57 protein-coding genes and 1 pseudogene (2 of these 58 running past the window's edge) are annotated in these 55375 nt (G+C 59.9%); 50 read left to right on the top strand and 8 right to left on the bottom strand.

What is annotated here, in order from left to right; translation table 11 throughout:
• From aceK to F7P80_RS02380, 4 genes are all read left to right on the top strand, one after another.
• On the top strand, positions 1–1742 hold the 3' portion of the coding sequence (aceK, locus tag F7P80_RS02395) for a bifunctional isocitrate dehydrogenase kinase/phosphatase (protein WP_151042448.1). It extends 58 nt beyond the left edge of the window; only the last 1742 of its 1800 coding nucleotides appear in the window; its start codon lies beyond the left edge, outside the window; its stop codon occupies positions 1740–1742.
• A 53-nt stretch (positions 1743–1795) separates the two neighbouring features.
• Positions 1796–2986, top strand: coding sequence for an acetyl-CoA C-acyltransferase (locus F7P80_RS02390; RefSeq protein WP_151042446.1), 1191 nt, complete (start codon positions 1796–1798; stop codon positions 2984–2986).
• 65 nt (positions 2987–3051) lie between these two features.
• Positions 3052–3717, top strand: a complete 666-nt coding sequence (locus tag F7P80_RS02385; RefSeq protein ID WP_151042444.1) for an SDR family oxidoreductase — start codon at positions 3052–3054, stop codon at positions 3715–3717.
• 117 nt (positions 3718–3834) lie between these two features.
• On the top strand, positions 3835–4965 hold the full coding sequence (locus F7P80_RS02380) for an acyl-CoA dehydrogenase family protein (protein WP_054065893.1): 1131 nt from the start codon (positions 3835–3837) through the stop codon (positions 4963–4965).
• Positions 4966–5234: 269 nt separating this feature from the next.
• Here the strand turns inward: F7P80_RS02380 and F7P80_RS02375 are convergent, their stop codons facing one another.
• Positions 5235–5756 (bottom strand): ImmA/IrrE family metallo-endopeptidase, encoded by a 522-nt coding sequence (locus F7P80_RS02375; RefSeq protein ID WP_151042442.1) that lies wholly within the window; start codon positions 5754–5756, stop codon positions 5235–5237.
• Positions 5757–5880: 124 nt separating this feature from the next.
• Here F7P80_RS02375 and F7P80_RS02370 point away from each other — a divergent pair.
• From F7P80_RS02370 to F7P80_RS02360, 3 genes and pseudogenes are all read left to right on the top strand, one after another.
• A pseudogene (locus F7P80_RS02370) lies at positions 5881–7422 on the top strand (IS3 family transposase).
• Positions 7423–7505: 83 nt separating this feature from the next.
• On the top strand, positions 7506–8468 hold the full coding sequence (msrP, locus tag F7P80_RS02365; RefSeq protein ID WP_151042440.1) for a protein-methionine-sulfoxide reductase catalytic subunit MsrP: 963 nt from the start codon (positions 7506–7508) through the stop codon (positions 8466–8468).
• Entirely contained in the window at positions 8468–9091 is a 624-nt protein-coding gene (locus F7P80_RS02360) for a protein-methionine-sulfoxide reductase heme-binding subunit MsrQ (RefSeq protein ID WP_054067314.1), read from the top strand. Before msrP ends, F7P80_RS02360 begins: the two co-directional genes overlap by 1 nt.
• Here the strand turns inward: F7P80_RS02360 and lptM are convergent.
• Entirely contained in the window at positions 9068–9256 is a 189-nt protein-coding gene (lptM, locus tag F7P80_RS02355) for an LPS translocon maturation chaperone LptM (protein WP_151042438.1), read from the bottom strand. The genes F7P80_RS02360 and lptM overlap by 24 nt on opposite strands.
• A 12-nt stretch (positions 9257–9268) precedes the next feature.
• Between lptM and cyaY the strand changes: the two genes are divergently transcribed.
• Positions 9269–9607 (top strand): iron donor protein CyaY, encoded by a 339-nt coding sequence (gene cyaY, locus F7P80_RS02350; RefSeq protein WP_151042436.1) that lies wholly within the window; start codon positions 9269–9271, stop codon positions 9605–9607.
• A 61-nt stretch (positions 9608–9668) separates the two neighbouring features.
• On the opposite strand, the gene F7P80_RS02345 is transcribed toward cyaY, so the two are convergent.
• On the bottom strand, positions 9669–12053 hold the full coding sequence (locus F7P80_RS02345) for a penicillin-binding protein 1A (protein WP_080025200.1): 2385 nt from the start codon (positions 12051–12053) through the stop codon (positions 9669–9671).
• A gap of 264 nt (positions 12054–12317) precedes the next feature.
• Here F7P80_RS02345 and F7P80_RS02340 point away from each other — a divergent pair, with 264 nt between their 5' ends.
• The 10 genes from F7P80_RS02340 (at position 12318) to F7P80_RS02295 (ending at position 22098) form a co-directional block, all read left to right on the top strand.
• On the top strand, positions 12318–13397 hold the full coding sequence (locus F7P80_RS02340) for a pilus assembly protein PilM (RefSeq protein WP_054067318.1): 1080 nt from the start codon (positions 12318–12320) through the stop codon (positions 13395–13397).
• Positions 13394–13996, top strand: coding sequence for a PilN domain-containing protein (locus F7P80_RS02335; RefSeq protein ID WP_151042434.1), 603 nt, complete (start codon positions 13394–13396; stop codon positions 13994–13996). The genes F7P80_RS02340 and F7P80_RS02335 overlap by 4 nt, the downstream gene beginning before the upstream one ends.
• Entirely contained in the window at positions 13993–14658 is a 666-nt protein-coding gene (locus tag F7P80_RS02330) for a type IV pilus inner membrane component PilO (RefSeq protein WP_151042432.1), read from the top strand. The genes F7P80_RS02335 and F7P80_RS02330 overlap by 4 nt, the downstream gene beginning before the upstream one ends.
• Positions 14655–15200 (top strand): pilus assembly protein PilP, encoded by a 546-nt coding sequence (locus F7P80_RS02325; RefSeq protein WP_054067321.1) that lies wholly within the window; start codon positions 14655–14657, stop codon positions 15198–15200. Before F7P80_RS02330 ends, F7P80_RS02325 begins: the two co-directional genes overlap by 4 nt.
• Positions 15200–17278, top strand: coding sequence for a type IV pilus secretin PilQ (locus F7P80_RS02320; RefSeq protein ID WP_151042430.1), 2079 nt, complete (start codon positions 15200–15202; stop codon positions 17276–17278). The genes F7P80_RS02325 and F7P80_RS02320 overlap by 1 nt, the downstream gene beginning before the upstream one ends.
• Before the next feature lie 70 nt (positions 17279–17348).
• A complete protein-coding gene (locus F7P80_RS02315; RefSeq protein ID WP_249041351.1) occupies positions 17349–17900 on the top strand; it encodes a shikimate kinase in 552 nt (183 codons plus the stop codon).
• 94 nt (positions 17901–17994) lie between these two features.
• Complete coding sequence (gene aroB / locus F7P80_RS02310; protein ID WP_054067323.1) at positions 17995–19125, top strand: 3-dehydroquinate synthase; 1131 nt, start codon at positions 17995–17997, stop codon at positions 19123–19125.
• Between the two features lie 66 nt (positions 19126–19191).
• Positions 19192–20367, top strand: a complete 1176-nt coding sequence (locus F7P80_RS02305; RefSeq protein ID WP_151042426.1) for a deoxyguanosinetriphosphate triphosphohydrolase — start codon at positions 19192–19194, stop codon at positions 20365–20367.
• 232 nt (positions 20368–20599) lie between these two features.
• Positions 20600–21208: a DUF1415 domain-containing protein gene (locus F7P80_RS02300; protein ID WP_054067325.1), complete on the top strand. Its 609-nt coding sequence runs from the start codon at positions 20600–20602 to the stop codon at positions 21206–21208.
• A gap of 8 nt (positions 21209–21216) precedes the next feature.
• Positions 21217–22098 (top strand): class I SAM-dependent methyltransferase, encoded by an 882-nt coding sequence (locus tag F7P80_RS02295; RefSeq protein ID WP_151042424.1) that lies wholly within the window; start codon positions 21217–21219, stop codon positions 22096–22098.
• A gap of 84 nt (positions 22099–22182) precedes the next feature.
• Here F7P80_RS02295 and F7P80_RS02290 read toward each other — a convergent pair whose 3' ends face one another.
• The 4 genes from F7P80_RS02290 to F7P80_RS02275 form a co-directional block, all read right to left on the bottom strand.
• Entirely contained in the window at positions 22183–23178 is a 996-nt protein-coding gene (locus F7P80_RS02290) for a Bug family tripartite tricarboxylate transporter substrate binding protein (protein ID WP_151042422.1), read from the bottom strand.
• A 137-nt stretch (positions 23179–23315) separates the two neighbouring features.
• The gene (gene pcaF, locus F7P80_RS02285; protein ID WP_151042420.1) at positions 23316–24527 is read right to left on the bottom strand and encodes a 3-oxoadipyl-CoA thiolase; all 1212 of its coding nucleotides are present in this window, start codon (positions 24525–24527) and stop codon (positions 23316–23318) included.
• A 107-nt stretch (positions 24528–24634) separates the two neighbouring features.
• Positions 24635–25282 (bottom strand): 3-oxoacid CoA-transferase subunit B, encoded by a 648-nt coding sequence (locus tag F7P80_RS02280; RefSeq protein WP_151042418.1) that lies wholly within the window; start codon positions 25280–25282, stop codon positions 24635–24637.
• Between the two features lie 29 nt (positions 25283–25311).
• Entirely contained in the window at positions 25312–26013 is a 702-nt protein-coding gene (locus F7P80_RS02275) for a 3-oxoacid CoA-transferase subunit A (protein WP_054067330.1), read from the bottom strand.
• Between the two features lie 149 nt (positions 26014–26162).
• Here F7P80_RS02275 and F7P80_RS02270 point away from each other — a divergent pair, with 149 nt between their 5' ends.
• The 4 genes from F7P80_RS02270 (at position 26163) to F7P80_RS02255 (ending at position 34205) form a co-directional block, all read left to right on the top strand.
• A complete protein-coding gene (locus F7P80_RS02270) occupies positions 26163–26960 on the top strand; it encodes an IclR family transcriptional regulator domain-containing protein (RefSeq protein WP_249041359.1) in 798 nt (265 codons plus the stop codon).
• A gap of 31 nt (positions 26961–26991) precedes the next feature.
• Positions 26992–27696: a transposase gene (locus tag F7P80_RS02265; RefSeq protein ID WP_054067331.1), complete on the top strand. Its 705-nt coding sequence runs from the start codon at positions 26992–26994 to the stop codon at positions 27694–27696.
• A 215-nt stretch (positions 27697–27911) separates the two neighbouring features.
• Complete coding sequence (locus tag F7P80_RS02260) at positions 27912–32648, top strand: glutamate synthase-related protein (RefSeq protein WP_151042416.1); 4737 nt, start codon at positions 27912–27914, stop codon at positions 32646–32648.
• 81 nt (positions 32649–32729) lie between these two features.
• Entirely contained in the window at positions 32730–34205 is a 1476-nt protein-coding gene (locus tag F7P80_RS02255) for a glutamate synthase subunit beta (protein ID WP_151042414.1), read from the top strand.
• 320 nt (positions 34206–34525) lie between these two features.
• Here the strand turns inward: F7P80_RS02255 and F7P80_RS02250 are convergent, their stop codons facing one another.
• Positions 34526–34948 carry a DUF3293 domain-containing protein gene (locus F7P80_RS02250; protein ID WP_151042412.1) on the bottom strand — a complete coding sequence of 141 codons (423 nt, stop codon included), beginning with the start codon at positions 34946–34948 and terminating at the stop codon, positions 34526–34528.
• 239 nt (positions 34949–35187) lie between these two features.
• Here F7P80_RS02250 and F7P80_RS02245 point away from each other — a divergent pair, with 239 nt between their 5' ends.
• The 28 genes from F7P80_RS02245 to F7P80_RS02115 all read left to right on the top strand — a co-directional run.
• Positions 35188–35994 carry an amino acid ABC transporter substrate-binding protein gene (locus tag F7P80_RS02245; protein ID WP_151042410.1) on the top strand — a complete coding sequence of 269 codons (807 nt, stop codon included), beginning with the start codon at positions 35188–35190 and terminating at the stop codon, positions 35992–35994.
• 141 nt (positions 35995–36135) lie between these two features.
• A complete protein-coding gene (locus F7P80_RS02240) occupies positions 36136–36789 on the top strand; it encodes an amino acid ABC transporter permease (RefSeq protein ID WP_054067413.1) in 654 nt (217 codons plus the stop codon).
• Positions 36770–37546, top strand: a complete 777-nt coding sequence (locus F7P80_RS02235; protein ID WP_275886666.1) for an amino acid ABC transporter ATP-binding protein — start codon at positions 36770–36772, stop codon at positions 37544–37546. The genes F7P80_RS02240 and F7P80_RS02235 overlap by 20 nt, the downstream gene beginning before the upstream one ends.
• A gap of 213 nt (positions 37547–37759) precedes the next feature.
• A complete protein-coding gene (locus F7P80_RS02230; RefSeq protein ID WP_054067415.1) occupies positions 37760–38566 on the top strand; it encodes an ABC transporter ATP-binding protein in 807 nt (268 codons plus the stop codon).
• Positions 38563–39339: a lipid asymmetry maintenance ABC transporter permease subunit MlaE gene (mlaE, locus tag F7P80_RS02225; RefSeq protein WP_054067336.1), complete on the top strand. Its 777-nt coding sequence runs from the start codon at positions 38563–38565 to the stop codon at positions 39337–39339. Before F7P80_RS02230 ends, mlaE begins: the two co-directional genes overlap by 4 nt.
• Positions 39340–39366: 27 nt before the next feature.
• Positions 39367–39831 (top strand): outer membrane lipid asymmetry maintenance protein MlaD, encoded by a 465-nt coding sequence (gene mlaD, locus F7P80_RS02220; protein WP_054067337.1) that lies wholly within the window; start codon positions 39367–39369, stop codon positions 39829–39831.
• A 24-nt stretch (positions 39832–39855) separates the two neighbouring features.
• Positions 39856–40605, top strand: coding sequence for an MlaA family lipoprotein (locus tag F7P80_RS02215; protein ID WP_151042408.1), 750 nt, complete (start codon positions 39856–39858; stop codon positions 40603–40605).
• 41 nt (positions 40606–40646) lie between these two features.
• Positions 40647–41285 (top strand): MlaC/ttg2D family ABC transporter substrate-binding protein, encoded by a 639-nt coding sequence (locus F7P80_RS02210; protein ID WP_151042680.1) that lies wholly within the window; start codon positions 40647–40649, stop codon positions 41283–41285.
• Positions 41286–41293: 8 nt separating this feature from the next.
• Positions 41294–41596 carry an STAS domain-containing protein gene (locus tag F7P80_RS02205; RefSeq protein ID WP_054067340.1) on the top strand — a complete coding sequence of 101 codons (303 nt, stop codon included), beginning with the start codon at positions 41294–41296 and terminating at the stop codon, positions 41594–41596.
• 57 nt (positions 41597–41653) lie between these two features.
• Positions 41654–42559, top strand: a complete 906-nt coding sequence (locus tag F7P80_RS02200; RefSeq protein WP_151042406.1) for an ABC transporter ATP-binding protein — start codon at positions 41654–41656, stop codon at positions 42557–42559.
• Between the two features lie 11 nt (positions 42560–42570).
• On the top strand, positions 42571–43326 hold the full coding sequence (locus tag F7P80_RS02195) for an ABC transporter permease (protein ID WP_151042677.1): 756 nt from the start codon (positions 42571–42573) through the stop codon (positions 43324–43326).
• A gap of 57 nt (positions 43327–43383) precedes the next feature.
• Positions 43384–43626 (top strand): BolA family protein, encoded by a 243-nt coding sequence (locus tag F7P80_RS02190; protein WP_054067342.1) that lies wholly within the window; start codon positions 43384–43386, stop codon positions 43624–43626.
• Positions 43627–43705: 79 nt separating this feature from the next.
• A complete protein-coding gene (murA, locus tag F7P80_RS02185) occupies positions 43706–44974 on the top strand; it encodes a UDP-N-acetylglucosamine 1-carboxyvinyltransferase (RefSeq protein ID WP_151042404.1) in 1269 nt (422 codons plus the stop codon).
• The gene (gene hisG, locus F7P80_RS02180) at positions 44971–45621 is read left to right on the top strand and encodes an ATP phosphoribosyltransferase (protein ID WP_054067344.1); all 651 of its coding nucleotides are present in this window, start codon (positions 44971–44973) and stop codon (positions 45619–45621) included. The genes murA and hisG overlap by 4 nt, the downstream gene beginning before the upstream one ends.
• Positions 45622–45654: 33 nt before the next feature.
• The gene (gene hisD / locus F7P80_RS02175) at positions 45655–46971 is read left to right on the top strand and encodes a histidinol dehydrogenase (RefSeq protein ID WP_151042402.1); all 1317 of its coding nucleotides are present in this window, start codon (positions 45655–45657) and stop codon (positions 46969–46971) included.
• 134 nt (positions 46972–47105) lie between these two features.
• Positions 47106–47378, top strand: coding sequence for a hypothetical protein (locus F7P80_RS17015; protein ID WP_249041350.1), 273 nt, complete (start codon positions 47106–47108; stop codon positions 47376–47378).
• A complete protein-coding gene (locus F7P80_RS17010) occupies positions 47375–47818 on the top strand; it encodes a PIN domain-containing protein (protein ID WP_249041349.1) in 444 nt (147 codons plus the stop codon). The genes F7P80_RS17015 and F7P80_RS17010 overlap by 4 nt, the downstream gene beginning before the upstream one ends.
• Before the next feature lie 57 nt (positions 47819–47875).
• Entirely contained in the window at positions 47876–48994 is a 1119-nt protein-coding gene (gene hisC, locus F7P80_RS02165; protein WP_151042400.1) for a histidinol-phosphate transaminase, read from the top strand.
• Complete coding sequence (gene hisB, locus F7P80_RS02160; RefSeq protein WP_054067349.1) at positions 48991–49626, top strand: imidazoleglycerol-phosphate dehydratase HisB; 636 nt, start codon at positions 48991–48993, stop codon at positions 49624–49626. Before hisC ends, hisB begins: the two co-directional genes overlap by 4 nt.
• Positions 49627–49709: 83 nt before the next feature.
• Positions 49710–50378, top strand: a complete 669-nt coding sequence (gene hisH, locus F7P80_RS02155; RefSeq protein WP_151042398.1) for an imidazole glycerol phosphate synthase subunit HisH — start codon at positions 49710–49712, stop codon at positions 50376–50378.
• Between the two features lie 71 nt (positions 50379–50449).
• Positions 50450–51205, top strand: coding sequence for a 1-(5-phosphoribosyl)-5-[(5-phosphoribosylamino)methylideneamino]imidazole-4-carboxamide isomerase (gene hisA / locus F7P80_RS02150; RefSeq protein ID WP_151042396.1), 756 nt, complete (start codon positions 50450–50452; stop codon positions 51203–51205).
• Positions 51202–52053: a D-hexose-6-phosphate mutarotase gene (locus F7P80_RS02145; RefSeq protein ID WP_151042394.1), complete on the top strand. Its 852-nt coding sequence runs from the start codon at positions 51202–51204 to the stop codon at positions 52051–52053. The genes hisA and F7P80_RS02145 overlap by 4 nt, the downstream gene beginning before the upstream one ends.
• Positions 52054–52101: 48 nt before the next feature.
• On the top strand, positions 52102–52902 hold the full coding sequence (gene hisF / locus F7P80_RS02140) for an imidazole glycerol phosphate synthase subunit HisF (protein WP_151042392.1): 801 nt from the start codon (positions 52102–52104) through the stop codon (positions 52900–52902).
• 100 nt (positions 52903–53002) lie between these two features.
• Positions 53003–53398 carry a phosphoribosyl-AMP cyclohydrolase gene (hisI, locus tag F7P80_RS02135; protein ID WP_282959013.1) on the top strand — a complete coding sequence of 132 codons (396 nt, stop codon included), beginning with the start codon at positions 53003–53005 and terminating at the stop codon, positions 53396–53398.
• Positions 53399–53414: 16 nt separating this feature from the next.
• Positions 53415–53810: a phosphoribosyl-ATP diphosphatase gene (locus F7P80_RS02130; protein ID WP_054067355.1), complete on the top strand. Its 396-nt coding sequence runs from the start codon at positions 53415–53417 to the stop codon at positions 53808–53810.
• On the top strand, positions 53807–54199 hold the full coding sequence (locus tag F7P80_RS02125; protein ID WP_054067356.1) for a DUF4870 family protein: 393 nt from the start codon (positions 53807–53809) through the stop codon (positions 54197–54199). The genes F7P80_RS02130 and F7P80_RS02125 overlap by 4 nt, the downstream gene beginning before the upstream one ends.
• Before the next feature lie 37 nt (positions 54200–54236).
• Complete coding sequence (locus tag F7P80_RS02120; protein WP_151042674.1) at positions 54237–55271, top strand: patatin-like phospholipase family protein; 1035 nt, start codon at positions 54237–54239, stop codon at positions 55269–55271.
• A gap of 81 nt (positions 55272–55352) precedes the next feature.
• Positions 55353–55375: the 5' end (the start) of a histidine triad nucleotide-binding protein gene (locus tag F7P80_RS02115; RefSeq protein ID WP_054067358.1), read on the top strand. The gene runs 355 nt beyond the window's last position; the window shows 23 of its 378 coding nt (coding positions 1–23); it begins with the start codon at positions 55353–55355; the stop codon falls past the right edge of the window.

Below are 55375 nucleotides of genomic sequence, written 5' to 3'. Positions count from 1 at the left end.
AGGGCGTAAACCGCCACTACCAGCGGTTTCGCGCCACCTCGCAGGCGGCCAAAACGCGTTTTGAGCAGGCCGACTGGATCGGCCAGCAACGTGCCCAGAGTGAGCGCATTGCTTTCTATGACCAGCGTGTGCACGAATGCGTGCAGCAGCTGAACACCGAATTCAACGCAGGCAGCCTGCCCATGGTCGTGTGGCAGCAGGTCAAGCTGCACTACATTGGCCTGATGGTGGGGCATCTGCAGCCGGAGCTGGCGGAGACGTTTTTTAACTCCGTCACCACCAAAATCCTGCACCGCACGCACTTTCAGAACGACTTTATCTTTGTGCGGCCAGCCGTCAGCACAGAATATCTGGAAGCGCCGGGAGAGCCTGCCTTCCGCGCGTTTTACCCCAGCAACCTCGATGCCCTGGTGCCTACGCTGCACAGCGTGATCGGGCACTTTCAGCTCCAGGCACGGTTTGAGAGTCTGAACCGTGACATCACCCTGCTGGCTGCCCGCATCCGCCAGCGCCTGCAGGGGCTGAGCCTGCGTGCCAATTTTCAGATTCAGGTGCTCAGCAGCCTGTTCTTTCGCAACAAGGGTGCCTATGTGGTGGGCAAGATCATCACGGGTTATACCGAAATTGCGCTGGCCATTCCCATCCTGCATGCCAGCAACGGCCGTGGGCTGGTGCTGCATGCCGTGCTGCTGGACGAAGAAGATCTGCACGGCCTGTTCAGCTTTGCACGCGCCTATTTTCTGGTGGACATGGCCGTTCCTAGCGCCTATGTGCAGTTTCTGCACGGTCTGATGCCGCGCAAGCCGCGCAGCGAAATCTATAGCGCTCTGGGGCTGGCCAAGCAGGGCAAGACCCTGTTCTACCGCGACCTGCTGCACCATCTGCGGCACAGCACGGACAAGTTCCGCATTGCTCCCGGCATTCAGGGGCTGGTGATGCTGGTGTTTGACCTGCCGAGCTTCCCTTACGTGTTCAAGCTCATCAAGGACAAATTCCCCGCGCCCAAGGAAATCACGCGCGAAGAGGTGCAGGCCAAGTACCGCCTGGTCAAGCAGCACGACCGCGTAGGCCGCATGGCAGACACCATGGAATACAGCATGGTGGCGCTGCCCATGGACCGCTTTTCGCCCGAGCTGCTGCAGGCCCTGCAGGCCCAGGCGGCCCAGCACATTGACATCAGCGACCGCGATGGCGATGGGCAGCTGGAAGTCATCATCGACCACCTCTACATCGAGCGCCGCCTGCTGCCGCTGAACATGTTTCTCAAGGAGTGCATGGATGCCGGGCTGGATAACCCCGGCCCACGTGCTGCCCTGGAGCGCGCCGTGCTGGAGTATGGCAATGCCATCAAGGACCTGGTGGCAGCCAACATCTTTCCCGGCGACATGCTGTGGAAGAACTTTGGCGTCACACGCGGCGGCAAGGTGGTGTTCTACGACTATGACGAGATTGAATACCTGACGGCGTGCAACTTCCGCGTCGTACCCGCCCCGCGCAATGAAGAAGAGGAAATGCGCAGCGAGATCTGGTGGCGTGTAGGCCCCGGCGACGTGTTCCCGGAGACCTTTGCCTCCTTCCTGCTGGCCCACCCGGCGGTGCGCGATGTGTTCATGCGCTACCACGCCGATCTGCTTACCCCCGAATTCTGGAAGGCCCACCAGGCGCGCATTGCGCAGGGCCATCTGCACGATGTGTTCCCTTATGACCGCAGCCGACGCCTGCTGCCGGATGTGGTGCATTAGGGCGATGTTTTTTGACAGTTCAGTACAACGATTCACACCACAAGGAGACCTGTATGTCACAACACCAAGATCCCATCGTGATCGTCAGCGCCGCACGCACTCCCATGGGGGCGTTCATGGGCGACTTTGCCGATCTGGCAGCGCACGACCTCGGTGGGGCTGCGATCAAGGCCGCCGTCGAGCGTGCAGGCATTGCGCCGGAACAAGTCGATGAAGTGCTGTTTGGCAACTGCCTGATGGCGGGGCAAGGCCAGGCACCAGCACGCCAGGCGGGCTTCAAGGGCGGTCTGCCGCAGAGCACGGGGGCCGTGACCCTGTCCAAGATGTGCGGCGCGGGCATGGAAGCCACCATCCTCGCCCACGACCAGCTGATTGCTGGCAGCCGCGACGTGATGATTGCCGGTGGCATGGAGAGCATGACCAATGCCCCCTATCTGCTGAAAAAAGGCCGTGGTGGCTACCGCATGGGGCATGACAAGGTCTATGACCACATGATGCTTGACGGCCTGGAAGACGCCTACGAAGCAGGCCGTTCCATGGGTACTTTTGGCGAAGACTGCGCTGCCAAATACCAGTTCACGCGCGAGCAGCAGGATGCATTTGCCATTGCCAGCGTGCAGCGCGCACAGGCTGCCGCGCAAAGCGGTGCGTTTGATGCCGAAATCACGCCCGTCACGGTCAAAACGCGCAAGGGCGAAATCACCATCAGCGTGGACGAAGGCCCTGCCAAAGCCAAGCTGGACAAGATCAGCAGCCTCAAGCCCGCGTTCAAGAAGGATGGAACGATCACGGCAGCGTCGAGCTCCAGCATCAACGATGGCGCGGCTGCCATGGTGCTGATGCGCCAGTCCACCGCGCAGCAGCTGGGCTGCAAGCCGCTGGCCAGGATCGTGGCCCACGCTACGCATGCGCAAGCGCCCGAGTGGTTCACCACCGCCCCCGTAGGCGCGACACAAAAAGCCCTGAAAAAAGCGGGCTGGAGTGTGGAAGACGTAGACCTGTGGGAAGTGAACGAAGCCTTTGCCGTTGTGCCCATGGCGCTGATGGCCGAGCTGAACGTACCGCACGACAAGGTCAACGTGCACGGCGGCGCCTGCGCACTGGGCCACCCTATTGGTGCCAGCGGTGCACGTATCATCGTCACCTTGATTCATGCGCTGCAGCGCCATGGCAAAAAGAAGGGCGTGGCCACGCTGTGCATCGGCGGCGGTGAAGGCACAGCCATGGCGATTGAGTTGCTATAAAGAGTGAAGCTGCCAGCGCAGATGCAGCAAGCGCTGGCAGCTAATTTGTTGCATAGGAGGAAGTGATGGCAACGGTACTGGTGATTGGCGCATCGCGCGGCATAGGTCGCGGTCTGGTGCAGGCCTGCGTGGAGCGTGGCGACCGTGTCATTGCGACCGTGCGCAAGGCAGCAGATGTGCAGGTACTGCGCGACGCAGGTGCAGAGGTACTGGTCGTTGATGTGGCGCAGCCCGCCAGCGTCAGCGGCCTGGCCTGGCAGCTTGATGGTGAGGAAATCGATCAGGCCTGGTATGTGGCCGGTGCCTGGGATGGCAGCAGCGCCCACACGCCACCTACGCAGCCCGACTTTGACCGCGTCATGCACACCAATGTGCTGGGTGCCATGCAGGTGCTGCCCCAGGTCATGCCTTGCGTGGAGGCCATCGGCGGCGTGATGGTCTGCATCAGCTCCATGATGTCGCGCCTGTCACAGGCTGAAAGCCGTGCGTGGCTGTACCGCACCAGCAAGGCCGCGCTCAACATGGTGGTGGCCTGCGCGCAGGAACAGTGGCAGGGCGCGCATGTGATTGCCATGGACCCCGGCTGGGTGCAGACCGACATGGGCGGTGAGGGCGCAAGCATCAGCGTAGAAGAATGCGTGCAGGGCATGCTCGCCACCGTGGCGCAGCTGGACGATGCCGACAAAGGCAGCTTGGTGCGCTACGACGGTCACCGTTGGGAAGATTGGTGAAAAAACCATAGCTGTTTGCGTTTGAAAAATAAGGATTTCCGATAGGTTTATTGCTGAAAACAAGCAATATCAAGCGCTGGCAGCTCTCTTTTTTAAGAAAAACAGCAAGGAGACAAGATGCTGCTGAACGAAGACCAACAGATGATCCGCGACGCCGTACGCAGCTTTGTGCAGGCGCAGATCACCCCGCACGCCGCACGCTGGGACAAGGAACACCACTTCCCCAAAGACGTGCACCAGGGGCTGGCCGCGCTGGGCTGCTACGGCATCTGCGTGCCTGAGCAGTATGGCGGCGCAGGGCTGGACTATCTGAGCCTGGCCGTGGTGCTCGAAGAAATTGCCGCAGGCGATGGCGGCACCAGTACGGTGATCAGCGTGACCAACTGCCCGGTCAACGCCATCCTCATGCGTTACGGCAGCGAGGCGCAGAAGCAGCAGTGGCTCACGCCGCTGGCCAGGGGCGAGATGCTGGGCGCGTTCTGCCTGACAGAGCCGCATGTGGGTTCGGACGCCTCCGCGCTGCGCACCACTGCTGTCCGGGAGGGCAATGACTACGTCATCCACGGCGTGAAGCAGTTCATCACCAGTGGCAAGAATGGGGATGTGGCCATTGTGATTGCGGTGACGGACAAGGCCGCAGGTAAGAAGGGCATGAGCGCGTTTCTGGTGCCCACCTCCAGCCCCGGCTACATCGTGGCACGGCTCGAAGACAAGCTGGGCCAGCACAGCAGCGATACGGCACAGATCAACTTTGATCACTGCCGCATTCCCGCTGAAAACCTCATCGGCGCGGAAGGTGAGGGCTACAAGATTGCCCTGTCTGCGCTGGAAGGGGGGCGCATTGGCATTGCCGCACAAAGCGTGGGGATGGCCCGTGCGGCCTTTGAATGCGCGCTGCAATACAGCAAGGAGCGCGAGAGCTTTGGCCAGCCCATCTTCCACCACCAGGCCGTGGGCTTTCGCCTGGCCGATTGCGCCACGCAGATCGAGGCGGCACGCCAGCTGATCTGGCATGCAGCCAGCCTGCGTGATGCCGGGTTGCCGTGCCTGAAAGAAGCGGCCATGGCCAAGCTGTTTGCCAGCGAAATGGCTGAGCGCGTATGCAGTGCCGCCATCCAGACGCTGGGTGGCTATGGTGTGGTGAGCGACTTTCCCGTAGAGCGCATCTACCGCGATGTGCGCGTGTGCCAGATCTATGAAGGCACGAGTGATGTGCAGAAGATCCTGATTCAGCGCGCGCTGGCCTAGGGCGTGTTCACGTAAACATTGGGTTCGCGCAGCCACGACAAGGCCGTCAATGCGCAGCGCGGGTGCGCACCCGCGTCAGGCGGGCAACACTGCAGGGGCGGCCTTGTCGTGGCTGCCCCTGATATTGAAATCACCAATGGGGTTGAAGGCTTGGGGCGGTCTGCGTTGTTACGGTGGCTGGCAAGGCGCTCGGCATTGCTGCGCCACCGCGCCTAGCAGCCCATCACCAAGCCTTCAACGCGAATTCCCAAGCTTTATGTGAACACGCCCTAGGTATCGATAACGACGCTGTGCTTGCTGCGCACGGCGTGCGCTGGCAGCTTCAGCCCCAGATCCGCCAGACGCTGTTTGACAAACAAGGCAGGCACGGCAAATACGTGGGCCAGTTCCTGCAGATCACGCGCACGCATGTCCTCGAGGGCGTAGCGCAGTGCGGGCTCAGGCATGAGCAGGCGCAGCGCGAAATCATTGGCTTCTACGGCGTGGCGCTGGTCAAAATCCAGCCGGAAGTCTTCGCTCACAGGAATGTGCTGGCTCATACCAGGGCGCAGGTGGTGCAGAGCGACATGGCCCAGCGCATGGGCCACGGCATAGCGTTGCAGTGCAGGGGGCAGCTGGCGGTTCAGCGTGATGGTGGCGCGGTTGTCCGGGGTGATGGTCAGCTGTGCGTTGGTCGCCAGCGTATCCTGTAGCTGCAGCCCTACGCCCATCTGTTTCACGATATGGGCGACGTTGACGGGAACCGTCTGGTCCCAGTGCAGTTTCAGAATGCCTTCAGCCAGCAATGCCATGGCCGCATTATCACAGGCGGCAAAGTACCTCAGCAAAACGGGATTTGGGCTTCCCCCTGAGTCAGAATAGTTGTCGCCTCGATAGAAATCGAATGAACAGGGGCGAAGACAGTAGAGGAAACAAGTGGCTCGATACGGACAAGCCTTCAAAGATAGCGTGGTGGCGAAGTGCTACCGCCGCAAAGCGCCTGTTTGCAGCAGGTCTGGCTGCAAACTGGGGTGAGTGAATCCACGTTGGAGCGTTGGCTCAGTGATGCCTTGGCCAAGCCCGCGCAAGTGACGCAATGGACACCAGCAGCCCGCTTTAATGCGCTGCTGACCACGGCTGCCATGGATGAGCACAGCAAAAAACGAATGGTGTCGCAGCCATGGGATTTATCCGCAGGAGCTGGGGCAGTGGCGGCTCAGTGCAGAGCAAGGCTTAGGCGCTCAGGCATCTGATAGCAGTGCCAGCACCCGCAAGCAAGATCGCAAACGCATACAGGCGCTGGAGCGTGAATTGTGGCGTAAGGAAAAGGCCTTGGCAGAGACGGCAGCGCTGCTGGTGCTATCAAAAAACTCGAGGCGATGATGCGAGAGGACGGGGAAGAATGATTCCCTTGGATCACCGCCAGAAACTGGTCCGGGACATTGATCAGGCACACCGTGAGGTGTGCCAGGTTGCGAGCTGCATGTGAAGTCGCAGGAATTGATGTGCGCACTTTGCAGCGTTGGCGCAGCAACGCTGCTGGCAGCTGTATTGGTGCCGATAGACGCCCAGATGCGGTACGGCCAGTGCCTGCACATGCATTGACGCAGGCCAAACGCCAGGAGATCTTGCGTGTGGCCAATGAGCCTAGATTTGCAGACATGCCACCAGCTCGTATCGTGTCCATGCTGGCTGATGAAGGGCGCTATATTGCCAGCGAGTCAAGCTTTGCCCGGGTGCTGCGCGCGCATGGACAAAACCGCCACCGTGGGCGCTGCCAAGCGCCTCGCCCACGTAAAGCGCCCAGCACGCATATAGCCACTGGCCCCAATCAGGTGTGGTGTTGGGATATCACCTATCTGCCCAGCCAGGTGGCCGGTAGATGGTTTTATCTGTACCTGATCATGGACCTGTACAGCCGCCAAATCGTGGGTTGGGAAGTGCATGACAGCTCAGAGCATGCAGTATCCAACTGCTGCGGCGCACCGCCTTGGCCCAGGGCATTGCTGCGTTGCCGCAGCAGCCGGTATTGCACGGTAACAACGGCAGCACACTCAAAGCCACCACCGTGCTGGCTATGCTGCAGTGGCTTGGCATCAAACCCTCGTACTCAAGACCTCGCGTGAGTGATGACAACGCCTTTGTGGAGTCGCTGTTTAAAACAGCCAAGTACCGCCCAGAGTTCCCAGTCCAAGGAATGCAATCACTGGCACACGCCAGGCAATGGGCGGCTGAGTTTGCACACTGGTACAACCATGTACACCGCCACAGCGGCATCCAGTATGTGACCCCGCATCAGCGCCATACCGGTCAGGACATCGAGATCCTGCGCAAACGCAGACAAGTTTATGAACAGGCCAGGCAGACGAGGCTGCCCGCTGGAGCCGCCATACCCGCAATTGGCATCACATTGACCATGTGGCCTTGAACCCAGAAAGGATCAGCGTCACCGATCAAAAAATACCCTTCGCTGCATAAATGAGGCGACAACTAAACTATCTTGACATGCTCCGGCTTGTCCAGAGAATGCATCAATAGCGCTTTTGGACAAGGAGGTTCGGATGGTAATTCGCAGCAGTGAGATCACTCCCCAGTCGGTGTATGAAGGGCGCAGGCAGTGGCTCAAATGGGTGGCCAGTGGCGTTGCCGGGGCCAGCATGGCGGCATGGGCCCAGCGTGATGCGCTGGCCAGTGCCGCATCTTCGGAATGGATGCCTTTGTCGTCTACCCCTTCCAAGCAGGCAGGTGCATGGACCGATGAAAAGCCAACGCCCCAGAAAGATGCCACCAGCTACAACAACTTCTACGAATTTGGGGTCGGCAAGGACGATCCAGCACGCTATGCGCATGCCATGTCTGTGGACCCATGGACGGTAGAGATTGAAGGCCTGGTGCACAAGCCTGGCAAATGGGCGCTGGAAGATCTGCTCAAGCTCAGCCCCATGGAAGAGCGCGTCTATCGGCTGCGCTGTGTGGAAGGCTGGAGCATGGTGATCCCGTGGATTGGCTACTCCCTGTCTGAGCTGATTCGCCGGGTAGAGCCCATGGGCAGCGCCAAATATGTGGAGTTTGTTTCGCAGGCGGACCCGCAGACCATGCGCGGCCTGCGCAGCCGTGTGCTGGATTGGCCCTACACCGAAGGGCTGCGGCTCGATGAAGCCATGAACCCGCTCACCCTGCTGGCCTTTGGCATGTATGGCCATGTACTGCCCAAGCAAAACGGTGCGCCTGTGCGGCTGGTGGTGCCATGGAAGTATGGTTTCAAGAGCGCCAAGAGCATTGTCAAGATCCGTTTTCTGGAAGAAATGCCTGCTACGGCATGGAACAAGGCGGCCCAGCACGAATACGGCTTTTATTCCAATGTGAATCCGGATGTGCCGCATCCGCGCTGGAGCCAGGCAACGGAGCGCCGCATCGGTGATGGCGGTCTGTTTGCGCCCAAGCGCAAGACGCTGCTGTTCAACGGCTACGCCGATCAGGTGGGGCAGCTCTACCAGGGTATGGACTTGAAGCGTAATTTCTGATGGCAGTGCAAGTCATCAATACCTGGCTGCTGAGTCGCTGGGCCAAGCCCGTGGTCTGGCTGCTGGCGCTGGCACCTGTGATCTGGCTGGTTGTGGCCACGGTCACGGACAATCTCGGCGCTAATCCGGCAGAGGCGCTGATTCGTTCTACGGGCGATTGGGCGCTGCGCGGCCTGTGCATTGCGCTGGCCGTCACACCGCTGCGCCAGCTCAGTGGCTGGAATGCGCTGGCGCGCTTTCGCCGTCTGCTGGGGCTGTTTGCGTTTTTCTATGTGCTGCTGCATGCCATCAGCTTTTTCGGGCTGGACATGGGCTGGAGTCTGGCAGCCACCTGGGACGATATTGCGCAGCGCCCCTTCATTCTGGTGGGTGTGCTGGCTGCGGTGATTCTACTGTCACTGGCGCTGACCTCACCACGCTGGGTGCTGCGAGCCATGGGCGGCAAGCGCTGGCAGCGCCTGCACCAGGGTGTACACCTGGCGGCATGGCTGGCATTGCTGCATTTTTACTGGATGCGCGATGCCAAGAACAATACCGCCGAGGTCTGGATCTACGCCGCCATCGTGCTGTTGCTGCAGGGCTGGCGTGTGTACCAGCGCCTAGCGCTCAGTCGCAGGCTCTGACTGCAAAGGCAGTGAGGGCGTCATGCTTTCCGGCAGCGTGGCGCGGTTTTGCGCAGCTGGTTCTGTGGGCAGATACAGAGGGCCACGCTGGCCGCAGGCGCTCAGTGCTGCCACACAGGCGGCAAGGGCAATGCAGCGGACTAGAATTTGTGAAGGATTCAACATGGGTGGATTGTAATGACCGACACTGAGTATTTAGACAGAGCCGAACAACTCCTGCTGGCCGTGGAGCGGGCATGTGACCGTCTCAACGATGAAACTGACGCAGACATTGATGCACAGCGTGCTGGCGGAATGGTGACCTTGGTGTTCCCCAATCGTTCCCAGATCGTGATCAATCTGCAAAAGCCGCTGCATGAGGTGTGGATGGCTGCCAGGGCTGGTGGTTTTCACTACAAGTTCGATGGCTGCACCTGGCAGGACACCAAGGGTAATGGCGAGTTTTTCGAGAACCTGAGCCGCTTTGCGAGCGAGCAGTCCAATCTGTCATTGACGTTCAGCGCCAAGCTGGATTGATCGACGACATTTGAGCGGCTGCAATTGAAAAAGCCCGGTGTATCAACACCGGGCTTTTTGTTTAGTTGCGGAACAGATCCAGAATCCTGCTGCGCTCTTCAGGCAGCGGTGCTTCTGTAGGAACGTTGGGATCAAACTCACCGGCTCCCATGCCCAGGCTGGTCAGACCGGCTGCGCCTGCAAACTCATCGTAGAACCATTCGCCGTTCATGTTCACAACACCTGCTGGCACGGGGTAGGAGGCCACAGGCACATCCTTGAGGGCGTGCTGCATGAAGTTGATCCAGATCGGCAGACTCAAGCCACCGCCCGTTTCGCGGGAGCCCAGGTTGCGGGGCGTGTCGTAGCCAATCCAGGTCACTGCAGTCAGCGTGGGCTGAAAGCCCGCAAACCACGCATCCACCGCATCGTTGGTGGTGCCGGTCTTGCCGTAAAGGTCTGGGCGCTTCAGTGTGCTTTGTGCACGGGCGGCGGTGCCTGATTTGGCCACGGTCTGCAGCATGCTGTTCATGAGGAAAGCATTGCGTGGATCGATGACGCGCTGGGCTTCAGACAAAGGCTGGGGCACATATTCCCAGAGCGTATGGCCCTTGGGGTCTGTGATCTTGGAAATCAGCCAGGGATCAATGCGGTAGCCACCATTGGCAAAGACCGAATACGCCACGGCCATCTGCATGGGCGTGACAGAGCCAGCGCCCAGTGCCATGGTCAGGTAGGGCGGGTGGCGTGCTGCATCAAAGCCAAAGCGTGCAACCCACTCCTGTGCGTACTTGGGTGTGACGTATTCCAGAATGCGAATCAGCGGAATGTTCTGTGACTTGGCCAAAGCCGTGCGTGCAGACATGGGGCCGTCGAACCTGTTGCTGTAGTTGCGAGGCTCCCAGGGCTGACCACCGGTGACGTTAGAGCCGTAGAACAGCGGGGCATCATTGAGTATGGTGGCTGGGCTCAAGCCTTTTTCCAGCGCAGCGGAATAGATAAATGGCTTGAAGGCTGAGCCTGGCTGGCGCCACGCCTGGGTGACGTGGTTGAACTTGTTTTTCTGGAAGTCAAAACCACCGACCAGTGCACGGATGGCACCATTGCGTGGGTCCAGCGCCACAAAGGCACCTTCCACTTCGGGCAGCTGCGAGGCCGCCCACTTGCCCTTGGAGGTCTCAATGATGCGGATGACCGCACCGGGGCGTATCTTGATGTTGGGGGCAGCCTTGGCGCTCAAGCCAGATTCCACAGGCTTGAGACCTTCGCCTGTAATCACCAGGGTTTCGCCGTCAGGGCGCTGCACCTTCATCGACTTGGGGCTGGCTTCCAGCACCACGGCAGCCAGCAGGTCCCCGTTGTCGGGGTGCTGTGCCAGTGTGTCGTCGATCACATCTTCCAGTAGCGCGGCGTCACTGGGCAGTGCGATGAATTTTTCCGGGCCACGATAACGCTGGCGGCGTTCGTAGTCCGTAATGCCTTTGCGCAGTGCCTGATAGGCGGTTTCCTGCTCACCCAGGTTGATAGTCGTGTAGACGTTCAGGCCGCGGGTATAGGCTTCATCACCGTACTGTGCGTAGACCAGTTGACGCGCCATCTCGGCGACGTAGTCGGCATGGCCGGTGGTGTTGCGGCTGGCAGTGCGCAGACGCAGGGGCTCTTCACGGGCTTCGCTTGCCTGCTCGGCAGTGATGAAACCGTTTTCCTCCATGCGGTCAATGATGTAGAGCTGGCGGATGCGGGCGCGTCTGGGGTTGCTGATGGGGTTGTAGGCTGATGGGGCTTTGGGCAGTCCTGCCAGCATGGCGGCTTCCGCAATGGTGATGTCCTTGAGCGGTTTGCCGAAATAGGCTTCGCTGGCAGCAGCAAAGCCGTAGGCGCGATGACCCAAAAAGATCTGGTTCATGTAGATCTCAAGAATCTTTTCCTTGCTCAACAGGTGCTCAAGCTTGAAGGTCAGCAGGATTTCGTAAATCTTGCGGGTGTAGGTCTTCTCAGACGACAGATAGACGTTGCGGGCGACCTGCATGGTGATGGTGGAGGCACCCTGGCTCTTGACCTTGCCCAGATTGGCCAGGGCGGCACGCATCATGCCGATGTAGTCCACGCCTCCGTGCTCGAAGAAGCGTGTGTCTTCAATCGCCAGCACGGCATCCACCATGACCTTTGGAATGTCCTGGATAGGGGTCAGTGTGCGGCGCTCTTCACCAAACTCGCCCAGCAAGGCACCTTCTGCGGAGTACACGCGCAAAGGCAGCTTGGGACGGTAGTCAGCAAGCTCGGAGACATCGGGAAGATTGGGATATGCCATTGCCAGCGCAATGGCAGCCACCATGGCTGCAGCTACAGCACCGGCGGCGCACAAACCGAACAGCCACAGCAACGCTCGCAATAGCCAATGTTTGCGTGGAGGTGTTTTTTTCTTGGAGGGGGTTTGCGAGTTGCTGGATTCGGGAGAGATAGGCATGACGCTCCACTCAAAAGAGAGACGTCATTATAGAAAACAGCCATTGGCCGCGATGGGGCAGGGGCAGAGCTTGTTGCAAGCTTTACGTTATTCACACGGATGGGTGCAGAAAGCAACCGTATAGCGCACAAGCGTGTATTTTTGACAACGATTAATTGATGGAATGCTGATCTGAGTGCGTGGTCGTCTCCATTCCTTGCTGATAGCATCGCCCCGCGATTGTGTGAATATTCATATCAAAGTGAAACAAGAAGGGAGGGGCCTGTGATCTCAATGGGATCCCTTTTTAAGAGGAAGAGTGCACCACTGATCGGTCTCGATATCAGTTCTTCAGCCATCAAGCTGGTAGAGCTGGATCAGGATAGGCAAGGCAACTGGGTCCTAGAGCGATTCGCATCCGAGCCGTTGGCCGCAGAGAGTGTCGTCGATGGCAATATCGAGAAATTTGACGATGTCTCAGAAGCGCTCAAACGTCTGCTGAAGAAAAGCGGTACGCGTACCAAGCATGTGGCCTTGGCGCTGCCGCATTCTTCTGTGATTACCAAAAAAATCATTCTTCCGGGTAATCTCAGCGAGCAGGAGCTGGAAGTTCAGGTCGAGGCTGAAGCCAGTCAATATATTCCCTTTCCGCTGGAAGAGGTGAGTCTGGACTTTTGCGTCGTTGGCCCTAACGAGAAAAGCCCCAGCGATGTCGATGTGCTGCTTGCCGCCACGCGGAAGGAGAAAGTCGAGGAGCGCAACAACCTGGCTGTGATTGCGGGACTGTCTCCCGTGGTGATGGATGTGGAGTCCTATGCATCCAGACTGGCAGCAGGGCTGGCCATGCACACATTGCCAGATGCAGGCGTCGATGCCTTGATTGCCTTGGTCAAGGTAGGTGGCCGGGGCTTTAGTCTGCAGGTCGTGCGCAACGATGACATTCTGTATGACAGTGAACAGGGCACTGGCGGCGCTCAACTCACGCAGAGGATTGCGCGCCAATATGGCATGAGCGTGGAAGAGGCAGAACTGAAAAAGCGTACCGGTGATTTGCCCGCGGATTATCAGGAGACCGTGCTGCAGCCCTTCGTCGCCAGTCTGGCCAATGACATCGCCCGTGCATTGCAGTTTTTCTACACCAGTACGCCCTATCACAGCGTCCAGCAAATTTGCATGTTTGGTGGCGCGGCCATGGTCGAGGGGCTGACCGAAGCCGTGCGGCAGCAGACCCAGGTCGAGGTCAGTGTGCTCAATCCTTTTGAGCACATGGCACTGGCTCCTACGGTGCATCAAAGTCGACTCAAAAAAGAAGCAGCCATGTACCTGACAGCATGCGGGCTGGCCATGCGGAGGTTCTTGAAATGATTTTGATTAATCTGCTTCCGCATCGTGAAGTTGCACGCAAGCGCCGCAAGGAGGCATTTCAGGTCACCATGTTTCTTTCTGCGCTGGTGGGGGTACTGCTGGCGGCCTTGGTGTACTGGTTCATGCAAATGCGCATAGAGACTCAGCAGGAAAGAAACGCTTTTCTGCGCTCTGAAATAGAAGTGCTCAATAAGCAGATCAAGGAAATTGCCGGCCTGGAAGGTGAAATTAAAGCTTTGCGTGAACGCCAGAAAGCGGTGGAAGCCTTGCAGGCGAACAGAAACCTGCCTGTTCATTTGCTCAATGAGCTGGTCAGGCTGCTTCCTGAGGGCGTCTATATTTCTTCCATCAAGCAAAATGGCTTGCAGGTAGAACTCAAAGGCGTTGCGCAGTCCAATGAACGCGTGTCTGAGGTCTTGAGAAACTTCTCGACCAAAACGTCATGGTTTCAAAAACCGGATCTCAAGGAAATTGTTGCAAGTACAGTTGATCTTTCGTCCAAGGACAAGCGAAAAGTCGTCAACTTCATTATGCAATTTACCTTGGTTTTGCCTGAAAGTGCCTCAGAGGCTGAGGGGAATGAAAAGGCGAAGTTATGAGAAAAACAAAAAAATACGCACTGCAGGATCTGACTACCTATGCACAGAATGTGCAGGAACAGTTTAAAGATCTGGATCCTAAGGATCCTTCCTTGTGGCCTGTTTTGCCGAGAATCTTTTTGTGTGCAGCTATCGCACTCATGGTGCTCGGTGGCGCGTGGTATTTTTTATTGAGCAGCATGGAGGAAGATCTGAATGCAGAGCGCGAAACTGAAACCAGCCTGCGTTCAGAGTATGAAACCAAATTGCTCAAAGCCGTCAGTCTGGATGCCTTGAAAAAGCAGCGAGAGCAGGTTCAGCAATATGTACAGCAGCTGGAAAAGCAGCTGCCCAGCAAATCTGAAATGGCTGCACTGCTGTCAGATATCAATCAAGCCGGTTTAGGGCGCAGTCTGCAATTTGAGCTTTTCAAGCCTGGTGCAGAATCTGTGAAGGACTATTACGCGGAGCTGCCAATTACGGTGAAAATTTCCGGTGCATTCCATGATATTGGTATGTTTGCTTCAGACATTGCACATTTGCCACGCATTGTGAATTTGAGCAATATGTCGATTGGGCCGAAAGGCAATGAAGGTGTGCTGACACTGGATGCAACGGTATATACCTATCGCTACCTGGATGCAGAAGAAGTGAATGCCAACCGGAAGGGGAAGTCTAAATGATGCGCGGAAAAACGATTTTCTTGGCATTGTTGGCATCTTCCATGCTGGCGGGCTGTTTCGGATCTGAGCATGAAGATTTGCATGAGTGGATTGGGGTACAGAAATCCATGGCAAAGCCCAGAGTACAGCCTCTGAAAGAGCCATCCGTTTTTCTGCCACAGGCTTATGAAGCTTCCACGGAAATGGATCCCTTCAATATGCTGAAGCTGACGCAGGTATTGCGCAGGGAAACAGAGAAAAATACGGCAAATACAGCATTGCTGACGGCTGAACAAAATCGCCGCAAGGAAGAACTGGAAAGCTATCCGCTGGACAGCGTCACCATGGTTGGCAGCCTGAAAAAAGGCAATCAGCGCATTGCTTTGCTGAGGGTCAACCAGTTGATTTATCAAGTGGGTGTAGGTAATTATCTGGGCCAGAACTATGGCCGCATTGTTCAAATTGAAGAGAACAGTATCAAGCTGAGGGAAGTTGTTCAGGATGCCGCCGGAGATTGGGTGGAACGAATGGCAACGCTTGATCTGCAAGAGGGGGGCAATTGATGCTAGAGAAGAAAATCTTGATACCTGTTCGCTGGGCGCTGGCTCCGATCCTGGTGTGTACGGGCGCTGCGGCATGGGCTGCCAGCGTGCAGGCTGTGTCTGGCTCGCAGCAAGGCGGTGGAGAGGTGGTTCGTATTGAACTGTCGGAACCGCTGAAAGATGCCGTGACAGGTTTTGCCATTCAGTCACCTGCACGCATTGCATTGGATTTGCCCGGTGCCACGAACGCCATGGGGCAGTCTCTGGTGGATTTGCAGCAGGGCAACCTGGATACGGTGAATGTGGTTGAGGGCACAGGACGCACGCGCGTGGTGCTGAATCTGAAAGCCCCCACGACTTACCGGACGCAGGTAGATGGCAATGGCATTCTGGTGTTTCTGGATCCAGTCAAACGTACGGCGTCGACGATTGCGCCGCTGCAATCGACCATGCGTCAGCATCTGGCCAGCAAAGAGGTGGATGCAAGCACGCCTGGGGCTTTGAAAAACATTGATTTCCGTCGTGGAAGCGATGGTGCAGGGCGCCTGGTGGTTGATCTGGGATCGGCCATGGTGAATGCCGATGTGCGCAAGGAAGGCAAGGGCCTGACGATTGATCTGCTCAATTCCAGCTTGCCTGCTGAGCTGCGCAGACGCCTCGATGTGGTTGACTTTGCCACACCGGTGCAGATGATTACGGCCAGCCAGAATGGTGATCGTGTGCGTCTGCAGGTCGAAGCCACAGGCGACTGGGTGCACAGTGCCTATCAGAGTGATGAGCAGTTTGTGCTGGAAGTCCGTCCCAAGAAGGTTGATCCGAACAAGCTGAGCCAAGGGCCAGGTTTCACCGGTGAGCGCCTGTCGCTGAATTTTCAGAATATCGATGTGCGCGCCTTGCTGCAGGTGATTGCTGACTTTACGAATTTCAACATCGTGACGTCGGACACTGTGGGCGGCTCTCTGACTTTGCGTCTGAAGGACGTGCCTTGGGATCAGGCGCTGAACATCATCATGGAGGCCAAGGGCCTGGGCATGAAGAAAAACGGCAATGTGCTGTGGATTGCCCCCAAAGATGAGATTGATGAGCGCGCCAAACGTGACTTTGAAGCAGCACGTGCCATTGAGCAGCTGGAACCTCTGCGTACACAGGGCTTTCAGATCAACTATGCCAAGGCAGAAGACATCAAGAACCAGATTGCAGACAACAGTGGCAACAGCGAGGCCAGCACGCGTTTCCTGTCACCCCGTGGCTCTGCCATTGCAGAAGCGCGCACCAATCAGCTGTTTGTGACCGATATTCCCAGCAAGCTGGAAGAAATTGCCCAGCTGATCAAGAAGCTGGATATCCCTGTACGCCAAGTCCTGATTGAAGCGCGCATTGTGGACGCGCGTGACAGCTTTGGCCGTTCGCTGGGCGTCAAGTTCGGCGGGGGCTACAACCGTGCAGGCCGTGGCAGCATTGGCAGCCAGTATTCCAGTTACGGTACCAAGAGTGATGCACCGTTTGTGAATCTGCCTGCAGGCCTGTCTACAGGTGGTGACCCAGCATCGCTGGCGCTGAGTGTTTTTAATTCTTCCATGACGCGCTTTTTGTCGCTGGAGCTCTCTGCCATGGAGGCCGAAGGCGCAGGCCGTGTGATTTCCAGCCCTCGGCTGCTGACCGCTGACCAGAAGGAGGCCGAAATTGCACAGGGTACGGAAGTGCCGTATTCGGAAACCGCTCCCAATGGCGCCAGCACGACTTCTTTCAAGAAGGCCGAGCTGCGTCTGCAGGTCAAGCCCCAGATCACACCTGAAGGCAACATTATTTTGACGCTCAAGGTGAACAAGGATGCCGTAGGCGGGTGGACCAATACCGGCGTGCCCATGATTGACACCAAACGTGTGGAAACCGAAGTGCTGGTGGAAAACGGTGGCACCGTGGTGATTGGCGGTATTTTTGAAATGGAAGAGTCCAACCAGGTCAACAAGGTGCCGGGACTGGGGGATATTCCCGTTGTCGGCAATCTGTTTAAGAGCCGTACGCGTGAGACCTCCAAACGCGAAATGCTGGTTTTCATCACGCCACGCATGGTGGCGGATGCAGTCGTCAGCAATTAATCCGTATTTGTCGGTGACAATCAAAGACCGCCTTCTGGCGGTCTTTGTGCATCTGAATCAGGAAGTTGCTGTGCATTTTTCTCTTATCGGCCTGCCAGGCTCCGGAAAGTCCACGATTGGCCGACAGCTGGCCAAGGCTTGGAAGCTGCGTTTTGTGGATGTGGACCATGCGATTGAGCAGCGCATTGGCTGCAGCATTCGTGAGTTTTTTGCAGCGCATGGTGAGGCAGCATTTCGTGATATCGAGACACAGGTGCTGGCAGAGCTGCTGCAGCTGTCGGAGCGCTGCGTGCTGTCGACGGGTGGCGGTGCTGTCTTGCGTCCAGAAAATCGCCAGGCATTGAAGGCGCACAGCACAGTGTTTTACCTGCAAGCTTTGCCGGAAGATATTGCACGGCGGTTGCGCAATGACACGACACGTCCCTTGATGCAGGGTGAAGACCCGCTCAAGCGCCTGAAAGAGCTGCAGCAGGCGCGTGGACCGCTGTATCTGGAGACAGCGCATTACGTGGTGGATGCTGTCCGGCAGAACCCCACCCAGCTCAGCCGCAAAATCTGCATGCAGGCCGAGCTGGCCGGCCTGTTGCCCAGCACAGGATGTTGCGAAGCACTGGGCGATTAAAGTTATAAAAAAACTGCCAGCATTTGCTGTGCAACGTGATGGATTTTCTTCAGCAAGGCCGCATACGGCCTTGTTGGTTTAACGAGAGCATGCCGTGACCACACATTCGAGTCAGACCGTTCAGATTGATTTAGGCGACCGTTCCTACCCCATCGTGATTGCAGCGGATGTGCTGCAGCAGGCTGCTACGTTTGCTGGCTGTCCCAGTGCTGCGCAGGCCGTGATCGTGACCAATGTGACGGTGCAGCCTTTATATGCGGCCCAGCTTCAGGCAGCACTGGCAGCCAAATATGCCCACGTACATACCGTAGTACTGCCTGATGGGGAGGCGTACAAGGACTGGCAGACGCTGAACCAGATTTTTGATGCATTGCTGGGCCATGGCTGCGACCGCAAGACCGTGCTGTTTGCACTGGGTGGCGGTGTGATTGGCGATATGACGGGCTTTGCAGCAGCCTGCTACATGCGTGGCGTGCCCTTTGTGCAGGTCCCGACCACGCTGCTGTCGCAGGTGGACTCCAGCGTGGGCGGAAAGACTGCTATCAATCACCCGCTGGGCAAGAACATGATTGGCGCCTTCTATCAGCCCCAGCTGGTGGTGTGTGATCTGGCTTCGCTTGACACGCTGCCAGCGCGCGAAGTCTCGGCGGGGCTGGCTGAAATCATCAAATACGGCCCGATTGCGGACATGGCCTTCTTTGAATGGCTGGAGGCCCACATCGACGACCTGCGCCGTCTCGACCGTCAGGCACTGCTGCATGCCGTCAAGCGCAGCGTGGAAATCAAGGCATGGGTGGTCGGTCAGGATGAAAAGGAAGCCGGCCTGCGCGCTATCCTGAATTTCGGCCACACCTTTGGTCATGCGATTGAAGCGGGCATGGGCTATGGCAACTGGCTGCATGGTGAGGGTGTGGGCGCTGGCATGGTCATGGCCGCGCATCTGTCGCAACGGCTGGGCTTGGTCGATGCCGAGTTTGTGCAGCGCCTCACGCGCCTGATTGAACGTGCAGGCCTGCCAACCCGTGGTGCGGTCATTGATGCTGCAGACAATGCGGGTGCCTATCTGGAGCACATGCGGGTGGACAAAAAGGCCGAAGCAGGCGCGATTCGTTTCATACTGATAGACGGACCAGGCAAGGCCGTATTGCGCTCGGCACCGGATGCCCTGGTGCGTGAGGTGATTGATACCTGCTGTACGCAGGGGGTAGGCATTCAGACGCAATAAAAAGAGCATTCAGCGCTTGTGTGACAAGCGCTGTAGCCATTTTTTATATGAAATTCAGGAGGGTGCATGCAGTCATTTCAGCTGTCTCCGTGGGCCTGTCAGCCCGACGCTACGCGTGGGCGCAGATACGCTGAGCCTGCAGCACCTACGCGTACGGAGCACCAGAGGGACCGCGACCGCATCGTGCACTCCAGCGCCTTTCGCCGCCTGGTCTACAAGACGCAGGTCTTTGTGAACCATGAGGGCGATCTGTTTCGCACGCGTCTGACGCATTCGCTGGAAGTGGCGCAGCTTGGCCGCTCCATAGCACGGCCGTTGGGGCTGAATGAAGATCTGGTCGAAGCCATTTGCCTGGCGCATGATCTGGGACACACCCCATTTGGGCATGCAGGTCAGGATGAGTTGAACGCCTGCATGCAGCACTTTGGCGGCTTTGAGCACAATCTGCAAAGCCTGCGTGTGGTGGATCAGTTGGAAGAGCGCTACCCACAGTACGATGGCCTCAACCTCAGCTTTGAAACCCGCGAAGGCATTCTCAAGCACTGCTCGCGCAGCAATGCACTCAAGCTGGAAGCACAGGAGCCGGGTGGCGTAGCTGCACGTTTTCTCAACGGCGGTCAGCCTTCGCTGGAGGGGCAGCTGGCGAATCTGGCAGACGCGATTGCCTACAACGCACATGATGTAGACGATGGCGTGCGCTCTGGCCTGATTACGCTGGAGCAGTTGCAGGAAGTGCCGCTGTTTACGCGCTTCTACACGCAGGTGCTGGCAGATTTTCCGCAGCTGGCCGAGCCTGAGGCGCAGCGACGCCTGCTCTATGAAACCATTCGCCGCATGCTGAGCGAGCAGGTGTATGACGTCATCCACAGCACCCGCCAGCACATTGCGCATGCCGGGGTGTGCCATGTGGATGAGGTCCGTGCCTGCAGCAAAGCGCTGGTGCGCTTCAGCCCAGACATGCAGGCGCAGACCCAGGCGCTCAAGCGCTTTCTGTTCCATGCGCTGTACCGCCATGACCAGGTCATGCAGACCATGGAGGCTGCGCGCCAGGTGGTGCGTGATCTGTTTGCGGCTTACATGCAGCAGCCAGGCATGATGAAGCCCCGCTTTGCGTTAAGAGCACAGCAGGCCGGGAGCGAGGCTGACATGGCTCGCACGGTCGCAGATTTTGTGGCTGGCATGACAGATCGTTACGCAGCCAAGGAGCACGAACGCATCACAGGGATGAAACTGTTGGGATAGTCCCTGGCACGGCAGTACTGTCATTTGCGCGTATCTGGAGATACGGCAGCAGCAATACTGGCGCTTGGCTAGAATGCGTGCAACAACACAAGGGGGCGAGCAGCCCCCATTTGTTTTTAGACCCGTTCACACGGCCTTGATACCCTGTTGCATTGCCTGCAGTACCCGTTACTGTCTGGGCTGGTGCCTTGTTTCAACCGGAAGTGTTAACAGCTCTGAAAGAAGTCGAACCATGACCGATACCACCACAGACCGCTCCTTTCCTGAAGACATCGTCATCGCCGATACGGTGCGCTGGCTGGAAAAGGCCGTGATTGGCCTGAATCTGTGCCCATTTGCCAAGAGCGTGCATGTCAAAGGCCAGATCCACTATGTGGTGAGCCAGGCCACCGATGCCGAAGGTGTGGCCATGGATCTGCACCGCGAGCTGGAGGCATTGGCCGAGATTTCGCCGGAAAAGCGCGATACCACCTTGCTGATCCTGCCGCAGGCGCTGCAGGACTTCCTGGACTTCAACGATTTCCTGGAAATCGCAGATGCCATGGTGGAAGAGCTGGATCTGGGGGGCATCTTGCAGGTCGCTTCCTTCCACCCGCTGTTCCAGTTTGAAGGCACAGATGTGGACGATGTGACCAACTGCACCAACCGTGCACCCTATCCCACACTGCACCTGCTGCGCGAAGACAGTATCGACAAGGCTGTGGAAGCTTTTCCAGAAGCCGAAATGATCTATGAGCGCAATATGAAAGTGCTGGAAGACATGGGTATTGTGGGCTGGCTGGACCTGGACGTGGCAGCACGTTGCCCTGTGACTGGCCACGGCCCTGAAGATAAGCACTGATTCAAAAAATGGCGAAAAACAACAAGGCTGGCAAAGGCCAGACGCAGACGGCTGCGCAGGATATTGCTGCACAGCTGGACCTGAAACCCGGTCAAAGCATTGGGCTGCTCAAGGCGCTGCATATCCTCACGCGTGACGGCAAGCTCAACCAGGACTCGCGCCGCAAGCTCAAGCAGGTGTATCACCTGTATCAGTTCATTGAACCCATTCTGAAAGAGCTGGGCGAGAACGATCACGCCGTCACCCTGGCTGACCACGGGGCTGGCAAGTCCTATCTGGGCTTCATCCTGTATGACCTGTACTTCAAGGCGCAGGGCAAGGGCAGCATCTACGGCATTGAAACCCGCGCACCACTGGTGGACGCCTCGCAGAAGCTGGCCGCAGACCTGGGCTTTGAGCGCATGCATTTCCTGCACATGTCGGTGGCAGAGTCCACGCATGCGGACTTCATGCCCGAGCGCTTTGATGTGGTCACTGCTTTGCATGCCTGCGATACCGCCACGGATGATGCGATTGCCTTTGGCCTGGAGAAAAAAGCCAAGGCCATGGTGCTGGTGCCCTGCTGCCAGGCGGAAGTGGCAGCCTGCCTGCGCCAGACCAAGGCCCTGAGCCTGTCGCGCACGCCGCTGGCTGAGCTGTGGCGCCACCCGATTCACACGCGTGAAATGGGCAGTCAGATCACCAATGTGCTGCGCTGTCTGTATCTGGAAGCTTGTGGCTATCAGGTGACGGTCACGGAGTTGGTGGGCTGGGAACACAGCATGAAAAACGAGCTGATCGTGGCGCGTTACACCGGCCATAAAAAGCGCAGTGCGGCAGAGCGTCTGCAGCAGTTGCTGACCGAATTCGGCCTCGATGCGCTGGCCGAAACACGTTTCAAACTGCCTTAAAAAAACGCCGATGGCGAAAGCACATCGGCGTATGAAAACAGGAGGAGACAACGGCAGGCAGATGGCGGCCTGCCGGAATGGCGCTTACACCTCAGCGCCAGACTCTTTCACGACCTTGCCCCACTTGGCGGCTTCGGACTGGATGAAGGCTTCAAACTCGGCGGGGGTATCAATCACTACTTCACCACCCTGGTCGGCAATCTTCTTGACCACGGCGGGGTCCTGGAGCACCTTGGTCAGAGCGCTGTGCAGCTTGTCCAGCACAGGGGCCGGCGTGCCTGCAGGGGCCCACAGACCAAACCACGATGTCGCTTCATAGCCTGGTACACCTGCTTCGGCGATGGTGGGTACATCAGGCAGCTCGGGTGAGCGCTTGGCAGTGGTCACGGCAATCGGGCGCAGCTTGCCTGAACGAACGTGCTGGATGGCCGATGGCATGTTGTCAAACATGACGGCAATCTGGTTGCCCAGCAGGTCAGACACAGCCGGGGCACTGCCCTTGTAAGGAATATGCGTCAGCTCAGCGCCCGTCATGCTCTGGAACAGCGCGCCAGACACGTGAGGAGAGGCTCCGGAGCCGGGTGAGCCATAGGTCACATCACCAGGGTTGGCCTTGGCATAGGCAATCATTTCCTGCACGGTCTTGTAGGGGCGGCTGGGGTGGGCGACCAGCAGATTGGGCACGGTGGCCACGCGGCTCAGTGGCGTGAAATCCTTCAGCGGGTCGTAGGGCAGCTTTTTGTACAGGGACTGGTTGATGGCGTGTGTGCCCACGGTGCCCATGAACAGCGTATAGCCATCGGCCTTGGCACGTGCGGCCTGCTGTGCGCCAATATTGCCGCCCGCACCGGGCTTGTTCTCGATGATGATGCTCTCGCCCAGCTCCTGGCCCAGAGCCTGTCCGACGATGCGGGCCAGAATATCGGTGGTGCCTCCCGCAGAGAAGGGCACGATCATGGTCAGAGGCTTGCTGGGAAAGTCTGCCTGAGCCAGTGTGCTGCCCATGCCTGTGGCCAGCAAAGCCGCTGCAGCCAAAGTCTTGATGCCTGTGCGGCGGGTAAAAGTCTTGGAAGCCAACATCAACGTCTCCTTAGAACAGATGTCTTGATTCAAAGCACACCCGTGCAGACCGCGCAGGTCTGCGTGTGAGATCAGTCCGGGGTGTGGTGGTGGCCGTGCATGCGTGGCACGGCCATCCAGGAGGAAGGGGAGAAGGCTTAGACCTTCTCGAGAATCACGGCAATGCCCTGACCCACGCCAATGCACATGGTGCACAGTGCATAGCGGCCACCCAGGGTGTGCAGCTGGTTCACGGCCGTCGTCGCCAGGCGGGCACCGGAAGCGCCCAGAGGGTGGCCCAGTGCAATTGCACCGCCCCACTGGTTCACACGTGCATCGTCATCGGCAATGCCCAGATCACGCAGCACGGCCAGGCCCTGTGCGGCAAAGGCTTCGTTCAGCTCGATCACGTCCATGTCGGCCAGGGTCAGACCGGTCTGTGCCAGCACCTTGCGCACCGCCGGGGCTGGGCCAAAGCCCATGATGCGGGGGGCAACACCCGCGGTGGCCATGCCGACGACACGGGCACGGGGCACCAGGTTGTATTGCTTGGCGGCTTCTTCATTGGCCAGCAGCAGGGCGCAGGCGCCGTCGTTCACGCCGGAGGCATTGCCTGCAGTCACTGTGCCGTCTGGGCGCACCACGCCCTTGAGCTTGGCCAGCGCTTCCAGCGTGGTCGCGCGGGGGTGCTCGTCCTGGCTGAACACAATGGGGTCGCCCTTCTTCTGAGGGATGGACACGGGCACGATTTCCTTGGCCAGGTAGCCAGCGGCAATGGCGGCTGCGGCCTTTTGCTGGGATGCCAGCGCCATGCGGTCCTGGGCTTCGCGCTCGATCTTGAAGTCGTCGGCCACGTTCTCGGCTGTTTCAGGCATGGAGTCCACACCGTACTGTGCCTTCATCAGCTTGTTCACAAAGCGCCAGCCGATGGTGGTGTCGTACACGGCATGGTTGCGGCTGAAGGCTGTTTCTGCCTTGGGCATGACAAAGGGCGCGCGGCTCATGGATTCCACACCGCCCGCAATCATCAGGCGTGCTTCGCCGGACTTGATGACACGGGCCGCCGAGCCCACGGCATCCAGGCCCGAGCCGCACAGGCGGTTGATGGTGGCACCGGGCACTTCGATAGGCAGGCCTGCCAGCAGGGCCGACATACGGGCCACGTTGCGGTTGTCTTCACCAGCCTGGTTGGCGCAGCCATAGAGCACATCGTCCACGGCCTTCCAGTCCACATGGGGGTTGCGCTCCATCAGGGCCTTGATGGGCAGAGCGCCCAGGTCATCGGTGCGCACGCTGGACAGCGTGCCGCCGTAACGGCCAAAGGGGGTGCGGATGGCGTCGCAGATAAAAGCTTGGTTTGCAGTGCTCATGGTGTCTCCGAGTTGCACAAGGGCCACAACAACGGCCAATTTTTAAAAAAAGAGGAGCGACCAGCGCTTGCTACACAAGCGCTAGAGGCCAATTTCATTGATATTTCTCAGGCGGAGGCAATGGACAGGCCGATGAGGGCCTCCAGCTGCGCATGGCTCAGGCCTTCAACGGTGTCGATCAGGCGCAGGCCCTGGGGTGTGCATTCCAGCGTGCACAGGTCGGTGTAGATGCGCTTGACGCAAGCCAGACCGGTGAGGGGGTAGCTGCACTTTTCCACGACCTTGCACTCGCCTGTCTTGGTCAGCAAATCCATCATCACCCAGGTGCTCTTGGCGCCGACTGCCAGGTCCATCGCGCCGCCCACAGCGGGGATGGCGCCGGGTTCACCCGTGCTCCAGTTGGCCAGATCGCCGGTGGCAGACACTTGAAATGCGCCCAGTACACAGATGTCCAGATGGCCGCCGCGCATCATGGCAAAGCTGTCGGCATGGTGGAAATAGCTGCCACCGGGCAGCAGGGTGACAGGCTGCTTGCCCGCATTGGTCAGGTCGTAGTCTTCCTTGCCAGCTTCAGGTGCTGGCCCCATGCCGAGAATGCCGTTTTCCGACTGCAGCACGATTTCGCGGTCAGCAGGAATGTGGTTGGCCACCTTGGTGGGCATGCCAATGCCGAGGTTCACATAGGAGCCATCGGGAATGTCCTGGGCAATGCGTTGTGCCAGTTCGTCTTTAGTACGCTTTTGATAGCTGCTCACGCTTGATACTCCTGCGCTTGAACTGTTTTTTAGGCAGATTTCTTGAAGCCGCCAGCCTGCGTGGCAACACGTTCAATCGGAACCACCTTGTGCACGTAGATGCCCGGGGTGACGATGGCTTCAGGGTCCAGCTCGCCCAGTTCCACCACTTCATGCACGGTGGCCACGGTGAACTTGGCAGCAGTCGCCATCACGGGGCCAAAGTTGCGGGCAGACATGCGGTAGGTCAGATTGCCCCAGCGGTCGCCTTTTTCGGCCTTGATCAGGGCGACGTCACCATGGATGGGGTACTCCAGCACATAGTGCTTGCCGTTGATCTCGCGGGTTTCCTTGCCTTCAGCCAGCTCGGTGCCGTAGGCAGTGGGGCAGAAGAAGGCGCCAATACCAGCACCTGCAGCACGCATGCGCTCAGCCAGATTGCCCTGAGGAACCAGCTCCAGCTCGATCTTGCCGCTGCGGTACAGCTCATCGAACACCCAACTGTCCACCTGGCGCGGGAAGCTGCAGATGATCTTGCGCACCTGACCGCTCTTGAGTAGGGCCGCCAGACCGGTGTCGCCGTTGCCTGCGTTGTTGTTCACAATGGTCAGGTCGCGCGCACCATGGGCAATCAGGCCGTTAATCAGTTCCACGGGGTTGCCCGAGGTGCCAAAGCCACCAATCAAAACTGTGGCGCCGTCTTGAATACCGGACAGCGCTTCGGCGATGCTGTCGGTGATCTTGTTGATCATGCTTGTCTCTCCCAGATGAGCGGGTGTGCAAAGTCACAAGCTTTGCTAAAATGTTCGTAATAAGAACATTTGTTCGTTAAAAGAATTATAGGGACCGAACCTTGGAAAAATCGCCTGTAAAAACCACATCAGGGAAAACCCTAGAGACTCTGCAAGCGCCTGCACAGCCTCCGGAAAACAAGCCCGGAGACAGCTATGTGCAGTCGTTTGCGCGGGGGCTGGAGGTGATTCGCTCCTTCAGCGCAGAACAGCCCGTACAGACCTTGAGCGAGGTGGCGGCACAGACCGGCCTCACGCGCGCCGGGGCACGCCGCATCCTGCTGACGCTGCAGACGCTGGGCTATGTGCACAGCGATGGCAAGCACTTCCGTCTGACCGCGCGCATTCTTGATCTGGGTTATGCCTATCTGAGTTCACAGCCCATCTGGAATCTGGCTTCTCCGCTGATGGAAGCACTGTCGGAAAAAGTGCAGGAGTCCTGCTCAGCCGGTGTGCTGGACGGGCTGGATGTGGTCTATGTGGTGCGTGTGCATGCCCACAAGATCATGAGCACCAACCTGGGTGTGGGCTCACGCCTGCCTGCCTTCTGGACGTCCATGGGGCGCATGCTGCTCGCTGGCCTGCCTCGGGCCCAGCTGCAGCAGTTGCTGGCCGAGTGCCCGCGTGTGGCCTATACGCGCCACACGCTGGTGGAAGATGCTGACCTGCTGCGCGCCATTGCCCAGGTGCGTGAGCAGGGCTGGGCGCTGATCAATCAGGAGCTGGAAGAAGGTCTGATCTCGGTGGCAGCCCCGCTGATCAATGCCCAGGGGCAGACGGTGGGGGCGATCAACGTCTCTGGCCAGGTCAACCGCACCAATGCGCAGGAGATGGAATCGCGCATACTGCCGCATCTGCTGTCTACGGCCCAAAGCGTTTCACAATTGCTGCGTACGACACGCCAGTAAGCGGCGTGCTTTGGCGTTCTGTTCTCCCACCATGGCCCGACTACCCCGCCTGACCTTGCCCGGCCTGCCGCACTATGTGGTGCTGCGTGGCAACAATCTGCAGCCCATTTTTGTAGATGGGCAGGATTACGCCCATATGAAGGCCGTACTGGCCGAGATGGCAGGGCGCTTTGGCGTGCAGTTGCACGCATTCGCCCTGCTGCCCAATCAGCTGCACCTGCTGCTCACGCCCGAGCAGGCAGACAGCCTGCCGCAATTCATGCAGTCTGTGGGGCGTACCTATGTGCGCAGCTTTAACAACCGTCACGGACGCAGCGGCACCCTGTGGGAAGGGCGCTACCGCGCCACGGTGCTGGAGCCGCAGTCCTGGATGCTGCCTGCCATGGTGGTGCTGGAGTGCCAGCCTGTGGACGAAGGGGTGACCAGCCGTGCGGTGGACTATGGCTGGAGCAGTGCACGCCACCATGTGGGTGCTCAGACCGAGCGCATGCTGCGCCTGCACCCCAGTTACTGGAAGCTGGGGAATACGCCGTTTGCGCGCGAGGCCGCCTATGCCGAGCTGCTGGACCGCGGCCCCTCCGCAGAGGTGCGTGAGGTGGTGCTGCAGGCGGCACTCAAGGGCTGGGTCTTGGGCTCGGACAGCTTTGTGCAGGAGCTGCAGCAGCACACCACGCGGCGTTTGCAGCGCCAGAAAGCCGGGCGACCCGTGCGGACGTTGCCCCCAAAAACCGAATAAACATTCGGGTTACAGGCACCAATCAGGTGCCTTTTTTATCCCATGAATGGCAGTGTTTTGTTTTTATTAAATTTTTTCATATCTGTCCCTTATTTTTATTTGGGTTAATTTGGTGCATTTAAATTGGAATCTGACCCTAATTAAATTTTCTTGCATGAGGTGATGCATGGATTTAATCTGCGAGTCCCTGCGATATACGAACGAGGACGACTGCCATGACCACGGCTGCAGAAATAGCACACCTCCAAGAACACGGCCTGTACGCCAAAAGCCACGAACACGATGCCTGCGGATTGGGCTTTGTTGCCCACATCAAGGGCGAGAAGCGCCACGACATCGTCTTGGGCGCGCTGAAGATCCTCGAGAACATTGACCACCGTGGTGCCGTGGGTGCCGACCCGCTGATGGGTGACGGGGCAGGTATCCTGATTCAGATTCCCGACCAGCTCTACCGCGAAGAAATGGCCAAGCAGGGGGTGGAGCTGCCTCCTGCGGGCGAATACGGCGTGGGCATGGTCTTCCTGCCCAAAGAGCATGCCTCCCGCCTGGCCTGCGAGCAGGAGCTGGAGCGCGCCATCAAGGCTGAAGGCCAGGTGCTGCTGGGTTGGCGCGATGTGCCCGTGAACCGCGACATGCCCATGTCGCCCGCCGTGCGCGAAAAAGAGCCCATCATGCGCCAAGTGTTCATCGGCCGTGGCTCGGACGTGATCGTGCAGGACGCGCTGGAGCGCAAGCTGTACGTGATCCGCAAGACCGCCTCTGCCGCCATCCAGAACCTGGGCCTGAAGCACAGCAAAGAGTATTACGTGCCCAGCATGAGCAGCCGTACCGTGGTGTACAAGGGCCTGCTGCTGGCCGACCAGGTGGGCGTGTACTACAACGACCTGGCCGATGAGCGCTGCGTCTCGGCCATCGGTCTGGTGCACCAGCGTTTCTCCACCAACACCTTCCCCGAGTGGCCGCTGGCCCACCCCTACCGCTATGTGGCGCACAACGGTGAAATCAACACCGTGCGCGGCAACTACAACTGGATGGTGGCGCGCGAAGGCGTGATGGCTTCCCCTGTGCTGGGCGAAGACCTGAAAAAGCTCTACCCCATCAGCTTCGCAGGCCAGTCCGACACCGCTACCTTCGACAACTGCCTGGAGCTGCTGACCATGGCGGGCTACCCCATCAGCCAGGCCGTGATGATGATGATTCCCGAGCCCTGGGAGCAGCACGAAGCCATGGACGAGCGCCGCCGCGCCTTCTATGAATACCACGCCGCCATGATGGAGCCCTGGGACGGCCCTGCCTCTCTGGTGTTCACCGATGGTCGCCAGATCGGCGCCACGCTGGACCGCAACGGCCTGCGCCCCTCGCGCTATGTCGTAACCGAGGACGACCTGGTCATCCTGGCGTCCGAAGCCGGTGTACTGCCCGTGCCGGACAGCAAGATCGTGCGCAAGTGGCGTCTGCAGCCCGGCAAGATGCTGCTGATCGATCTGGAGCAGGGGCGCATGATTGAGGACGACGAGCTTAAGGCCAATGTCGTCAACACCAAGCCCTACAAGCAGTGGATCGAGAACCTGCGCATCAAGCTGGACCAGGTCGAAGTGCCTGCCGACTTTGTCGTGCCAGCCAAGACCAGCGAGCTGCCTTTGCTGGAGCGCCAGCAGGCCTTTGGTTTTACGCAGGAAGACATCAAGTTCCTGCTGGCCCCCATGGCCAAGAACGGCGAAGAAGGCATTGGCTCCATGGGCAATGACAGCCCGCTGGCCGTGCTGTCCAGCAAGAACAAGCCGCTGTACAACTACTTCCGCCAGATGTTCGCGCAGGTGACCAACCCGCCGATCGACCCCATCCGCGAAGCCATTGTGATGTCGCTGGTGTCCTTCGTGGGCCCCAAGCCCAACCTGCTGGACATCAACCAGGTCAACCCTCCCATGCGTCTGGAGCTGCAGCAGCCCATCCTCGACTTCGAGGGCATGGCCAAGCTGCGCGAGATCGAAAAGCACACCCACGGCAAGTTCAAGAGCGCGACCATTGACATCACCTACCCCCTGAGCTGGGGCCGTGAAGGTGTGGAAGCCAAGCTGGCCTCGCTGTGCGCCCAGGCCGTGGACGAGATCAAGGGCGGCGCCAACATACTGATCATCAGCGACCGCCATCTGTCGGCCACCCAGGTCGCCATTCCTGCGCTGCTGGCCCTGTCGGCCATCCACCAGCACCTGGTGCGCGAAGGTCTGCGCACTACTGCCGGTCTGGTCGTGGAAACCGGCACCGCCCGCGAAGTGCACCACTTCGCCGTGCTGGCAGGCTACGGTGCCGAAGCCGTGCACCCCTATCTGGCGCTGGAAACCCTGGTGGACATGCACAAGGACCTGTCCGGCGATCTGTCTGCCGACAAGGCCATCTACAACTATGTGAAGGCCATCGGCAAGGGCCTGTCCAAGATCATGTCCAAGATGGGCGTGTCGACCTACATGTCCTACTGCGGCGCCCAGCTGTTCGAAGCCGTGGGCCTGAACAGTGCCACGGTGGAGAAATACTTCACCGGCACCGCCAGCCGCGTGGAAGGCATCGGTGTGTTTGAAATCGCCGAGGAAACCATCCGCAACCACCTGGCCGCCTTTGGTGACGACCCCGTGCTGGCCACCATGCTGGACGCGGGCGGCGAATACGCCTGGCGTGCCCGTGGCGAAGAGCACATGTGGACGCCCGATGCGATCGCCAAGCTGCAGCATTCGACCCGCGCCAACAACTTCAGCACCTACAAGGAATACGCGCAGATCATCAACGACCAGAGCAAGCGCCACATGACGCTGCGCGGTCTGTTCGAGTTCAAGTTCGATCCTTCCAAGGCCATCCCTGTGGAAGAAGTCGAACCCGCTGCCGAAATCGTCAAGCGCTTTGCCACCGGTGCCATGTCGCTGGGTTCGATCTCGACCGAAGCCCACGCTACGCTGGCCGTGGCCATGAACCGCATTGGCGGCAAGAGCAATACCGGCGAAGGCGGCGAAGACCCCAAGCGCTACCGCAACGAACTCAAGGGCATCCCGATCAAGCAGGGCGAGACCCTGGCCTCCATCATCGGCAAGGAACAGGTCGAGTCCGACATCGAACTGCGCGATGGTGACAGCCTGCGCTCCAAGATCAAGCAGGTCGCTTCCGGTCGCTTTGGTGTGACCGCCGAGTACCTGGTCTCGTCCGACCAGATCCAGATCAAGATGGCGCAGGGTGCCAAGCCCGGTGAAGGCGGCCAGCTGCCCGGCGGCAAGGTGTCTGACTACATCGGCATGCAGCGTTACTCCGTGCCCGGCGTGGGTCTGATTTCGCCACCACCCCACCATGACATCTACTCCATCGAAGACCTGGCCCAGCTGATCCACGACCTGAAGAACGTGGCGCCACACGCCGATGTGTCCGTGAAGCTGGTGTCCGAAATCGGCGTGGGTACGATTGCTGCGGGTGTGGCCAAGTGCAAGAGCGACCACGTGGTGATTGCCGGTCATGACGGTGGTACCGGCGCTTCGCCCTGGTCCTCGATCAAGCATGCCGGCGGCCCCTGGGAAATCGGCCTGGCCGAAACCCAGCAGACCCTGGTGCTCAACCGCCTGCGTGGTCGTATCCGCGTGCAGGTGGACGGTCAGATCAAGACCGGCCGCGACGTGGTGATCGGCGCGCTGCTGGGCGCGGACGAGTTCGGCTTTGCGACCGCACCGCTGGTGGTGGAAGGCTGCATCATGATGCGCAAGTGCCATCTGAACACCTGCCCTGTCGGCGTGGCCACGCAGGACCCTGAGCTGCGCAAGAAATTCACCGGCAAGCCTGAGCATGTGGTGAACTACTTCTTCTTCATCGCGGAAGAAGTGCGCCAGATCATGGCACAGTTGGGCATCCGCAAGTTTGACGAGCTGATCGGCCGCACCGAGCTGCTGGACACCCGCCAGGGTGTGGAGCACTGGAAGGCGCAGGGCCTGGACTTCAGCCGCTTGTTTGCCCAGCCTGCCGTGCCTGCCGAAGTGGCCCGTTTCCACGTCGAAAAGCAGGACCACCTGCTGGACAAGGCACTGGACGTCAAGCTCATCGAGCGCTGCCAGCCTGCCATCCAGAACGGCGAGTCCGTGCGCATCATGGAAGTGGCGCGCAACGTGAACCGTTCCGTCGGTGCCATGCTGTCGGGTGCAGTGACCAAGGTCCATCCCGAAGGTCTGCCAGACGACACCATCCGCATCCACTTTGAAGGTACGGGCGGCCAGTCCTTTGGTGCCTTCCTGTGCAAGGGCATTACGCTGAACCTGACCGGCGAAGCCAATGACTACACCGGCAAGGGCCTGTCGGGCGGCCGCGTGATCGTGCGCCCCAGCCATGAGTTCCGCGGCGAGTCCGTGCGCAACACCATCGTGGGCAACACCGTGATGTTCGGTGCCACCCGTGGTGAAGCCTTCTTTGCGGGCGTGGCAGGCGAGCGCTTTGCCGTGCGTCTGTCCGGCGCGACGGCCGTGGTCGAAGGCGTGGGTGACCACGGCTGCGAATACATGACCGGCGGCACCGTGGTGGTGCTGGGCAAGACCGGCCGCAACTTTGCAGCGGGCATGAGCGGCGGCGTGGCATACGTCTACGACGAAGACGGCCAGTTCGCCAAGCGCTGCAATACCGCCAGCGTGAAGCTGGAGAAGGTGCTGCCCCACGACGAGTTCGTGGCCAGCGTGCCCCGTGGCGTCTGGCACAACGACCAGAGCGACGAGCAGCAGCTGCGTGCCCTGATTGAAGCGCACAGCCGCTGGACCGGCTCCAAGCGTGCCCGTGACCTGCTGGACAACTGGGCCGCTGCGCGTGCCAAGTTCGTCAAGGTCTTCCCGACCGAGTACCTGCGTGCACTCGGCGAAATCTATGAACGCAAGCAAAAGGAAAAGCAAGCAGCACAAGCGCCAGCAGCTCCTGAAACAGAAGCAGTAGCCGCGAAGTAATCACAGCCACATGCGGTGGCGCAGACCTTGGGTCCGCCACCGCGCTGCTCCAGCAAGCAAAGATTTCAAGGAATACACATCATGGGAAAGACCACAGGCTTCATGGAATACGACCGCATCGAAGAGGGCTATCTGCCCGTTGCGGAACGTGTGAAGAACTACAAAGAATTTGTCATTGCCCTCACGCCCGAGCAGGCCAAGATCCAGGGCGCACGCTGCATGGACTGCGGCACGCCGTTCTGCAACAACGGCTGCCCGATCAACAACATCATCCCGGACTTCAACGATTTGGTGTACCGCGGGGATTGGGCCAGCGCCATTGAGGTGCTGCACAGCACCAACAACTTCCCGGAGTTCACGGGTCGCATCTGCCCCGCACCCTGCGAGGCCGCCTGTGTGGCCAACATCAACCGCGCGCCCATCGGCATCAAGTCCATCGAGCACGCCATCATCGACCGCGCCTGGGAAGAGGGCTGGGTTAAGCCCCAGCTGCCTGCCCGCCAGACCGGCAAGAAGGTGGCCGTGGTGGGGGCTGGCCCTGCGGGTCTGGCAGCCGCCCAGCAGCTGGTGCGTGCCGGTCACGACGTGACGCTGTTCGAGAAGAACGACCAGGTCGGCGGCCTGCTGCGCTACGGCATTCCTGACTTCAAGCTGGACAAGGCCAACATCGACCGCCGTGTCGAGCAGCTGATGGCCGAAGGTCTGAAGATCCGCACCGGCGTGCTGGTGGCGGGCAAGGACGGTCTGGGCAAGGACAGCAAGGTCACCAACTGGGCCAAGGAAACCATCAGCCCCGAGCAGCTGATGGAAGAGTTTGACGCCGTGCTGCTGACCGGCGGTGCCGAGCAGTCGCGTGACCTGCCCGTGCCCGGCCGTGACCTCAAGGGCGTGCACTTTGCGATGGAATTCCTGCCCCAGCAGAATAAGGCTACCCGCGAAGGCAAGTACAAGGGCCAGATCCGCGCCGATGGCAAGCATGTGGTGGTGATTGGTGGTGGTGATACGGGCTCAGACTGCGTGGGCACCTCCAACCGCCACGGTGCGGTCAGCGTGACCCAGTTGGAGCTCATGCCCATGCCCCCCGAGCAGGAGAACAAGCCGCTGGTGTGGCCGTACTGGCCGCTCAAGCTGCGCACCTCTTCCAGCCACGAGGAAGGCTGCGTGCGTGAGTTCGCCATCGGCACCAAGGAATTCATTGGTGAAAAGGGCCAGCTGACCGGTGTGAAGACCGTGCGTCTGGAGTGGAAGGACGGCAAGATGACCGAAGTTCCAGGCTCCGAGCAGATCATCAAGGCCGATCTGGTGTTCTTGGCCATGGGCTTTGTTTCGCCTGTGCAGGCAGTGCTCGACGCCTTTGGCGTGGAAAAGGACCAGCGCGGCAACGCCAAGGCATCGACCGATCTGGTCGGCGGCTACGCCACGAGCGTGCCCAAGCTGTTCGCAGCGGGTGACATGCGCCGTGGACAGTCTTTGGTTGTGTGGGCCATCCGTGAAGGCCGCCAGGCCGCGCGTGCCGTGGACGAGTTCCTGATGGGTGAGACTACGCTGCCCCGTTAATAGTCTGGGTCGGCCTTCACGGTGGCCCACAAGGGGCTGTGATGGAAGCTGCAGCCTCACCGGCTGCAGCGCGTGAAGGCCGCCAGACAGCGCGTGCGGTGGATGAGTTCCTGATGGGTGAGACTACGCTGCCCCGTTAAAAGATTCCGTCGTTTCTGGTTCCAACTTGCTTGGGCACCTTCGGGTGCCCTTTTTTTGTTGGCGATGTCCGTCGTCGTGGCTGGTTATTGAAAAAGATAGCTGCTAGCGCTTGAAAAACAAGGTTTTCAGGTGGTTTTATGTCTGAAATCTAAGCTTTTCAAGCGCTGGAAGCTATGGTTTTAGCGCAGCAGCACCAGCTGTGGCACGGTATCCGCACCGCAATAGAGCAAGGCGTTCTGCTGCCACTGCTGGCCCCAGGCGCGGGCGGTGTGCAGGTCCATGCCCAGAATCAGCACGCTGGACTCGCCCGGCCATTCGCTCTGGGGGTCTTCGCCAAAGCCTTCCAGATAGGCCCAGCCCGCGCGCTGCAGCGCCTGGCGCAGCTGTTCCATGCGGCGCGCATTGTGCTCATCAGGCAACAGCTCGCCCAGTGGGTTGCAGGCCGTCAGATAGACCGCGCTTTGCACGGCGTGGCGCTGGTAGTAGGGGCGCAGGGCAGGCTGGGGCTCACCAATCTGCAAATACCAGTTCTGGCCTTGGATGCGGTAGTGGGTGCTGCGGTAGGCGTGCAGCAAAGGCTCGGGCAAAACAGTGTCGGGCATGGCAATGCAGTCATAAAAAGACGGCGGCACGGTGTTTGCATGCGTGGTTATGCAGCAAACCAGTAGCAACCGAGGTCTGTCTGCGCGACAATACCGGATTCAGCCACAGCGGCATACAGCACCTAGGGTTTCCCAGCGTGCCATGCCCATGTGGGGCTGCGGCCCGTCGCGATGTGCATCACATGCCCCGTGTTGCGCTCTGGCAGGCCTGACCAGTTTTTCCACCTCAATTTGAAGCCATGAAAAAACGTACCCTTCTTGCATCGTTGGCACTGACCGCCATCCTCGCTGCGTGCGGCAAGTCTGAACCTGCTGCTACCGCGCAAGCGCCTGAAGCAGCCCCCGCTCCTGTGGCTGTGACCAAGATTGTGGTCGGTCTGGATGACAACTTCCCCCCCATGGGCTTCCGCGACGAGAAGAACGAGCTGGTCGGCTTTGACATCGACATGGCCAAGGAAGCGACCAAGCGCCTGGGCGTGGAAGTGGAATTCAAGCCCATTGACTGGAGCGCCAAGGAAGCCGAACTCAACGGCAAGCGCATCGACGTGCTGTGGAATGGCCTGACCATCCTGGAGTCGCGCAAGCAGCACATCGCCTTTACCGATCCCTACATGGCTAACCGCCAGATCATCATCGTCAAGGCTGGCTCTGACATCGCCGACAAGGCGGGTCTGGCTGGCAAGGTGGTGGGTGTGCAAGAGTCTTCTTCAGCCGTTGATGCGATGAAGAAGGAAGAGGCTGTGTTCAACACCTTCAAGGATTTCAAGCAGTTTGGTGACAACATCACTGCCCTGATGGACCTGGAAGCTGGTCGTCTGGACGCTGTGGTGGTGGACGAAGTGGTGGGCCGTTTCCACGTGGCCAAGAAGCCTGGCGCCTATGTGGTGCTGGAAGAGAACTTCGGCACGGAAGACTACGGCGTGGGCTTCCGCAAGGAAGACACAGAACTGCTGAACAAGGTGAACCAGGTGCTGAAGGACATGAAAGCAGACGGCGCTGCTGCTGAAATTTCCAAGAAGTGGTTTGGTGAAAACATTGTCAAGTAAGCTTCGCGCTTGAGCACACACCGGCGTAGCCCGCCTTGGCTACGCCGGTGTTTTTTGTTGGCATAGCACGCAGCTGATGCAACGGTGCGCCGCAAGGCGCCTGCGACACCCGTTCAAGCGGTCGCGCTGAAGGCCTTTTTCATGGATTACGCTCTCTCTCTTTTAGGGCCACTGTCGCAAGGCGCGATTGTGACCCTTCAACTCTTCGCCATAACGCTGGTGCTGTCCATTCCGCTGGGACTGGCGCTGGCGCTGGTGCGCCTGTCCCGCTTTGCCGGGCTGCGTGCGCTGGTCGGTGGCTATATCTGGCTGATGCGCGGCACGCCGCTGATGCTGCAGATGCTGTTCATCTACTTTGCGCTGCCCTTTGTGCCAGTCATCGGGATTCGCTTTGACGACTTCCCTGCGGCTATCGTGGCGTTCACGCTGAACTATGCCGCCTACTTTGCGGAAATCTTCCGCGCTGGTATTCAGTCGATTGACCGCGGCCAGTATGAAGGAGCCAAGGTACTGGGTCTGTCCTATGCCCAGACCATGCGCCGTATTGTGATTCCACAGGTGTGGCCCCGCATCCTGCCACCCCTGTCCAACGAAACCATTACCCTGGTCAAGGACACGTCCCTGATCTACGTGCTGGCCCTGAACGACCTGCTGCGCATGGCGCGCGGCATTGTGCAGCGCGACTTTACGACCACGCCTTTCATCGTGGCCGCAGCCTTCTATCTTGTCATGACCCTGGTGCTGACCTGGGGCTTTCAGTATCTCGAGAAACGCTATGCCAAGTACGACGCCTGATGTGATGATCTCCGCCAAGGACATCCACAAGGCCTTTGGCGGCAACGAAGTGCTGCGCGGCGTCTCGCTGGAGCTGCTGCGCGGTGAGGTGGTGGCAGTCATTGGCCCCTCGGGCTCGGGCAAGAGCACTTTTTTGCGTTGCCTGAACCACCTGGAAACCATTGACCGCGGCAGCATCCAGATTGAAGGCGAAGTGCTGGCGCAAAACGATGCCAGCGGCAAGGCGCAGTATGTGCCGGAGGCACAGATTCGCCAGATCGGCCGCAAGATGGGCATGGTGTTCCAGTCCTTCAACCTGTTCCCGCACCTGACGGTGCTGGAAAACCTGATTGAAGCCCCCATGCTGGTCAAGAAGATGAAGCGCGAAGAGATCGTGCCCAAGGCCGAGTCGCTGCTGGCCAAGGTGGGCCTGTCGGCCAAGCGCGATGCCTACCCCAATCGCCTCTCGGGCGGCCAGAAGCAGCGTGTGGCGATTGCGCGCGCGCTGTGCATGGACCCGGACATCATGCTGTTTGACGAGCCCACTTCGGCGCTCGACCCGGAGCTGACCGGCGAAGTGCTGCGCACCATGCGCGAGCTGGCCGACGAGCACATGACCATGCTGGTCGTGACCCACGAAATGGGCTTTGCCCGCGAAGTGGCCAACCGTGTGATCTTCATGGATGGCGGCCACATCGTGGAGCAGGGTCCATCGGCAGCCTTCTTTGCCAACCCGCAGCACGAGCGCACCAAGGCCTTCCTGCACAACATGTTGTAAAAAAGCTGCAGTGCATGTTGTGGGTTATGGCATGAAATTGCGGGAAAGCCTTGCACAATAAGCGCTACAAGCTATGCTTTTTGTTGCGTCTGCATGGCATCGTGCGGTGCCTTACCCTTATGGCTGCGCCAGCTGTCAGGCTTTTGGGCCGCTTGGGCAGATGGCTTGTCTGCACAATAACGGTTTTCCGGTTTTTTGAAAGATCTGCCCCACATGCCTACCCCCGAAGCTCTGGTGGAGTTGCGCAACGTCACCTTCGGGTATGGCGAACGCATCGTCCTGCATGACATTTCCCTGCAGGTGCCACGCGGCAAGGTCACGGCATTGATGGGCGCATCGGGTGGTGGCAAGACCACGGTGCTGCGCCTCATTGGTGGGCAGAACAAGGCGCAGCAGGGCCAGGTGCTGGTCAATGGGCAAGACGTTGGCCATATGGATGCCAAGCAGCTGTATGCCATGCGCCGCCGCATGGGCATGCTGTTCCAGTTCGGCGCGCTGTTTACGGACATGAGCGTGTTCGACAACGTGGCCTTCCCGCTGCGCGAGCACACCAAACTGCCTGAAGACATGATCCGCGACATCGTGCTCATGAAGCTGCATGCCGTGGGTCTGCGCGGGGCGCGTGACCTCATGCCCAGCCAGGTCTCGGGCGGCATGGCCCGCCGTGTGGCGCTGGCTCGCGCGATTGCGCTGGACCCTGAACTCATCATGTACGACGAGCCCTTTGCCGGGCTGGACCCGATTTCGCTGGGCACTGCCGCGCGCCTGATTCGCACGCTCAATGATGCGCTGGGCCTGACCAGTATTCTGGTGTCGCACGACCTGGAAGAAACCTTCCATGTGGCAGACCACGTGGTGATTCTGGGCGCAGGCGGCATCGCCGCACAGGGCTCGCCCGAGGAAGTGCGCGCCAATCCTGATCCGCTGGTGCAGCAGTTCATTCACGCACGACCCAACGGGCCTGTGCCTTTCCATTACCCGGCCCCCAGCCTGGAGCAAGACTTTGGAGGCCAGGCATGAAGGCATTGGCTGCAATTGGTTTCTGGACGCGCTGCCAGCTGGCCGCGCTGGGGCAGGCGACGCGACTGTTCGCCCGCCTGCTGGGCATGCTGCCTGCCACGCTGGCACGCCTGCGCCTGCTGAGTGACCAGATCCACTTTCTGGGCAACTATTCGCTGGCCATCATTGCGGTGTCTGGCCTGTTTGTAGGCTTTGTGCTGGGCCTGCAGGGCTACTACACCTTGCAGCGCTATGGCTCGGCCGAGGCGCTGGGGCTGCTGGTGGCATTGTCCTTGCTGCGAGAACTCGGCCCCGTGGTCACGGCACTGCTGTTTGCCGGCCGCGCGGGGACGGCGCTGACCGCAGAAATTGGCCTGATGAAGGCGGGAGAACAGCTCTCCGCCATGGAAATGATGGCCGTAGACCCGGTCAAGCGCATTCTGGCGCCCCGCTTCTGGGCGGGAGTGATTGCCATGCCGCTGCTGGCGGCGGTCTTCAGTGCCGTGGGCATCATTGGCGGCTGGCTGGTCGGCGTGGTCATGATCGGTGTGGACGGCGGTGCCTTCTGGGGGCAGATGCAGTCCGGGGTCGACTGGTGGTATGACCTGGGCAACGGCGTGATCAAGAGCATCGTCTTCGGTGTGGCCGTGACCTTTGTGGCCCTGTACCAGGGCTATACCGCCAAGCCCACGCCCGAAGGAGTGTCACGCGCCACCACGCGTACGGTGGTGGTGGCTTCGCTGGCCGTGCTGGCGCTGGACTTTTTGCTCACCGCTTCGATGTTCAGCATCTGAGGCGCGAAGGATTCATAAGGACGAGAGATGCAAACCTCCAAAAACGATGTATGGGTGGGGCTGTTCGTGCTGATCGGCGCTGTGGCGCTGGTATTTCTGGCACTGCAGTCGGCCAACTTGCTGAGCCTGAGTTTTCAGGACACCTACAAGATCACGGCGCGCTTTGACAATATCGGCGGCCTCAAGCCCAAGGCGGCGGTCAAGAGCGCCGGTGTGGTGGTCGGGCGCGTAGAAAGCATCACTTTTGATGATCAGACCTTCCAGGCCACCGTACAGATGGCGCTGGAAAAGCGCTACGCCTTCCCCAAGGACAGCTCGCTCAAGATTCTGACCAGTGGCTTGCTCGGTGACCAGTACATCGGCATCGAGGCAGGTGCTGAGGATGGCAATCTGGTTAATGGCGACCGTATCACCGCCACGCAGTCTGCCGTGGTGTTGGAAAATCTGATTGGCCAATTCCTCTATAACAAGGCGGAAGAGGGCGGCAAGTAACCAGGCTTACAAAGGTAGAGTACCATGCGTTTTTCTCATTTTTCTCTGAAGCCTCAGCTGCGCACCGCAGGCGTGGGTGCAGTTCTGGTAGGCAGCCTGGTACTGACTGGCTGTGCCTCTACACAGGCAACGCATCCTCAGGACCCTTTCGAGGGCTACAACCGCGCCATGACCACGTTCAATGACAATGTGGACAAGGCCATTCTAAAGCCCGTGGCAACCGGCTACCAGACCGTGGTGCCAAGCCCTGTGCGCACCGGCGTGACCAATTTCTTTGGCAACCTGGGCGACCTGTGGACCATGGTGAACTTTGCGCTGCAGGGCAATGGTGCCCAGGCGTATGACCACATGGTGCGTTTCACCACCAATACCGTGCTCGGCTTCGGTGGTCTGCTGGACATTGCCAGCCAGATGCAGGTCAAGCGTGACAAGCAGGACTTCGGTCTGACTCTGGGGCACTGGGGCGTGAAGCCTGGCCCTTATCTGGTCTTGCCTCTGCTCGGTCCTTCGACCGTGCGTGATACCGTCGCCTTGCCTGCCGACTGGTGGGGCCACCCCATGGACAGCGTGCACCCTGTGTCCACCCGCAACAGCCTGCTGGGTCTGCGCATCGTGAATACACGTGCGAACTTGCTCAATGCGACCGATACGCTGGACGTAGCCTCGCTGGACCGCTATGCGCTGATGCGTGACTTCTATCTGAAGCAGCGAGATGTGGCGGGCAAGAACGTCAATGATGAAAACGCCGGTCGTGTAGAGAGCTACGAAGACTGAGCCATGCCGGGGTGCAACCCCGGCGCGAGAAAGGAATGTCTATGATGCAACGTCGCACCCTTGCGGCCTGGATGCTGGCCACATCGGCCATGTGGATGGCAGGCCCTGTGGGCGCTCAGGCAGCCGTGGAAACACCGGATGCACTGGTCAAGCGCCTGTCGGCCGATGTGCTGGAAACCATCAAGGCCGATCCCGAGCTGCGCAACGGCAATATCGCCCGCATTTCGCAGCTGGTGGACACCGTGGTCATGCCCCATGTGAACTTCCGCAAGATGACTTCTGCGGCAGTGGGCCCCATGTGGCGCCAGGCGACCCCTGAGCAGCGCGAACGCCTGCAGCAGGAGTTCAAGAACATGCTGATCCGCACCTATGCCGGTGCGCTCAAGCAGGTCAGTGATGAGCGTGTGGAGGTCAAGCCCTTGCGTGCAGCACCCGGCGACACCGATGTGCTGGTACGCACCGAGGTGATTGGCAAGGGCGAGCCCGTGCAGCTGGACTTCCGTGTGGAAAACGGCGACGGCAAGGGCTGGAAGATCTACAACATGAATGTGCTGGGCGTGTGGATGGTGGAAACCTATCGCACGCAGTTCGCCCAGGAGCTGAACAAGGGCGGTATCGACGGCCTGATTCAGGCCCTGGCCAACCGCACGATGGCTGTGGAAGCCAAGAACGCGAAGTAAAGCCTGTCATGAGTCACACGATTGCACTGCCTGCCGTATTGACCGCGGATACCGTGGCTGCCATCCGCACCCAGTTGCTGCAGACCATGCAGGCGCAGCCCTCTGGTGCGGCGCTGGCGCTGGATGCGTCCGGCGTGCAGTCCTTTGACTCGGCAGGGCTGGCGTTGCTGCTGGCCTGCCGCCGTGCAGCCCAAAAGCGGCAGCAAAGCCTGCGCGTACTGGGCTGGACAGACAGCCTGCGTTCGCTGGCCCAGGTCTATGGCGTCATGCCCCTGCTGGACCCTGAAGCTGCCACTGCAGCCGCTGTCTGATCTGCAAAACCGTGCCCATGCTGGCTTACCCCGGGGGCCTTAGAATGTCGGGTTCCCATGCCAGCTGTCTCCATCCAATCCGTCTCCAAGACCTACACCAGCTCCAAAGGTGATTTTCAGGCACTCCAGAACGTGAGCCTGGACATTGCCGAGGGCGAGTTCTTCGGTCTGCTCGGCCCCAATGGCGCGGGCAAGACCACCCTCATCAGCCTGCTTGCCGGTCTGGCCAAGCCCAGTAGCGGCCATATCACGGTCATGGGCAAGCATGTGCAAAAAGACTTTGCCGCCGCGCGCAAGCAGCTGGGGGTGGTGCCGCAGGAACTGGTGTTTGACCCTTTCTTCAATGTGCGCGAAACCCTGCGCCTGCAGTCCGGCTACTTTGGCGTCAAAAACAATGACGCATGGATTGATGAGCTGCTGGAAAGCCTGGGGCTGGCCGACAAGGCACATGCCAATATGCGCCAGCTCTCGGGCGGCATGAAGCGCCGTGTGCTGGTGGCGCAGGCGCTGGTGCACAAGCCGCCCATCATCGTGCTCGATGAACCCACGGCCGGTGTGGATGTGGAGCTGCGCCAGACGCTGTGGCACTTCATCAGCAAGCTCAACAAGCAGGGCCACACGGTCTTGCTGACCACGCACTATCTGGAAGAAGCCGAGGCGCTGTGCAACCGCATTGCCATGCTCAAGCACGGGCATGTGGTGGCGCTGGATGACACCTCCAACCTGCTCAAGACGGCTTCGTCCAATGTGCTGCAGTTCAAGACCGACAGCGTGCTGCCTGAATCGATAGCAGGCCAGGCCCGTGTGACGGGCCGTGTCGTGCAATTGCCCGCACAAGGCCCTGCCGATATCGAACGTTTTCTGGCCGCCCTGCGTGAGGCCAATGTGGTGATGGAAGACATGGAAATCCGCCGTGCCGAGCTCGAAGACGTGTTCTTGCAAGTGATGCAGGGGGCTGCATGATGTTCCCGCAGATGCAAGGCTGGACTTCGCTGTTCTACAAGGAAATTCTGCGGTTCTGGAAGGTGAGCTTCCAGACCGTGGCTGCGCCCGTGATGACGGCCGTGCTCTACCTGCTGATCTTTGGCCATGTGCTTGAAGACCATGTGCAGGTGTTCGATGGCGTCAGCTACACGGCCTTTCTGGTGCCGGGGCTGGTGATGATGAGCGTGCTGCAGAACGCCTTTGCCAACAGCTCATCCAGCCTGGTGCAGAGCAAGATCATGGGCAGCGTGGTGTTCATTTTGCTCACGCCGCTGTCGCACTGGGCCTGGTTTGCGGCCTATGTGGGTTCGTCCATCGTGCGCGGTCTGGTGGTGGGGCTGGGCGTGTACATCGTCACCCTGTTTTTCACGCCACCCGTGGCGGCCGCGCCGGTATGGATCGTGGTGTTTGCCTTCCTGGGCGCAGCACTGTTGGGCACGCTGGGTCTGATTGCTGGTCTGTGGGCCGACAAGTTCGACCAGATGGCGGCCTTTCAGAACTTTTTGATCATGCCCATGACGTTTCTGTCGGGCGTGTTCTATTCTATCCAGTCCTTGCCGCCTTTCTGGCAGCAGGTCAGCCACCTGAATCCGTTTTTCTACATGATTGATGGCTTCAGATACGGCTTTTTTGGCCAGAGCGATGTCTCCCCCTGGGTGAGCCTGGCTATCGTCGGCGTGGCATGGCTGCTCGTCAGTGGCGTGGCCATTCATCTGCTGCGCATTGGCTACAAAATCCGCCATTAAAGAAACATCCTCGATGGAGAAGATGTGCTGCGCCTGTGTCGCAGCACCAAGAACATAATGACTGCTGATCAACTCGAATCCATTATTCGCGCAGGTTTGCACTGCGAGCATCTGGCTGTGGAAGGGGATGGCCGCCATTGGTTTGCCACGATTGTCTCGCCAGAGTTCGAAGGCAAGCGCCTGCTGGCGCGTCAGCGTCTGGTCTATGCCACCCTGGGCGAGCGTATCAAGACCGATGAGGTGCATGCCTTGTCCATGAAGACTTTCACGCCTGCCGAGTGGGCGGACAAAGCGGTCTAAAAAATCATAGCTATCAGCGCTTGATCCATAAGGGTTTGAGCCTGATTTCATTCATATTTCGATTCAAGGCTCCAACGCCATGGACAAACTTCTGATTCGCGGCGGCCGCAGCCTGCACGGTGAGGTGCTGATTTCCGGTGCAAAGAATGCGGCCCTGCCTGAGCTGTGCGCTGCACTGCTGTCGGCCGAGCCCGTGACCCTGCACAACGTGCCTCGTCTGCAGGACGTGGCTACCATGCTCAAGCTCATTCGTAACATGGGTGTGAGCGCCGAGCGTGATGACAATGGCACCGTCAAACTCGATGCCGGTGCGCTGAACAATCCCGAAGCCCCTTACGAGCTGGTCAAGACCATGCGCGCTTCGGTGCTGGCGCTCGGTCCCCTGCTGGCGCGCTTTGGCCGCGCCAAGGTGTCGCTGCCCGGCGGCTGCGCGATCGGTTCGCGCCCGGTGGACCAGCACATCAAGGGTCTGCAGGCCATGGGAGCCATCATCACGGTCGAGAACGGCTACATGAACGCCAGCCTGCCCGAAGGCTGGACGCGCCTGAAGGGTGCGCGTATCACCACCGACATGGTGACGGTGACGGGTACGGAAAACTTTCTGATGGCAGCGGCCCTGGCCGAAGGCGAAACTGTGCTGGAAAACGCCGCCATGGAGCCCGAGATCACTGATCTGGCCGAAATGCTGATCAAGATGGGCGCCAGGATTGAAGGCCACGGCACCAGCCGCATCGTGATTCAGGGCGTCGAAGCGCTGCACGGCTGCGAGCATGCCGTGGTGGCTGACCGCATTGAAGCCGGTACCTTCCTGTGCGCCGTGGCGGCGACCGGTGGCGAGGCCTTCCTGCGCCATGGCCGTGCCGACCATCTCGGTGCCGTGATCGACAAGCTGGTCGATGCTGGTGCGCAGGTGACGGCCGAAGACGGCGGCATCCGCATTCGCAGCGAAGGCAAGCTCAAGGCCCAGAGCTTCCGTACCACCGAATACCCCGGTTTCCCCACCGACATGCAGGCGCAGTTCATGGCGCTGAACTTGGTGGCGGAAGGCACCAGCGTGGTCACCGAGACCATCTTTGAAAACCGCTTCATGCACGTCAATGAGATGCTGCGACTGGGGGCGCAGATCAGCACCGATGGCCGCGTGGCCACGGTGGAAGGTGGCAAGCCTTTGTCCGGTGCGACGGTGATGGCGACCGACTTGCGTGCGTCTGCGAGTTTGGTGATTGCAGGCCTCGTGGCCAAGGGAGAGACCATGGTGGACCGCATTTACCACCTGGATCGCGGCTACGATCGCATGGAAGCCAAGCTGCGTGGCTTGGGCGCAGATATTGAAAGAGTCTCGCAATGAGCATCACCATTGCCCTGTCCAAGGGCCGTATCTTTGAAGAAACCGTGCCGCTGCTGGCCGCTGCAGGCATTGAAGTCACCGAAGACGTTGAAAAATCCCGCAAGCTGATTTTTGACACCAACCAGCCTGACGTGCGCGTGGTGCTGGTGCGCGCCTCCGACGTGCCGGTGTACGTGCAGTACGGCGGTGCCGACCTGGGCGTGTCGGGTCTCGATTCGCTGATCGAGCACGGTGGCCAGGGCCTGTACCAGCCGCTGGACCTGCAGATTGCCAAGTGCCGCGTCAGCGTGGCCGTGCGCAATGGCTTTGACTATGCGCATGCCGTCAAGCAGGGTGCACGCCTGAAGGTCGCCACCAAGTACCCCACGATTGCGCGCGAGTTCTTCGCCAAGAAGGGCGTGCACGTGGACATGATCAAGCTGTATGGCTCCATGGAGCTGGCACCGCTGACCGGCATGGCCGATGCCATCGTGGACCTGGTGTCCACCGGCAATACGCTCAAGGCCAACGATCTGGTCGAGGTGGAGCCCATCATGGACATCAGCTCGCGTCTGGTGGTCAACCAGGCCTCGCTCAAGCTCAAGCAAAAGCAGCTGCGCCACATCATTGATGTGTTTACGCAAGCCGTGCAAGCCAAGAACAAATAAGTTTTTTCTCCCACTGTTGAAGCAGTAAGTACTATGGAAATCGCAGCTAAACCCCTCCGTCTGTCCACCGCGGATGCCAATTTCGAACATGATTTTGCGCAACGCCTGCATTGGTCGGCCGATACGGACGCTGCGATCGAGCAGCGCGTGGCTGACATCCTGGCCGACGTGCAGCAGCGCGGCGATGCTGCCGTGCTGGAGTACACCGCGCGCTTTGACGGCCTGCAGGTGGACAGCGTCCAGGCGCTGGAGCTGAGCAAGGAAGAGCTGAAAGCCGCCTTCGACAGCCTGGGCGAAGCACAGAAGACCGCACTGGAAGCCGCTGCCAAGCGCGTGCGCAGCTATCACGAAGCCCAGAAAAAGGCCAATGGCGAGAGCTGGAGTTACCGTGACGAAGACGGCACCCTGCTGGGCCAGAAGGTGACGCCGCTGGACCGCGTGGGCATCTATGTGCCCGGTGGCAAGGCGGCCTACCCCTCGAGTGTGCTGATGAATGCCATCCCTGCGCAGGTGGCGGGTGTGCCTGAAATCATCATGGTCGTGCCTACTCCGCGCGGCGAGAAAAACCAGCTGGTGCTGGCTGCCGCCTATGTGGCTGGCGTGCACCGCGCCTTCACCATTGGTGGTGCGCAGGCGGTGGCGGCGCTGGCTTACGGTACGGCCACTGTGCCCAAGGTCGACAAGATCACCGGCCCCGGCAACGCCTACGTAGCCAGCGCCAAGAAGCGCGTGTTTGGTCTGGTGGGCATCGACATGATTGCAGGCCCTTCGGAAATTCTGGTGCTGGCCGATGGCACGACACCGCCTGAGTGGGTGGCCATGGACTTGTTCAGCCAGGCTGAGCACGACGAGCTGGCGCAATCCATTCTGCTCAGCCCTGATGCCGCCTATCTGGATGCCGTGCAGCGCGAGATTGACCGCCTGCTGCCCGAAATGCCCCGCAAGGACATCATCGCCAAGAGCCTGAACGGCCGCGGCGCCTTGATTCTGACGCGCAGCATGGAAGAGGCTTGCGCTATCTCCAACCGCATCGCGCCCGAGCACCTGGAAGTCTCCAGCAATGATCCGCACAAGTGGGAGCCGCTGCTCAAGCACGCCGGTGCCATCTTTTTGGGTGCCTACACCAGCGAATCGCTGGGTGACTACTGTGCAGGCCCCAACCACGTGTTGCCCACCAGTGGCACAGCGCGTTTTTCCTCGCCGCTGGGGGTGTATGACTTCCAGAAGCGCAGCTCCATCATTGAAGTGAGCGAAGCCGGTGCCCAGGTGCTGGGCAAGATTGCCGCAGAACTCGCCTATGGCGAAGGTCTGCAGGGTCACGCCCGCGCTGCGGAAATGCGTCTGAAGTAAACGCGTTTCAATGCATATCAAGCCGCTGTACTCGCAAGAGTCAGCGGCTTTTTTGTGCGTGTGGCTATGCAGGCCATCGCACACGAAGATGACACGAATTTAGTGTCACACGAAATTCGTGTAGACTGGCTGGCATGAAAAACGTCACCATTACCGTGGAAGACAGCGTGCTGGAATGGGCACGTATCGAGGCAGCACGGCGCGGCACCAGCGTCTCGCGCATGCTGGGTGACTTCATGGCCGAGATGCAGCGCCGCGAGGACGCCTACGAGCGTGCCTACCTGGCCTGGCGCACCGATGAGCGCACTTGGCAAGCCGCTCACCAGGCAGCAAAAACCGTAGCGCGCAGCGCAGCTGGCAAGCGCTCTAAAGGCCAGAAAACCTCTGAACAGGAAGCGGCCGCATGAACCCCGTGTTTGTAGATACCTCGGTCCTGATTGCTGCCGAAGATACGGGCAATGGCGCGCTGTATGCGGCGGTGCTGGCCTGGCTGGATCTGCTGTGGCGCACGCGCACAGGACGCACGGCCAACCAGTCGCTGGTGGAGTTCTACGACCAGGTCACTAGCGATGCCCAGCCCATGTCGCAGGGCGATGCGCGAGCCGCCATCCGCCGCTACCAGACCTGGAACCCCTGGAAAACCGATGCCGCCACGCTGGAAACCGCGTGGGCTGTGCAGGCGCGCCATGCCCTGCCATTTGCGGATTGCCTGGCTGTAGCCTGCGCCCAGCACAGCGGCTGTGAACATATGCTGACCCTGCATCTGCCGCATGGCGCCCAGTATGGCGGAGTGACCATGGTGCACCCGCTGCAGATGGCGCCGCACACCGAATCCCAAGGTGCCTGAGCCCACAACGAGTGCCCCCGCATCTGCCCGAATGAAGCTTTTGAAAGTGTAAATTCCATGTCAGTCTCTCCCACCCAAGCCAAAGCACTGGAGCGCATTCGCGCCGATGTGCGCGCCATGTCCGCCTATCACGTACAAGCCTCGCAAGGCCTGCTGAAGATGGACACCATGGAGAACCCCTTCCGCCTGCCGCTGGCGCTGCAAAAGGCACTGGGCGAGCGTCTGGGGGCGCTGGAAATCAACCGCTATCCCGGCGAGCGCCTGGAAGTGCTCAAGCAGATGCTCAGCGACTACGCCGGTGCGCCTGAAGGCAGCGCCGTGCTGCTGGGCAATGGCTCGGACGAAATCATCACGCTGCTGGCCCTGGCCACCGCGCAGCCCACAGCAAACGGCCGCGCGAAGATGATCGCGCCCATGCCGGGCTTTGTGATGTATCCGCTGTCGGCACAGCTGCAGGGCCTGGACTTTGTGGCGGTGCAGCTGACCGAGGACTTTGACCTGGACGTGCCCGCCATGCGGGCCGCGATTGCCGAGCACCAGCCTGCGGTGACCTATATCGCCTACCCCAACAACCCCACCGCCACGCTGTGGGATGAAGACAAGGTGCAGGCCGTGATTGACGCCGTGGGCGAAGTCGGTGGCCTGGTGGTCATGGACGAGGCTTACCAGCCCTTTGCCAGCCGCAGCTGGATCACGCAGATGAAGGCTCACCCCGAGCGCAATGGCCACGTGCTGCTGATGCGGACGCTCTCCAAGTTCGGCTTGGCCGGTGCGCGCTTGGGTTACCTGATTGGGCCTGAAGCCATCGTCAACGAACTCGACAAGGTGCGCCCCCCTTACAACATCAGCGTGCTCAACTGCGAGACCGCCATCTTTGCGCTGGAGCATGCCGAGCTGTACGCCGACCAGGCCGCCGCGATCCGTGCGGAACGCCAGCCCCTGATCGATGCCCTGCAGGCACTCGATGGCGTAGAAAAGGTCTGGCCCTCCGAAGCCAATATGGTGCTGGTGCGCGTGCGTGATGCCGCCAAGGCACAGGCCGAGATGAAGGCGCGCGGCGTGCTGGTGAAAAACGTTTCGGCCATGCACCCGTTGCTGGCCAATTGCCTGCGCCTGACCGTAGGCACAGCCGAAGAAAATGCCCAGATGTTGGCAGCTATGAAGGAGTCTTTATGAGCAATGCATTGATCCCCTCCACCGCCGCCGCAGCAGACACCACTGCACGTGTGGCGGAAGTCCAGCGCAACACCGCTGAAACGCGGGTGCAGGTGCGCGTCAATCTGGACGGCACCGGCAAGGCACGTCTGAATTCCGGCATTGGCTTTCTGGACCACATGCTGGACCAGATCGCCCGTCACGGCCTGATTGACCTGGAAGTGGAATGCGCAGGCGATCTGCACATCGACGGCCACCATACGGTGGAAGACATCGGCATCACCCTCGGCCAGGCCTTTGCCAAGGCCGTGGGCGACAAAAAGGGCATCCGCCGCTACGGCCATGCCTATGTGCCGCTGGATGAAGCGCTTTCCCGCGTGGTCATTGACTTCTCTGGCCGCCCCGGTCTGCACATGGACTGCAAGTTCACTGCTGGCAGCATTGGTCAGCTGGACACCCAGCTGGTGTTCGAGTTCTTCCAGGGCTTTGTGAACCACGCAGGCGTGACCCTGCATATCGACAACCTCAAGGGCTTTAATGCCCACCACCAGTGCGAGACCATCTTCAAGGCCTTTGCCCGTGCCCTGCGCTTTGCGCTGGAGCGTGATGAGCGCATGGCGGGTGTCGTGCCCTCCACCAAGGGCAGTCTGTAAAAAGTGAAGCAGCTGGCGCTTGCAGGCACACGCTTTGCATGCGTCAGGGCTTTGAAACCCAGTAAATACAAGCGCAAGGTGCTATGAGTTCTGTGAACAATACCGTGGCCGTGGTGGACTATGAGATGGGCAATCTGCGCTCCGTCTCCCAGGCGGTGATGACGGCAGCCCAGGGCACGGATGTGCGTGTCATCGTCACGCAAGACCCGGCGGAAGTGCGTGCTGCCAGTCGCATCGTGCTGCCCGGCCAGGGCGCCATGCGCGACTGCATGGCCGCGCTGCAGGCCTCGGGCCTCAAAGAAGCCGTGCTTGAAGCCGCTGCCACCAAACCGCTCTTTGGCGTGTGCGTGGGCATGCAGATGCTGCTGGACCACAGCGAAGAGGGCGATACACCGTCGCTGGGCCTGATTCCCGGTCGCGTCAAGCGCTTTGAGCTGGCAGGCCGCACCCAGCCCGATGGCAGCCGCTACAAGGTGCCGCAGATGGGCTGGAACCAGGTCTTCCCTACATCGCCCAATGGCGTGCGCCACCCCATGTGGGAAGGTATTCCGGACGGCGCGTACTTTTACTTTGTGCACAGCTTCTATGCCCAGCCTGCAGACCCCGTGTATTGCGCGGCGGAAACGGACTATGGCGGAAGGTTTGCATCTGCGGTAGCACGCGATAAGATTTTTGCTACGCAGTTCCACCCCGAGAAAAGTGCGGATCATGGGCTTGCGCTCTACCGCAATTTCTTACACTGGAATCCTTAAGGTTTCGCTTTTTCTTCAACCGTGGCCGCACCACCCTTCGGCCCATTCTCAGGCAAAGTCCCTCGCACATCATGCTGCTGATTCCCGCCATCGACCTCAAAGACGGCCAATGCGTCCGCCTCAAACAAGGTGACATGGACCAATCCACCAAATTCGGCGATCCTGCCGAGATGGCACGCCGCTGGCTGGATGCCGGTGCTCGCCGCCTGCACCTGGTGGACCTGAACGGTGCTTTTGCGGGCCAGCCCAAGAATCTGGCGGCCATCAAAGCCATCCTGAAGGAAGTGAATGGGGAAATCCCCGTCCAGCTCGGCGGTGGTATCCGTGATCTGGACACGATTGAGCGCTACATCGACATTGGCATGGAGTACATCATCATCGGCACAGCGGCCGTGAAGAACCCCGGCTTCCTGCAAGATGCCTGTACTGCCTTTGCTGGCCACATCATCGTGGGCCTGGACGCCAAGGACGGCAAAGTCGCCATTGACGGCTGGAGCAAGCTGACCGGCCAGGACGTGATTCCCACCGCCAAGCGCTTTGAAGACTGGGGTGTGGACTCCATCATCTACACCGACATTGGCCGCGATGGCATGCTCTCGGGCATCAACATCGACGCCACCGTCAAGCTCGCGCAGTCCGTGCGCATTCCCGTGATTGCCTCCGGCGGTCTGGCCAGCATCAAGGACATCGAAGCCCTGTGCGCCGTGCAGGACGAAGGCATTGAAGGCGTGATCTGCGGTCGCGCCATCTACACCGGTGATCTGGACTTTGCCGAAGGCCAGAAGCTGGCCGACAAGCTCTCCGGCTACGAAGACGAAGAGGCATGACCCAGCCCCAAGCCGCGCGTGAAGTCTGGCGCGGCCTTGCCTGCACGCGCATCACCTTGCCCAATGGCGACAGCGTGCGGGTGTCGGACTTTGGTGCCCAGGTGCTGTCATGGCGCAGCCGTGGACATGAGCGCATGTTCTGCTCCGAGCGTGCCGTGGTGGATGGCAGCGCTGCCATCCGCGGCGGCGTGCCCGTGTGCTTTCCCCAGTTCAATGCGCGTGGCCCTCTGCCCAAGCATGGTCTGGCGCGCCGCACCACCTGGCAGTATCAGAGTGCCGAGGTGCAGGGCGAAGCCATCACCGCCCGCTGGCAGTGGGATGCAGCCGCGCCCCTGCACACAGATTTTCCGCATGCCTTGCGCGCCGAGTTGGCCGTGACCTTATCTGCGGATCAGCTGCAGATCACGCTGTCGGCCACCAACACGGGCGATACCGCCTTTGCCTTTACCGGCGCGCTGCACACCTATCTGGCGGTACAGGGCGCGGATATGGCAGCACTGCATGGCCTGGAAGGTGCAGCCTTCTGGGATGCTGCAAAAGGCTTTGCACCTGCGGTCCAGCAAGGTGCTGTGGCGCTGGGCGAAGAGGTGGACCGCGTCTATGCCCGCGCTGCGCAGCCGCTGGAGCTGCGTGATGCCGCAGGTACGCTGCGCATCAGCCAGGATGCCGCATGGCCAGAGACCGTGGTCTGGAATCCCGGCCCTGCCTTGTGCGCCAGTCTCAGTGATATGCAGCCTACGGACTGGATGCGCATGCTGTGCGTAGAGGCCGCGGCCATCAACCAGCCCATTGCCCTGTATCCCGGCCAGCACTGGCAGGCTGCACAAATCCTGCAGGTCGTGGGCTGAATGCCTGCGTTCTGCACCTGATGTTCAACCGATAGAAAACGCTTTTTCATGCTCGCCAAACGCATCATTCCCTGTCTGGACGTTACCGGTGGTCGCGTCGTCAAAGGCGTCAATTTTCTGGAGCTGCGCGATGCAGGCGACCCGGTCGAAATCGCTGCACGCTACAACGCACAGGGTGCGGACGAGCTGACCTTTCTGGACATTACCGCCACCAGCGATGGGCGTGACTTGATCCTGCCCATCATCGAAGCCGTGGCTTCCCAGGTCTTTATTCCGCTGACCGTGGGCGGCGGCGTGCGCACCGTCGAAGATGTGCGCCGCCTGCTCAATGCGGGTGCGGACAAGACCAGCTTTAACTCGGCGGCCATTGCCAACCCATCGACCATCAATGCCTGCAGCGACAAATACGGCTCGCAATGCATTGTGGTGGCTATCGACGCCAAGCGCCGCACGCCGGAGGACGAGCAGCGCATCGGGCCCGGCGGCACGCCCATGGGCCCGGGCTGGGATGTGTACAGCCACGGAGGCCGCAAGAACGTAGGGCTGGATGTGATCCGCTGGGCCGAAGAAATGGCGCAGCGCGGCGCCGGTGAAATTCTGCTGACCAGCATGGACAAGGACGGCACCAAGAGCGGCTTTGACCTGCAGCTCACGCGTGCCGTGAGCGATGCCGTGGGCGTGCCTGTGATCGCCTCCGGCGGCGTGGGCAATCTGGACCATCTGGCCGATGGTGTGCAGCAGGGCGGTGCGGACGCGGTGCTGGCTGCCAGCATCTTCCACTACGGCGAATACACCATTGCGCAGGCCAAGGAGCGCATGCGCGAGCGCGGCATTCCCGTGCGACTTTGAAAGTATTGAGAGCGGCTTGCGCAGGCTCCAAGCGGCTTTCCGAATGTTTTCTATTTGAAAGTGGCTGTTTGCCTGCGCTGGCAGCTATCAAAAAAGCAGGATGCCTATGAGCTGGCTCGATCAAGTCAAATGGGATGCGCAGGGCCTGGTGCCCGTGATCGCGCAGGAACAAAGCACGGGCGATGTGGTGATGTTCGCCTGGATGAACCGCGAAGCGCTGGAAAAAACTGCAGCCATCGGCCGCGCCGTGTATTTCAGCCGCTCGCGCAACAAGCTGTGGTTCAAGGGCGAAGAGTCCGGCCACGTGCAGACTGTGCATGAAATCCGCATCGACTGCGACAACGATGTGGTGCTGCTCAAAATCACCCAGCAGGGGCACGAGCCCGGCATTGCCTGCCACACCGGCCGCCACTCGTGCTTCTACAGCGTGCTCAAGGACGGACAGTGGGTCGCCATCGACCCTGTCTTGAAAGATCCCGCATCCATCTACAAATAAACACCATGTAAACACCATGTCTGAACAAAACTCCGCGTCGGTTGAAGGCGCACTGGCCCGTCTGGCCGCTGTCATTGAAAGCCGCAAAGCCATCAACGGTGGCGATCCTGAGAAAAGCTATGTCTCCCGTCTGCTGCACAAGGGGCCGGATGCCTTCCTGAAAAAAGTGGGCGAAGAGGCCACCGAAGTCGTCATGGCTGCCAAGGACGTTGACCATGGTGCTGACAAAGGAAAACTCCTTTATGAAGTTGCGGATTTGTGGTTTCACTCCATGATTGCACTGTCGTACTATGGGCTCACGCCCGCCGACGTGGTGGCCGAGCTGGAACGCCGTGAAGGCACCAGTGGTCTGGAAGAAAAAGCATTGCGCAAAGCCAAGGAAAGGGCCGCGCAGGAAGGAAATGCCGAGTGAACGATGACATTGTCGAAGTCCGCGCCGTAGATCAGGCCACGCTCGATGGGCTCAAGGCCTGGGGCTGGGTCAGCTATATCCTGCACCTGATTGTGGCGCTGGCCGTGGTCATTCCAGGTGCACAGGTCAGCGTGCTCATACTGGCTGTCGCGCTGGTGATCGACCTGGTCAAGCGCTCGGATGCTCAGGGTACCTGGCATGCCTCCCACTTCTCGTGGCGCCTGCGCAGTGTGATCTGGGCGGGCATTCTGTATATCGTGACCGCACCACTGTGGCTGCTGTTTATCTTCCCGGGCTGGATTGCGTGGTGCGTGATCTCCATCTGGTTCCTGTATCGCATCGTGCGCGGCATGATTGCCATGAACAAGCAGGAACCCCTGCCTGTATAAGCTGACGCATCACTGCCAGCCATAGCCCATGACCCAGATGCCCCCTGCAGCCTCGCCTCAGCGCCTGAATCTGGCACTTCAGGGCGGTGGCTCGCATGGGGCTTTTACCTGGGGCGTGCTCGATGCCCTGCTCGAAGACGGCGGTTTCGCCTTTCCCGGCATCAGTGGCACCAGTGCCGGGGCCATGAATGCGGTGGCGCTGGCCCAGGGCTTTGCTGCCGCGGCGCTGGAGCATCCGGATGACCCGCAGGCACGCCACAGTCTGGGCTGTGTGCTGGCACGTGCAGCGCTCAAAAAACTCTGGGAAGGGGTTGGTGCCATGGGCGTGTTCACACTGGGCGTGCCGGTGGCGAACAACCCGCTCATGAACCTCATGAGCCAGTTCCTCTCGCCCTATCAGACCAATCCGCTGGACATCAACCCGCTGCGCAAGCTGCTCGAGCGCGTGGTGGACTTTGACATGCTCGCTCAGGTCTGGGGGCAGGAAGGCATGCCCAAGCTGTTTGTCTGTGCCACCAATGTGCGCACGGGCAAGGGCGAAATCTTCAGCGAGCAGCGCATCAGTGCCGATGCCATCATGGCCTCAGCCTGCCTGCCACAGCTGTACCAGGCCGTGGAAATTGACGGTGAGTATTACTGGGACGGCGGCTTTTCCGGCAACCCGGCCCTGTACCCGCTGATCTACCGCACCGACTGCAGCGACATGCTGCTGGTGCAGATCAACCCGATTGAGTCGCCTGACCTGCCAGACACGGCCAGCGATATTGCCGAGCGCATGAACGAAGTCATGTTCAACGCTGGCCTGCTGGGCGAGCTGCGCGCCATTGACTTTGTGCGCCGCCTGCTGGCCGAAGGCAAGCTGGACCCCCAACGCTACAAAAGCGTGCTCATGCACCGCATTGACGGTGGTGCGGCCCTGGCCCGTTTTGGTGCAGCCAGCAAGTCGCGCGTGGACATGGGATTTTTGCAGCAGCTGTTTGCACTGGGGCGCAGGCAGGGGCAGCAGTGGGCGCAGGACCACCGCAATGACGTGGGCGTGCGCCAGACGCTGCAGATTGTGGACAATCCATAGTTCGCCAGCTCTGCGACGCGCATAGACTGGCATGCCTTTTGAAGCCTTTTGCTACGAATAACAACGACTGTTTGCTCTGCCATGACTGATCACTCGCATACTGC

It is taken from the genome of Comamonas kerstersii, assembly GCF_008801935.1.
In the GTDB taxonomy this organism is placed as follows: domain Bacteria; phylum Pseudomonadota; class Gammaproteobacteria; order Burkholderiales; family Burkholderiaceae_C; genus Comamonas; species Comamonas kerstersii.
The sequence above is the reverse complement of the archived record's forward strand: the minus strand, read 5'-3'. Positions and strand labels throughout refer to the sequence as shown.

What these genes read in the sequence shown, in the direction of transcription:
- hisC (WP_151042400.1), top strand. Translation starts at nt 47,876, where the DNA reads ATGTCAGTCTCTCCCACCCAAGCCAAAGCACTGGAGCGCATTCGCGCC.
- lptM (WP_151042438.1), bottom strand. Translation starts at nt 9,256, where the DNA reads ATGTTGAATCCTTCACAAATTCTAGTCCGCTGCATTGCCCTTGCCGCC.
- F7P80_RS02205 (WP_054067340.1), top strand. Translation starts at nt 41,294, where the DNA reads ATGAGTCACACGATTGCACTGCCTGCCGTATTGACCGCGGATACCGTG.
- F7P80_RS02385 (WP_151042444.1), top strand. Translation starts at nt 3,052, where the DNA reads ATGGCAACGGTACTGGTGATTGGCGCATCGCGCGGCATAGGTCGCGGT.
- F7P80_RS02335 (WP_151042434.1), top strand. Translation starts at nt 13,394, where the DNA reads ATGATTTTGATTAATCTGCTTCCGCATCGTGAAGTTGCACGCAAGCGC.
- F7P80_RS02305 (WP_151042426.1), top strand. Translation starts at nt 19,192, where the DNA reads ATGCAGTCATTTCAGCTGTCTCCGTGGGCCTGTCAGCCCGACGCTACG.
- F7P80_RS02290 (WP_151042422.1), bottom strand. Translation starts at nt 23,178, where the DNA reads ATGTTGGCTTCCAAGACTTTTACCCGCCGCACAGGCATCAAGACTTTG.
- hisG (WP_054067344.1), top strand. Translation starts at nt 44,971, where the DNA reads ATGAGCATCACCATTGCCCTGTCCAAGGGCCGTATCTTTGAAGAAACC.
- hisI (WP_282959013.1), top strand. Translation starts at nt 53,003, where the DNA reads ATGCCTATGAGCTGGCTCGATCAAGTCAAATGGGATGCGCAGGGCCTG.
- F7P80_RS17015 (WP_249041350.1), top strand. Translation starts at nt 47,106, where the DNA reads ATGAAAAACGTCACCATTACCGTGGAAGACAGCGTGCTGGAATGGGCA.
- hisD (WP_151042402.1), top strand. Translation starts at nt 45,655, where the DNA reads ATGGAAATCGCAGCTAAACCCCTCCGTCTGTCCACCGCGGATGCCAAT.
- pcaF (WP_151042420.1), bottom strand. Translation starts at nt 24,527, where the DNA reads ATGAGCACTGCAAACCAAGCTTTTATCTGCGACGCCATCCGCACCCCC.
- msrP (WP_151042440.1), top strand. Translation starts at nt 7,506, where the DNA reads ATGGTAATTCGCAGCAGTGAGATCACTCCCCAGTCGGTGTATGAAGGG.
- F7P80_RS02145 (WP_151042394.1), top strand. Translation starts at nt 51,202, where the DNA reads ATGACCCAGCCCCAAGCCGCGCGTGAAGTCTGGCGCGGCCTTGCCTGC.
- F7P80_RS02380 (WP_054065893.1), top strand. Translation starts at nt 3,835, where the DNA reads ATGCTGCTGAACGAAGACCAACAGATGATCCGCGACGCCGTACGCAGC.
- F7P80_RS02295 (WP_151042424.1), top strand. Translation starts at nt 21,217, where the DNA reads ATGGCGAAAAACAACAAGGCTGGCAAAGGCCAGACGCAGACGGCTGCG.
- F7P80_RS02235 (WP_275886666.1), top strand. Translation starts at nt 36,770, where the DNA reads ATGCCAAGTACGACGCCTGATGTGATGATCTCCGCCAAGGACATCCAC.
- cyaY (WP_151042436.1), top strand. Translation starts at nt 9,269, where the DNA reads ATGACCGACACTGAGTATTTAGACAGAGCCGAACAACTCCTGCTGGCC.
- F7P80_RS02190 (WP_054067342.1), top strand. Translation starts at nt 43,384, where the DNA reads ATGACTGCTGATCAACTCGAATCCATTATTCGCGCAGGTTTGCACTGC.
- F7P80_RS02320 (WP_151042430.1), top strand. Translation starts at nt 15,200, where the DNA reads ATGCTAGAGAAGAAAATCTTGATACCTGTTCGCTGGGCGCTGGCTCCG.
- F7P80_RS02275 (WP_054067330.1), bottom strand. Translation starts at nt 26,013, where the DNA reads ATGATCAACAAGATCACCGACAGCATCGCCGAAGCGCTGTCCGGTATT.
- F7P80_RS02245 (WP_151042410.1), top strand. Translation starts at nt 35,188, where the DNA reads ATGAAAAAACGTACCCTTCTTGCATCGTTGGCACTGACCGCCATCCTC.
- F7P80_RS02375 (WP_151042442.1), bottom strand. Translation starts at nt 5,756, where the DNA reads ATGGCATTGCTGGCTGAAGGCATTCTGAAACTGCACTGGGACCAGACG.
- F7P80_RS02210 (WP_151042680.1), top strand. Translation starts at nt 40,647, where the DNA reads ATGATGCAACGTCGCACCCTTGCGGCCTGGATGCTGGCCACATCGGCC.
- F7P80_RS02195 (WP_151042677.1), top strand. Translation starts at nt 42,571, where the DNA reads ATGCAAGGCTGGACTTCGCTGTTCTACAAGGAAATTCTGCGGTTCTGG.
- F7P80_RS02325 (WP_054067321.1), top strand. Translation starts at nt 14,655, where the DNA reads ATGATGCGCGGAAAAACGATTTTCTTGGCATTGTTGGCATCTTCCATG.
- F7P80_RS02255 (WP_151042414.1), top strand. Translation starts at nt 32,730, where the DNA reads ATGGGAAAGACCACAGGCTTCATGGAATACGACCGCATCGAAGAGGGC.
- F7P80_RS02250 (WP_151042412.1), bottom strand. Translation starts at nt 34,948, where the DNA reads ATGCCCGACACTGTTTTGCCCGAGCCTTTGCTGCACGCCTACCGCAGC.
- F7P80_RS02390 (WP_151042446.1), top strand. Translation starts at nt 1,796, where the DNA reads ATGTCACAACACCAAGATCCCATCGTGATCGTCAGCGCCGCACGCACT.
- F7P80_RS02230 (WP_054067415.1), top strand. Translation starts at nt 37,760, where the DNA reads ATGCCTACCCCCGAAGCTCTGGTGGAGTTGCGCAACGTCACCTTCGGG.
- hisH (WP_151042398.1), top strand. Translation starts at nt 49,710, where the DNA reads ATGAGTTCTGTGAACAATACCGTGGCCGTGGTGGACTATGAGATGGGC.
- F7P80_RS02215 (WP_151042408.1), top strand. Translation starts at nt 39,856, where the DNA reads ATGCGTTTTTCTCATTTTTCTCTGAAGCCTCAGCTGCGCACCGCAGGC.
- hisA (WP_151042396.1), top strand. Translation starts at nt 50,450, where the DNA reads ATGCTGCTGATTCCCGCCATCGACCTCAAAGACGGCCAATGCGTCCGC.
- F7P80_RS02330 (WP_151042432.1), top strand. Translation starts at nt 13,993, where the DNA reads ATGAGAAAAACAAAAAAATACGCACTGCAGGATCTGACTACCTATGCA.
- F7P80_RS02200 (WP_151042406.1), top strand. Translation starts at nt 41,654, where the DNA reads ATGCCAGCTGTCTCCATCCAATCCGTCTCCAAGACCTACACCAGCTCC.
- hisF (WP_151042392.1), top strand. Translation starts at nt 52,102, where the DNA reads ATGCTCGCCAAACGCATCATTCCCTGTCTGGACGTTACCGGTGGTCGC.
- F7P80_RS02120 (WP_151042674.1), top strand. Translation starts at nt 54,237, where the DNA reads ATGCCCCCTGCAGCCTCGCCTCAGCGCCTGAATCTGGCACTTCAGGGC.
- F7P80_RS02260 (WP_151042416.1), top strand. Translation starts at nt 27,912, where the DNA reads ATGACCACGGCTGCAGAAATAGCACACCTCCAAGAACACGGCCTGTAC.
- F7P80_RS02360 (WP_054067314.1), top strand. Translation starts at nt 8,468, where the DNA reads ATGGCAGTGCAAGTCATCAATACCTGGCTGCTGAGTCGCTGGGCCAAG.
- mlaE (WP_054067336.1), top strand. Translation starts at nt 38,563, where the DNA reads ATGAAGGCATTGGCTGCAATTGGTTTCTGGACGCGCTGCCAGCTGGCC.
- F7P80_RS02300 (WP_054067325.1), top strand. Translation starts at nt 20,600, where the DNA reads ATGACCGATACCACCACAGACCGCTCCTTTCCTGAAGACATCGTCATC.
- F7P80_RS02345 (WP_080025200.1), bottom strand. Translation starts at nt 12,053, where the DNA reads ATGCCTATCTCTCCCGAATCCAGCAACTCGCAAACCCCCTCCAAGAAA.
- mlaD (WP_054067337.1), top strand. Translation starts at nt 39,367, where the DNA reads ATGCAAACCTCCAAAAACGATGTATGGGTGGGGCTGTTCGTGCTGATC.
- F7P80_RS17010 (WP_249041349.1), top strand. Translation starts at nt 47,375, where the DNA reads ATGAACCCCGTGTTTGTAGATACCTCGGTCCTGATTGCTGCCGAAGAT.
- murA (WP_151042404.1), top strand. Translation starts at nt 43,706, where the DNA reads ATGGACAAACTTCTGATTCGCGGCGGCCGCAGCCTGCACGGTGAGGTG.
- hisB (WP_054067349.1), top strand. Translation starts at nt 48,991, where the DNA reads ATGAGCAATGCATTGATCCCCTCCACCGCCGCCGCAGCAGACACCACT.
- F7P80_RS02130 (WP_054067355.1), top strand. Translation starts at nt 53,415, where the DNA reads ATGTCTGAACAAAACTCCGCGTCGGTTGAAGGCGCACTGGCCCGTCTG.
- F7P80_RS02240 (WP_054067413.1), top strand. Translation starts at nt 36,136, where the DNA reads ATGGATTACGCTCTCTCTCTTTTAGGGCCACTGTCGCAAGGCGCGATT.
- F7P80_RS02265 (WP_054067331.1), top strand. Translation starts at nt 26,992, where the DNA reads ATGGCCCGACTACCCCGCCTGACCTTGCCCGGCCTGCCGCACTATGTG.